Annotated in this window: 60 protein-coding genes and 2 tRNA genes (2 of these 62 running past the window's edge); 38 read left to right on the top strand and 24 right to left on the bottom strand. The window is 33.9% G+C overall.

Annotation, left to right across the window (positions count from 1 at the left end; all coding sequences use genetic code 11):
* Window positions 1-470: the beginning of an aminopeptidase P family protein gene (locus J7574_RS00810; protein WP_290962949.1), read on the bottom strand. Its footprint begins 823 nt before the window's first position; the window shows 470 of its 1293 coding nt (coding positions 1-470); it begins with the start codon at window positions 468-470; its stop codon lies beyond the left edge, outside the window.
* A 438-nt stretch (window positions 471-908) separates the two neighbouring features.
* Between J7574_RS00810 and J7574_RS00805 the strand changes: the two genes are divergently transcribed.
* From J7574_RS00805 to J7574_RS00785, 5 genes are all read left to right on the top strand, one after another.
* Complete coding sequence (locus J7574_RS00805; protein WP_290962947.1) at window positions 909-1463, top strand: hypothetical protein; 555 nt, start codon at window positions 909-911, stop codon at window positions 1461-1463.
* A gap of 349 nt (window positions 1464-1812) precedes the next feature.
* On the top strand, window positions 1813-2988 hold the full coding sequence (locus J7574_RS00800; protein WP_290962945.1) for a DUF5018 domain-containing protein: 1176 nt from the start codon (window positions 1813-1815) through the stop codon (window positions 2986-2988).
* Window positions 2989-3276: 288 nt separating this feature from the next.
* A complete protein-coding gene (locus tag J7574_RS00795; RefSeq protein ID WP_290962943.1) occupies window positions 3277-4617 on the top strand; it encodes a polymer-forming cytoskeletal protein in 1341 nt (446 codons plus the stop codon).
* Window positions 4614-5219 carry a hypothetical protein gene (locus J7574_RS00790; RefSeq protein ID WP_290962941.1) on the top strand — a complete coding sequence of 202 codons (606 nt, stop codon included), beginning with the start codon at window positions 4614-4616 and terminating at the stop codon, window positions 5217-5219. Before J7574_RS00795 ends, J7574_RS00790 begins: the two co-directional genes overlap by 4 nt.
* 73 nt (window positions 5220-5292) lie before the next feature.
* Window positions 5293-5742, top strand: coding sequence for a GNAT family N-acetyltransferase (locus J7574_RS00785; protein ID WP_290962939.1), 450 nt, complete (start codon window positions 5293-5295; stop codon window positions 5740-5742).
* Between the two features lie 255 nt (window positions 5743-5997).
* Here J7574_RS00785 and J7574_RS00780 read toward each other — a convergent pair whose 3' ends face one another.
* Window positions 5998-7359, bottom strand: a complete 1362-nt coding sequence (locus J7574_RS00780; protein WP_290962937.1) for a hydroxymethylglutaryl-CoA synthase — start codon at window positions 7357-7359, stop codon at window positions 5998-6000.
* A 356-nt stretch (window positions 7360-7715) separates the two neighbouring features.
* On the opposite strand from J7574_RS00780, the gene J7574_RS00775 reads away from it, so the two are divergent.
* The 5 genes from J7574_RS00775 to J7574_RS00755 all read left to right on the top strand — a co-directional run bounded on the left by J7574_RS00775 (window position 7716) and on the right by J7574_RS00755 (window position 13029).
* Window positions 7716-8381, top strand: coding sequence for a succinate dehydrogenase cytochrome b subunit (locus J7574_RS00775; RefSeq protein ID WP_290962935.1), 666 nt, complete (start codon window positions 7716-7718; stop codon window positions 8379-8381).
* Window positions 8382-8392: 11 nt separating this feature from the next.
* Window positions 8393-10393 carry a fumarate reductase/succinate dehydrogenase flavoprotein subunit gene (locus J7574_RS00770; protein ID WP_290962933.1) on the top strand — a complete coding sequence of 667 codons (2001 nt, stop codon included), beginning with the start codon at window positions 8393-8395 and terminating at the stop codon, window positions 10391-10393.
* 96 nt (window positions 10394-10489) lie between these two features.
* Window positions 10490-11236, top strand: a complete 747-nt coding sequence (locus tag J7574_RS00765) for a succinate dehydrogenase/fumarate reductase iron-sulfur subunit (protein ID WP_290962931.1) — start codon at window positions 10490-10492, stop codon at window positions 11234-11236.
* A gap of 212 nt (window positions 11237-11448) precedes the next feature.
* Window positions 11449-12225 carry a DeoR/GlpR family DNA-binding transcription regulator gene (locus J7574_RS00760; protein ID WP_290962929.1) on the top strand — a complete coding sequence of 259 codons (777 nt, stop codon included), beginning with the start codon at window positions 11449-11451 and terminating at the stop codon, window positions 12223-12225.
* Window positions 12226-12261: 36 nt separating this feature from the next.
* Entirely contained in the window at window positions 12262-13029 is a 768-nt protein-coding gene (locus tag J7574_RS00755; protein WP_290962927.1) for a nitrilase family protein, read from the top strand.
* Here the strand turns inward: J7574_RS00755 and J7574_RS00750 are convergent.
* Window positions 13026-14714, bottom strand: a complete 1689-nt coding sequence (locus tag J7574_RS00750) for an Ig-like domain-containing protein (RefSeq protein WP_290962925.1) — start codon at window positions 14712-14714, stop codon at window positions 13026-13028. The genes J7574_RS00755 and J7574_RS00750 overlap by 4 nt on opposite strands.
* Window positions 14715-15014: 300 nt before the next feature.
* Here J7574_RS00750 and J7574_RS00745 point away from each other — a divergent pair, with 300 nt between their 5' ends.
* The 5 genes from J7574_RS00745 (at window position 15015) to J7574_RS00725 (ending at window position 19424) form a co-directional block, all read left to right on the top strand.
* The gene (locus J7574_RS00745) at window positions 15015-15890 is read left to right on the top strand and encodes a hypothetical protein (RefSeq protein ID WP_290962923.1); all 876 of its coding nucleotides are present in this window, start codon (window positions 15015-15017) and stop codon (window positions 15888-15890) included.
* The gene (locus J7574_RS00740; RefSeq protein WP_290962921.1) at window positions 15850-18210 is read left to right on the top strand and encodes a hypothetical protein; all 2361 of its coding nucleotides are present in this window, start codon (window positions 15850-15852) and stop codon (window positions 18208-18210) included. The genes J7574_RS00745 and J7574_RS00740 overlap by 41 nt, the downstream gene beginning before the upstream one ends.
* Before the next feature lie 10 nt (window positions 18211-18220).
* Window positions 18221-18625 (top strand): methylmalonyl-CoA epimerase, encoded by a 405-nt coding sequence (gene mce, locus J7574_RS00735; RefSeq protein WP_290962919.1) that lies wholly within the window; start codon window positions 18221-18223, stop codon window positions 18623-18625.
* Between the two features lie 146 nt (window positions 18626-18771).
* Window positions 18772-18845 (top strand) — tRNA-Ile (locus J7574_RS00730).
* A 159-nt stretch (window positions 18846-19004) separates the two neighbouring features.
* Entirely contained in the window at window positions 19005-19424 is a 420-nt protein-coding gene (locus J7574_RS00725) for a very short patch repair endonuclease (protein ID WP_290962917.1), read from the top strand.
* Here the strand turns inward: J7574_RS00725 and J7574_RS00720 are convergent.
* Window positions 19421-20407, bottom strand: a complete 987-nt coding sequence (locus tag J7574_RS00720; protein ID WP_290962915.1) for a DNA cytosine methyltransferase — start codon at window positions 20405-20407, stop codon at window positions 19421-19423. The genes J7574_RS00725 and J7574_RS00720 overlap by 4 nt on opposite strands.
* A 448-nt stretch (window positions 20408-20855) precedes the next feature.
* Between J7574_RS00720 and J7574_RS00715 the strand changes: the two genes are divergently transcribed.
* A complete protein-coding gene (locus J7574_RS00715; RefSeq protein WP_290962913.1) occupies window positions 20856-21128 on the top strand; it encodes a hypothetical protein in 273 nt (90 codons plus the stop codon).
* Between the two features lie 33 nt (window positions 21129-21161).
* Here the strand turns inward: J7574_RS00715 and J7574_RS00710 are convergent, their stop codons facing one another.
* On the bottom strand, window positions 21162-21752 hold the full coding sequence (locus J7574_RS00710) for a riboflavin synthase (RefSeq protein WP_290962911.1): 591 nt from the start codon (window positions 21750-21752) through the stop codon (window positions 21162-21164).
* Between the two features lie 57 nt (window positions 21753-21809).
* On the opposite strand from J7574_RS00710, the gene pdxA reads away from it, so the two are divergent.
* The 12 genes from pdxA to J7574_RS00650 all read left to right on the top strand — a co-directional run bounded on the left by pdxA (window position 21810) and on the right by J7574_RS00650 (window position 30290).
* Window positions 21810-22859: a 4-hydroxythreonine-4-phosphate dehydrogenase PdxA gene (gene pdxA, locus J7574_RS00705; RefSeq protein WP_290962910.1), complete on the top strand. Its 1050-nt coding sequence runs from the start codon at window positions 21810-21812 to the stop codon at window positions 22857-22859.
* 105 nt (window positions 22860-22964) lie between these two features.
* Entirely contained in the window at window positions 22965-23507 is a 543-nt protein-coding gene (locus J7574_RS00700; protein ID WP_290962908.1) for a DUF177 domain-containing protein, read from the top strand.
* Window positions 23508-23516: 9 nt separating this feature from the next.
* Complete coding sequence (gene rpmF / locus J7574_RS00695; protein WP_008465217.1) at window positions 23517-23711, top strand: 50S ribosomal protein L32; 195 nt, start codon at window positions 23517-23519, stop codon at window positions 23709-23711.
* 175 nt (window positions 23712-23886) lie between these two features.
* On the top strand, window positions 23887-24885 hold the full coding sequence (locus J7574_RS00690) for a beta-ketoacyl-ACP synthase III (protein ID WP_290962893.1): 999 nt from the start codon (window positions 23887-23889) through the stop codon (window positions 24883-24885).
* 23 nt (window positions 24886-24908) lie between these two features.
* Entirely contained in the window at window positions 24909-25394 is a 486-nt protein-coding gene (gene accB / locus J7574_RS00685) for an acetyl-CoA carboxylase biotin carboxyl carrier protein (protein ID WP_263524645.1), read from the top strand.
* 106 nt (window positions 25395-25500) lie between these two features.
* Window positions 25501-26847, top strand: coding sequence for an acetyl-CoA carboxylase biotin carboxylase subunit (gene accC, locus J7574_RS00680; RefSeq protein ID WP_290962890.1), 1347 nt, complete (start codon window positions 25501-25503; stop codon window positions 26845-26847).
* Between the two features lie 343 nt (window positions 26848-27190).
* Complete coding sequence (locus tag J7574_RS00675; RefSeq protein WP_290962888.1) at window positions 27191-27487, top strand: hypothetical protein; 297 nt, start codon at window positions 27191-27193, stop codon at window positions 27485-27487.
* Window positions 27488-27562: 75 nt separating this feature from the next.
* A complete protein-coding gene (locus J7574_RS00670; protein ID WP_057115161.1) occupies window positions 27563-27859 on the top strand; it encodes a hypothetical protein in 297 nt (98 codons plus the stop codon).
* Between the two features lie 28 nt (window positions 27860-27887).
* The gene (locus J7574_RS00665; RefSeq protein WP_286965267.1) at window positions 27888-28178 is read left to right on the top strand and encodes a hypothetical protein; all 291 of its coding nucleotides are present in this window, start codon (window positions 27888-27890) and stop codon (window positions 28176-28178) included.
* Window positions 28179-28196: 18 nt separating this feature from the next.
* Entirely contained in the window at window positions 28197-28490 is a 294-nt protein-coding gene (locus tag J7574_RS00660; protein WP_290962883.1) for a PepSY-like domain-containing protein, read from the top strand.
* Window positions 28491-28505: 15 nt separating this feature from the next.
* Window positions 28506-28802: a hypothetical protein gene (locus tag J7574_RS00655; RefSeq protein ID WP_290962881.1), complete on the top strand. Its 297-nt coding sequence runs from the start codon at window positions 28506-28508 to the stop codon at window positions 28800-28802.
* Between the two features lie 138 nt (window positions 28803-28940).
* Complete coding sequence (locus J7574_RS00650) at window positions 28941-30290, top strand: sigma-54 dependent transcriptional regulator (RefSeq protein ID WP_290962878.1); 1350 nt, start codon at window positions 28941-28943, stop codon at window positions 30288-30290.
* Between the two features lie 186 nt (window positions 30291-30476).
* On the opposite strand, the gene J7574_RS00645 is transcribed toward J7574_RS00650, so the two are convergent.
* A complete protein-coding gene (locus J7574_RS00645) occupies window positions 30477-32915 on the bottom strand; it encodes a hybrid sensor histidine kinase/response regulator (RefSeq protein WP_290962876.1) in 2439 nt (812 codons plus the stop codon).
* 186 nt (window positions 32916-33101) lie between these two features.
* Complete coding sequence (locus J7574_RS00640; RefSeq protein ID WP_290962874.1) at window positions 33102-35003, bottom strand: S9 family peptidase; 1902 nt, start codon at window positions 35001-35003, stop codon at window positions 33102-33104.
* 285 nt (window positions 35004-35288) lie between these two features.
* On the opposite strand from J7574_RS00640, the gene J7574_RS00635 reads away from it, so the two are divergent.
* Genes J7574_RS00635 through J7574_RS00625 form a run of 3 tightly spaced genes read left to right on the top strand, consistent with a single transcriptional unit; the run spans window position 35289 to window position 38135 of the window.
* Entirely contained in the window at window positions 35289-36401 is a 1113-nt protein-coding gene (locus J7574_RS00635) for an FAD-binding oxidoreductase (RefSeq protein ID WP_290965395.1), read from the top strand.
* Window positions 36401-37189, top strand: coding sequence for a monofunctional biosynthetic peptidoglycan transglycosylase (gene mtgA, locus J7574_RS00630; protein ID WP_290962871.1), 789 nt, complete (start codon window positions 36401-36403; stop codon window positions 37187-37189). The genes J7574_RS00635 and mtgA overlap by 1 nt, the downstream gene beginning before the upstream one ends.
* Window positions 37167-38135 carry a lipid A deacylase LpxR family protein gene (locus J7574_RS00625; RefSeq protein ID WP_290962869.1) on the top strand — a complete coding sequence of 323 codons (969 nt, stop codon included), beginning with the start codon at window positions 37167-37169 and terminating at the stop codon, window positions 38133-38135. The genes mtgA and J7574_RS00625 overlap by 23 nt, the downstream gene beginning before the upstream one ends.
* Before the next feature lie 332 nt (window positions 38136-38467).
* Here J7574_RS00625 and J7574_RS00620 read toward each other — a convergent pair whose 3' ends face one another.
* The 6 genes from J7574_RS00620 to J7574_RS00595 form a co-directional block, all read right to left on the bottom strand.
* Window positions 38468-38863: a helix-turn-helix transcriptional regulator gene (locus tag J7574_RS00620; RefSeq protein ID WP_290962867.1), complete on the bottom strand. Its 396-nt coding sequence runs from the start codon at window positions 38861-38863 to the stop codon at window positions 38468-38470.
* Between the two features lie 90 nt (window positions 38864-38953).
* The gene (locus J7574_RS00615; RefSeq protein WP_290962865.1) at window positions 38954-39514 is read right to left on the bottom strand and encodes a hypothetical protein; all 561 of its coding nucleotides are present in this window, start codon (window positions 39512-39514) and stop codon (window positions 38954-38956) included.
* Between the two features lie 69 nt (window positions 39515-39583).
* Window positions 39584-40168 carry a hypothetical protein gene (locus tag J7574_RS00610; protein WP_290962863.1) on the bottom strand — a complete coding sequence of 195 codons (585 nt, stop codon included), beginning with the start codon at window positions 40166-40168 and terminating at the stop codon, window positions 39584-39586.
* Window positions 40169-40224: 56 nt separating this feature from the next.
* On the bottom strand, window positions 40225-40656 hold the full coding sequence (locus J7574_RS00605; RefSeq protein ID WP_290962861.1) for a nuclear transport factor 2 family protein: 432 nt from the start codon (window positions 40654-40656) through the stop codon (window positions 40225-40227).
* A 25-nt stretch (window positions 40657-40681) separates the two neighbouring features.
* Window positions 40682-41251: a hypothetical protein gene (locus tag J7574_RS00600; RefSeq protein WP_290962859.1), complete on the bottom strand. Its 570-nt coding sequence runs from the start codon at window positions 41249-41251 to the stop codon at window positions 40682-40684.
* Between the two features lie 17 nt (window positions 41252-41268).
* Entirely contained in the window at window positions 41269-41610 is a 342-nt protein-coding gene (locus J7574_RS00595) for a hypothetical protein (protein ID WP_290962857.1), read from the bottom strand.
* 302 nt (window positions 41611-41912) lie between these two features.
* Between J7574_RS00595 and J7574_RS00590 the strand changes: the two genes are divergently transcribed.
* The gene (locus tag J7574_RS00590) at window positions 41913-42089 is read left to right on the top strand and encodes a FeoB-associated Cys-rich membrane protein (protein ID WP_290962855.1); all 177 of its coding nucleotides are present in this window, start codon (window positions 41913-41915) and stop codon (window positions 42087-42089) included.
* A gap of 176 nt (window positions 42090-42265) precedes the next feature.
* Here the strand turns inward: J7574_RS00590 and J7574_RS00585 are convergent.
* Window positions 42266-42339 (bottom strand) — tRNA-Ala (locus tag J7574_RS00585).
* A 104-nt stretch (window positions 42340-42443) separates the two neighbouring features.
* Here J7574_RS00585 and J7574_RS00580 point away from each other — a divergent pair.
* From J7574_RS00580 to J7574_RS00565, 4 genes are all read left to right on the top strand, one after another.
* Window positions 42444-43208 (top strand): enoyl-CoA hydratase/isomerase family protein, encoded by a 765-nt coding sequence (locus J7574_RS00580; protein WP_290962853.1) that lies wholly within the window; start codon window positions 42444-42446, stop codon window positions 43206-43208.
* Window positions 43209-43365: 157 nt separating this feature from the next.
* Window positions 43366-43542, top strand: coding sequence for a hypothetical protein (locus J7574_RS00575; RefSeq protein ID WP_290962851.1), 177 nt, complete (start codon window positions 43366-43368; stop codon window positions 43540-43542).
* A gap of 33 nt (window positions 43543-43575) precedes the next feature.
* Complete coding sequence (locus J7574_RS00570) at window positions 43576-44028, top strand: 6-carboxytetrahydropterin synthase (RefSeq protein WP_290962849.1); 453 nt, start codon at window positions 43576-43578, stop codon at window positions 44026-44028.
* An 86-nt stretch (window positions 44029-44114) separates the two neighbouring features.
* Complete coding sequence (locus J7574_RS00565; RefSeq protein WP_290962847.1) at window positions 44115-44858, top strand: UDP-2,3-diacylglucosamine diphosphatase; 744 nt, start codon at window positions 44115-44117, stop codon at window positions 44856-44858.
* A 66-nt stretch (window positions 44859-44924) separates the two neighbouring features.
* Here the strand turns inward: J7574_RS00565 and J7574_RS00560 are convergent, their stop codons facing one another.
* From J7574_RS00560 to J7574_RS00520, 9 genes are all read right to left on the bottom strand, one after another.
* Window positions 44925-46133 (bottom strand): cytochrome c3 family protein, encoded by a 1209-nt coding sequence (locus J7574_RS00560; protein WP_290962845.1) that lies wholly within the window; start codon window positions 46131-46133, stop codon window positions 44925-44927.
* Window positions 46134-46217: 84 nt separating this feature from the next.
* Window positions 46218-46574, bottom strand: a complete 357-nt coding sequence (locus J7574_RS00555) for a hypothetical protein (RefSeq protein ID WP_129746570.1) — start codon at window positions 46572-46574, stop codon at window positions 46218-46220.
* Between the two features lie 152 nt (window positions 46575-46726).
* A complete protein-coding gene (locus J7574_RS00550; RefSeq protein WP_290962842.1) occupies window positions 46727-47083 on the bottom strand; it encodes a hypothetical protein in 357 nt (118 codons plus the stop codon).
* Window positions 47084-47257: 174 nt separating this feature from the next.
* A complete protein-coding gene (locus tag J7574_RS00545) occupies window positions 47258-48172 on the bottom strand; it encodes an alpha/beta hydrolase (RefSeq protein ID WP_290962841.1) in 915 nt (304 codons plus the stop codon).
* 250 nt (window positions 48173-48422) lie between these two features.
* Window positions 48423-49706 carry an MFS transporter gene (locus tag J7574_RS00540; protein ID WP_290962839.1) on the bottom strand — a complete coding sequence of 428 codons (1284 nt, stop codon included), beginning with the start codon at window positions 49704-49706 and terminating at the stop codon, window positions 48423-48425.
* Complete coding sequence (gene recJ, locus J7574_RS00535; protein WP_290962838.1) at window positions 49693-51396, bottom strand: single-stranded-DNA-specific exonuclease RecJ; 1704 nt, start codon at window positions 51394-51396, stop codon at window positions 49693-49695. Before recJ ends, J7574_RS00540 begins: the two co-directional genes overlap by 14 nt.
* A gap of 216 nt (window positions 51397-51612) precedes the next feature.
* Window positions 51613-51957 carry a HopJ type III effector protein gene (locus J7574_RS00530; protein WP_008465164.1) on the bottom strand — a complete coding sequence of 115 codons (345 nt, stop codon included), beginning with the start codon at window positions 51955-51957 and terminating at the stop codon, window positions 51613-51615.
* Between the two features lie 127 nt (window positions 51958-52084).
* Window positions 52085-52804, bottom strand: a complete 720-nt coding sequence (gene rsmI / locus J7574_RS00525; RefSeq protein ID WP_290962831.1) for a 16S rRNA (cytidine(1402)-2'-O)-methyltransferase — start codon at window positions 52802-52804, stop codon at window positions 52085-52087.
* 49 nt (window positions 52805-52853) lie between these two features.
* Window positions 52854-53903: a hypothetical protein gene (locus tag J7574_RS00520; protein WP_290962829.1), complete on the bottom strand. Its 1050-nt coding sequence runs from the start codon at window positions 53901-53903 to the stop codon at window positions 52854-52856.
* A 237-nt stretch (window positions 53904-54140) separates the two neighbouring features.
* Between J7574_RS00520 and J7574_RS00515 the strand changes: the two genes are divergently transcribed.
* Both J7574_RS00515 and J7574_RS00510 read left to right on the top strand, forming a co-directional pair.
* A complete protein-coding gene (locus J7574_RS00515) occupies window positions 54141-54731 on the top strand; it encodes a thymidine kinase (protein ID WP_095928508.1) in 591 nt (196 codons plus the stop codon).
* A gap of 27 nt (window positions 54732-54758) precedes the next feature.
* The gene (locus J7574_RS00510; protein WP_290962828.1) at window positions 54759-55193 is read left to right on the top strand and encodes a hypothetical protein; all 435 of its coding nucleotides are present in this window, start codon (window positions 54759-54761) and stop codon (window positions 55191-55193) included.
* A gap of 333 nt (window positions 55194-55526) precedes the next feature.
* On the opposite strand, the gene rpoN is transcribed toward J7574_RS00510, so the two are convergent.
* Window positions 55527-56972 carry the 3' portion of an RNA polymerase factor sigma-54 gene (gene rpoN, locus J7574_RS00505; RefSeq protein ID WP_290962826.1) on the bottom strand. Its footprint extends 15 nt past the window's final position, so only the last 1446 of its 1461 coding nucleotides appear in the window; the start codon falls outside the window, past its right edge — the gene reads right to left on this strand; it ends in the stop codon at window positions 55527-55529.

Genomic DNA, 56972 nt, shown 5'->3' with positions numbered 1-56972 from the left:
TTCCACCATTTTACAAAACGAGCCTCACGAGTTTCTGTTTCTACAGAAGCGCGGTAATGTTCGTTGGTATTGATATACATCGTATCCGCATAGGTCATCATTTCGTTCAAAACTTTATGAAAATCTTGCAACCAATAAACCGTTCTAATTCCAGAAACCTGAAAAGCACGTTCTTTAGTCAATTTTTCACCTTCCCAAACTGCGATATGATCGTTTGTTTCTCTCAAGAAAAGAATTTCTCTTTGATGCTCATAAGGCGCATCAGGAAACAAAAGCAAAACACTTTCTTCTTGGTCAACACCACTTAGATAAAAAATATCTCTGTGTTGTGCAAAAGGTAAAGTACTGTCGGCACTAACTGGGTAAATGTCATTTGAGTTGAACACGGCAACAGAATTAGGTTTCATTTCTGCCATGAATTTTCTGCGGTTTTTTACAAAAAGACCACTGTTTATTTGATGATATTTCATAATTATTTCGTTTTTGAACTTCGAATTTCAAAATTACGTATTTTAAATATATCGCGTGAAATTGATTTATTAAAGTTTTCTTATTTGTTGGTTTTTTGCTACGAAGTCACGAGGGCACAAAGTTTTTTTTAACGCAAAGGGCGCTAAGGTTTTTCGCAAAGAAAGCAAAGTATAATTTTTGTTGGAGGAGAAAAAGAACGCAAAGTTTTTGACATAATCTGTCATTTCGATGCAAGGAGCCCCGAGCGATAGCGAATTGGCGAAGCAAATCTTCGCAAGTAGCTCCGCATAGTTTTGTCATTCTGAGGAACGAAGAATCACACAAGAAACTCTACAAAGACTGGTGATTTAGTTTCACGGAGATTCTACAGATTTAGATTTCAATATCTTTAAAACGATTTTGTATATTGGCTAATAATAATCTAAATCTAAATGGGGATGAAAAATCTTCTTATCCTATTATTTATCTCAAATATTTCATTTGCTCAGACTGATGTCTTAAACTTGAAATTCCCAAAAGAGTCAAAGCTTACTCAAAAATTCCAAAATGCAATTAATGAACAAAAAAATCAATCCAATTGGATCGATGAAAGCAATAAAGAAAAGATAAGAAGTTATACAATGGAATTTATTTTAGATAAAATTGATAATAATCGGGAGTTTTCCTATTTGATTGATGCTGAATATTGGATAGCTTTAAATTACCAAAAGATAATTCCGCAATTAATTGAGCGAATAACAAATGAAAAAGAAGTTGGTCTTGTTAATAGTACCGATTTAATGATATTTGAAAGAATAGAAAGTGGAGATTTGAAAGACTACGGTCATGGATTTATAGTAAATGATGATCTGTTTACAGTTGCCGGAAGGGCAAACAGATTACTAACACGTGTAACAGGAGAAAATTTTGGCTCCGTTTCTATGAAATCAACCCCAAAAGATTTGAAAGTCCTTCAAAAGAAATGGACCGATTGGTTAAAAAATCTTCAATAAAAAAATCGAAGCAAGTACAAGACTTCGGTTTTGCTTTTATACAAATAATTCTTTTTCTCCTTCAGCATCTTCTCCAAAAGAGCCACTTTCTCTTTTTCAGCTTGAATTAACGGTTATAGAGTTTTTTATTCTCTTCAAAAGTCTCCTGATCCCCATGCTGAGAGGGGAGAGGATTAGGAAAGAGTTCTGATTTTTACTATTGTGATAATGAGGAATACATTTGCGGTAATTTGAATCAAAATAATAAACATTGACCCCTAGAAAATCTATTTGATAAGAATACGGTTTCCCGTAAAGAAATGATGTCATAAATTATAATATTTGCAAGCAATAACTAACCTTTAAATTCATGAAAACTAAAGTAAAACTATTTTCAATCTTTTTTCTAATTTCTCTTTTAATGGCTTCCTGCGTTGCGGAGGTAAGTTCAAGTAATCAAAATACAATTCAATCTTTTACTATAACAAATGGAAGTGTTACCAAAGAATTTGCAATAGAAGAAAACTCAATAAGAGGTATTGTTGAAAGCACATTTGAACTAGAAGATGTAAGTTTGGATGTTTCAATTCCTAAAGGAGCAACAATAAGCCCAGATCCAGCAACGATTAAATCTATCAACGGACCTTTGACTTTTGTAGTTACGGCAGAAAATGGAGACATCAAAAATTATAATGTAGATATAAGAAGAGAACCAAGTGCTGATAATTTCATTTTAGAAGTAAATGTAAATACTCCAAATTTAGTATTAAATGGAGACATTGATGCTGAAAAAGGATTAGTAACAAAAAGAATTCCTGAGAGTAATGACCTTAAAGGTTTAAATGTCGAAATTAAATTTTCAAAATATGCAACAATATCTCCAGATCCTAAAACGATTAGAGATTATTCTGAGCCTGTGAATTTTACTGTTACATCTGAATCTGGTGTAGAAAAGATTTATCAAGTAAAATTAGAGCACATGGATTTTGCAGTGTCGAGATCATGTACGGACTCAAATACATCGAAATGGTTTGGAGGTGATAATAGAACTGATGCTCCAGATATTTTAGCTTTTGACAGAAATGTAGGGACAGGACAAGCTGTAATAGTTGATAAAAGTTTAGTGCCTTCAACTTTTAGTATTCGTTTTCTGGAAGGATTTACTTATTATGTTGGCAAGCAAAAATATAACAAGCCAGTAACATTAAAATTAATTATCAAAGATGCAAGTCTTAATGTTTTAGCAACCACAACTACAGAGGTTTCAGAGAATTTTAATGGAGGTTTAGTTCCGTTTGATTTGCAAAGTCTAAATCTTTATTTAGAAGCAAAGAAGGCTTATACTTTTTATTGGTATTTAGTTGATGGGGATAAATTGGGTGTTTCTTCAGGTAGTGCAGGTAATACTAATGCAGGAAGTGGCTTTTGTTATAATAGTGGTTATTCAGGAGAATCTAGGATTAGTAGAAATAACAGTCTCGAAGATGCAAATGTTTGGTATGAACACGGATGGCATTTTAACATAGGATTAGAAGGTAAAGAATAATTGAAAGTATACATATAAAAGAAAAAAAAAACCGAAGCCCATAAGACTTCGGTTTTTTTATTATTATATAAAATAATTATTTCTCTTTCAACAACTTTTCCAAAAGAGCCACTTTTTCTTTTCAGCTTGAATTAACTGTTGATATAGTTTTTTATTTTTTCCATATTAGAAATAGATTGATGTTTCTAAAATATTTCAAAAAGTAAAAATACAATTTTTCTGACTATCGAATTGGTTTTGGTTTTAGAATTGTGTAATCTTGGTATCAGAAAATGTAAGCCTAATAAAATGAATACTTCCAAATTTAAGTTAATTACCATAGCCGAAATCAAAGCAAAATATCCTTTTTTAACTCAAGATGAAAAGTTTGATTATTTTGATGATTGGAGCAATGAAGATTTTTTTCTTTCTGCTGAAGAAGATGTAAATTTTGATGGACATTTTTATTTAGATCTTTATGAGAATAAAGAGAAAAAATGGCTCGCCAATTTGTTAGATATTCCAATAAAGAAAATTGAAGAAATAAGAATTGAAGGGATTTTAATTAATGGAAATTTGACTGTAAGTGGGGCAATTATAAATGCCGAAGGCGATTACGGGCCATATATTTTTATTAATGGAAATGTAAATTGCCAAAGTCTTTTACTCGGAGGAACAAATGTCGAAATAAAAGGAAATGTTATTGCAAAAGAAGTGGTAATGGCCTATTATAATCATGGTAGTTTTAATTGTACAGGTTTAATCGAAGCTCCAGTTTTTATAGCGACAGATCATAACACAACATTTGGAGCAAGAAAAATTGATTTCTTTTATTATAATGATAGAGATGAAATTGATCCTAAAAATGAATCCGAATATGATGATGAAACAGACGATGAAGTTATTTCAAATGAACTCAGAAAATTATTAGATAATCCGTTAATCGAAACTTTTGAAGAAATAGAACGAGAGCTTGGAAGAGGCGAGTTGGTTTTGAAACAAAATAATCCGCCTGCTAAAACTTATGAATATTGGCGTGAACGTGTTAAATCAAATTACAGAGATTTAAAATTAGTTCCAAAAGAATTTAAAACCGAAGAACTTTGCCATCTCGCACTAGATTTTACATTTCATGCTTTACCGTTTGTAAATAAACAATTTATTACGCCAGAACTTTGTGAAAAATTGGTTCTAAAGGATGGTTTTGCAATTCAGGTAATTCCAGATTATTTTATAACAAAAGATCTTTGCGTTACAGCAGCTGAAAGCGGTACAATGTTACGGTTGATTCCAGAAGAATATTATTCTGAAGAACTAATAACACTAGTTTTTAAAAATGGAAAACATGAACCCGATATAAACGATGTTCCGTCTAAATTTATTACTGAAAGCCTTCTTGTGGAATACGTGAAACTTGGAAAAGGATTATGGCTTGATAAAGCCTGTAAACTAAAAGGAATTGATAAGTTGCATATTCTAAAACAAGTGATTGACTCAGGAATTGAATATCTGGAGAATATTTTTGGAAATCATTTTAGCCAGGAAACGGCAGATTATGCGGCTTCGATTTATAATATTGAAACTCATAAAGCGGAATGGGATAAGTATGTTCAGAAATATAAACATAAATTTGAGAGACTTGGAAAATGAAAGAACTACTAATTGAAAGCAAAGGAATAAAAACGGATCATTACTATATACCGCCTTTTGAAGTAAGAGAAGGGGATTTCGTTTTTATTCATCTTGAAAATCATATCGCCTCTTGTGATGTCGAAGAAAAAGTAATTGCAATTTTTACTGGAAAGGAGAAAAATGGAAACGTTACAATAAACAAACCGCATACTTTTGTAAAACAAGTAAGGGAATCTGAGTTTAGAAGAAGATTTTTTCCGACAACTGTGGGAGAATATCTTTTTAGAAACATGAAACGAGAAAGTAAGTTTGCCAAAAGAATTTATGAAATAGATTGGATAAATAAAAACACGCAATTAATTAGATTGCCAGGAAACCCCAGAAAATTAATTTCGTTGTATTCTGTATTGTCAAAAACAAACCATATAATTTTTGATTTGGTAGCACAAGATTTTGAAGGAATTGAACACGCCGCCAAAATTGTAAAAGACGAAATAGGAGGTAAAGGATCGGCTATACTGGTGGATAGATGTGATGTTTTGAAGAAGTTTTGTACTCAACATATAAGAATAGAATGGTTTATAGATTTGAAAGAGGATGCTAGAAAGTTTAATTTCTAAAATGAATAACTTTTAAAAAGATGTCAATAAAAGTAAAGAAATTGCGATCGCGATAATTATTTTGTAAATGCAGATGAACTCAAACATAAACATAAGAAAAATCCAAAATCACGACTTGGATTTCGTCTACAAATCAATATGCGAACTCGAAAATGAAGTTTTTGATTTTGAAGTTTTCAGCGAAATATTCAATACAAACATTTCAAATTCAAACAACCTTTATTTGATTGCAGAAGATGAAAATGAAAGTTTAGGTTTTATTAGTTTTCATATTCAAAATTTATTGCATCATTGTGGTTTGGTCGGTGAGATTCAAGAATTTTTTATTGATAAAAACCACCGCGGAAAAGGAGTTGGCAGAAAATTGGTTGATGAAATTCTAAAATATGCAGAAGAAAATAATCTAAAAAGCATAGAAGTAACAACAAACAAAAAGCGAATAGAAAACGTTGCAATTTATGAAAATCTAGGTTTTGCTTTGAGTCATAATAAGTTTACGATTTCTAGAGAACAGTATAAATAGATTAGATTTTTTTCTAATTAGAAAATTACTAATACTTGAAACTATGCGGTTTTACCTTTGTCAAAGTTTTAAACTTTGACAAAGTTTTTTTGTGATTTCGTCATTGCGAGGAACGAAGCAATCTTATCACGCGTGACTTTTGGTAGTGTGGTTGCTTCGTTCCTCGCAATGACACGCTATGTGTAAATAAAAAAACCGAAGCTATTGCTTCGGTTTTTTGTGAGTTTTGGAATTTGGGATTTCAAAAATTGGAATTTAATCCACCCATTTATAATATCTTGCTCCAATCAAAACAGGAATCTCTTTTTCAATTCTGTCTAAAACCCATTCGTTTTTCGGAGTTCTGATGCTTGTTTTTTGTTCTTTTTTATGAAGGCTTTCGTAAGTATTGAAATCAATTTCTACGCTTTCAGCTAAATTTTCAAAAAGCTTCACATTTGCCAAAGCCGATTGCCATTCTGGTTGAATTGTTCCTTCAAAAACTTTCGATTTAGAACCGCTTCCATAAGCTAGGAAACCGAATTTAGTTCCTGCAACTTCTTTCTTTGTATCGTAAAAATGAGCCAAAGTCGACAATAATCCCATGAATATAGAACCTGTGTAAAGATTTCCAATTAAAGAAGATGCTAATTCAGCAGGTTGTAGTTTCTCGGTTACAAATGTTTTGTAATCATCAGATTTTGCTACTTCTTTGATTTTTGTCTGATAATCTGCAGGTGCGATATCATCAGCAATAATTTTCTCGGCACTGTCTAAAGCGTAAATTTCAGACAACATTCGGCGTCCTTGGAAAGAATAAGGCAAGTGCATAATAATGCTTGTCCAAGTATTGTATAAAGTCTCTGTAGTGTTTTTTAATTTTTTGAATGAAAAGTAGGCATTGCGCGTACGATCCATATAACATTGGTTGGAATACTGACCGTCAAAAACGGGTTGGTCTTTATGAATTTCGATTTCAGCTTCCAAATTGTCAAACCAAGAATCGTTGTTGGTGTTTTTAGTAATGTCGCCTTTAGAAATAGTTCTGTAAGGTTTGAAGAAATCGAAAACACCTTTTGTGCTTGTTGCCCAATTGTCATCAAAAGCAATGATTTTTGGATTTGCTGTAATCAGCATTGCAACAGCTCCAGCTCCTTGTGTGTATTCTCCGCCAGAATTTAAATCGTATTTTGCAAAATCACTTGTAACCACAATTGCTTTTTTCGTCGGATTCAATTTTACAAAATCAAGACAGTTTTGCATCGCATCTACACCGCCAATACAAGCGAAAGTGAAATCTACAACATCGCATTCAGCCAAAACATCTTCGCCAAATTTTTGCTCCATTAAACTAATAAGGTAAGAAGCAATAGGTTTCGAACTGTCGATGCCGCTTTCGGTACCAACATAGATTCTGCTTATTTCGTTTAGGTTTATTTTATTATCAATGATAAGTTTTGTTAAGGCATTTGCTCCAAAAACTACAGCGTCTTGGTGAACGTCTGGAAAGGTCATTTTTAATAATCCAAGACCTTTTTCTAATTTTTCTGGTTCAATATTTCTGGCAACAGCCAAAGTTTTTATGGGTAAATGTATGTTTGCTACATCAAATGAAATAGCATCAATTCCTGTTTTCATTATTAATTTTTTGAGGCGCTAAAGGTAAAACTATGTTGCGGAATGGCAATTTTTTACTTAGACAAAATTTCTGCCGACTAGCACTTTTGAAGAAAATAAATCAAAACTTTGAATAAAATAACAATATGATAAATTTTTGGTAATCTACTTAGAGGCTAATTTCTTCTTTAAAGCTTAAAAAGCAGTGTTTTGAAGTTTCTTATAGTGAATTATTTTTTAGCAGCTTTCTTTCTGTACGTAAAAATACGTAGAGAGAGTCTATTTTAAAATCATTATAAATAACAACGAAATGGTTGTAGTTCTTTTGTAATTGAGTTATTTTTGTCTAATTTTTTAAAACAAACTACTTAACACTTATGGCACAATCTGCACTATTGAATGCTTCCATTTTAAAGAAAGTAGCTATGGCTCTTTCGGGAATATTCTTAATCACGTTTTTAGCGCTGCATGTTTCCTTAAATTTTATTTCTATTTTTAGTGAAGACGTTTTCAACGAAGCTTCTCACTTTATGGGATACAATCCGCTGATTCAGTATGTAATGCAGCCAATTTTGGCATTTGGAGTAATTTTCCACTTTGTAATGGGATTTATTCTTACGGCTCAAAACAGCGCGGCACGACCAATCGCATACGCTAAATACAACGGAGCTGCAAACGCTTCTTGGAGTTCTAGAAATATGATTATTTCTGGATTGGTTATTTTAGCTTTCTTAGGATTGCACTTCTATGATTTCTGGTTTCCTGAAGTTACCTACAAATATATTGCGGGTACAGCACCAGATGCTACAAGGTATTATGGTGAGTTAGTTCACAAATTTCACGACCCAATTCGTACAGCATTGTACTGTGTGTCATTCATCCTTTTAGGATTTCACTTATGGCACGGGTTTGCATCTTCTCTTCAATCTGTAGGGATGTACAACAAATACTCTAGATTTTTAGCGAAAGTAGGTTACTGGTTTGCAGTTGTAGTTCCAGCGCTTTTCGTAATTATCGCTTTATTTCATCATTTCAATAATTAATATCAATTATAATGGCATTAGATTCAAAAATTCCAAATGGTCCTATTGCGGACAAATGGACAAATTATAAAGATCATATTAATTTAGTAAACCCAGCTAACAAACGTAACTTAGATATTATTGTTGTTGGTACAGGTTTGGCTGGAGGTTCGGCTGCGGCTACTCTTGCTGAGTTAGGATATAACGTAAAAGCATTTTGCTTCCAAGATTCTCCACGTCGTGCGCACTCTATTGCGGCACAAGGAGGTATCAATGCAGCAAAAAACTATAAAGGTGACGGTGACTCTATTTACAGATTGTTTTACGATACTGTAAAAGGTGGTGACTACCGTGCACGTGAGGCAAACGTTTACCGTTTGGCTGAAGTTTCAGGTAATATTATTGACCAATGTGTGGCTCAAGGAGTGCCATTGGCTCGTGAATACGGCGGATTATTAGATAACCGTTCTTTTGGAGGAACTTTGGTTTCTCGTACATTTTATGCACAAGGACAAACTGGGCAGCAATTATTGTTAGGAGCTTATTCTGCAATGAACCGTCAGATTGGTCGTGGAAAAATTAAAATGTACAACCGTCACGAAATGCTTGATTTAGTAATCGTGAACGGAAAAGCGAGAGGTATTATCGCCCGTAACTTAATTACAGGAGAAATTGAAAGACATTCTGCTCACGCGGTAGTAATTGGATCTGGAGGATACGGAAACGTATTTTTCCTTTCTACAAATGCTATGGGAAGTAACGCAACAGCAGCTTGGAAAATTCATAAAAAAGGAGCGTTTTTTGCAAATCCTTGCTACACACAAATTCACCCAACATGTATTCCAGTTTCTGGAGATCACCAGTCTAAGTTGACTTTGATGTCTGAATCTTTACGTAATGACGGTCGTATTTGGGTGCCAAAAAAATTAGAAGATGCTCAGGCAATTCGTGAAGGAAAGAAAAAAGCAACTGATTTATCTGAAGACGAAAGAGATTATTTCTTAGAAAGAAGATATCCTGCTTTTGGTAACTTAGTACCTCGTGACGTTGCGTCTCGTGCAGCTAAAGAAAGATGTGATGCTGGTTTTGGAGTTAACAAAACGGGAGAAGCAGTTTACTTGGATTTCGCAGCAGCAATCAAACGTTATGGAACTGAAGATGCTTATGTAAAAGGTTTAGACGATAAAGATGCTGCTTTGGTAACTAAATTAGGAGCTGCAATCGTGAAAAGTAAATACGGAAACTTATTCCAAATGTATTACAAAATCGTCGATGAGGATCCTTATACAACACCAATGATGATTTATCCAGCGGTTCACTACACAATGGGTGGAACTTGGGTTGATTATAACTTAATGACAACAATTCCAGGATGTTTCTCAATCGGAGAATCTAACTTCTCTGACCACGGAGCAAACAGACTTGGAGCTTCTGCTTTAATGCAAGGTTTAGCTGATGGATATTTCGTATTGCCATACACTATAGGAGATTATTTAGCTCCAGATATTAAAATGGGACCAATTTCTACAGATTTACCTGAATTCGTTGAAGCTGAGAAAGCGGTAAAAGATCAAATCGAGAAATTTATCAATAACAACGGTAAACATTCTGTAGATTACTTCCACAAAAAATTAGGAAAGATTATGTGGAATAAAGTAGGAATGGCTCGTAATGCTAAAGGTTTAACTGAAGCGATTGAAGAAATTGCTGCTTTACGCGAAGAGTTTTATAGAGACGTAAAAGTTCCTGGAAGCGCTAACGAATTTAATCAGGAATTAGAAAAAGCAACTCGTGTTGCCGATTTCTTAGAATTAGGAGAATTGTTTGCGAAAGATGCTTTACACCGTAATGAATCTTGTGGAGGTCACTTCCGTGAGGAATACCAAACAGAAGAAGGAGAAGCGCTTCGTGACGATGAAAACTTTGCATACGTTGCAGCTTGGGAATACAAAGGAAAACCAAGTGATGCAGTATTACACAAAGAACCTCTGAATTACGAAAACATTAAATTAGTTCAAAGAAGTTATAAATAAGAATTTGGTCGAAAGCCCAAAGTCTTAAAGTCAAAAGGCAAAATGTGCCAAGCGACTTTCGACTTTCGACTTTATGACTTTCAAACGAAAAAGGTTATGAAACTTACATTAAAAATATGGCGTCAAAAAAACGCACAAGATAAAGGAGGGATTGTAGAATATCCTATCGATGGAATCGAACCAGACATGTCTTTCCTTGAAATGCTTGATGTTCTTAACGAAGAACTAATCAACAAAGGAGAAGAGCCTGTAGCATTTGATCACGATTGCCGTGAAGGAATCTGCGGAATGTGTTCATTATTCATCAACGGTGAAGCGCACGGACCAGACAGAGGTGTTACAACTTGTCAGTTGCACATGCGTATGTTTAAAGATGGTGATACGATTTTTATCGAGCCATTTAGAGCAAAAGCTTTCCCAGTAATTAAAGATTTAGTTGTTGACAGAAGTTCTTTTGACAGAATTCAACACGCAGGAGGATTTATCTCGGTAAATACTTCAGGAAATACAATCGACGCGAATACTATTCCAGTTCCAAAAGACGATGCAGACAAATCATTTGATGCTGCTGCTTGTATTGGTTGTGGAGCTTGTGTGGCAACTTGTAAAAACTCTTCAGCAATGTTGTTTGTTTCTGCAAAAGTTTCTCAATATGCATTATTGCCACAAGGTAAAGTTGAAGCAACAGACCGTGTATTGCACATGGTTCACCAAATGGATTTAGAAGGTTTCGGAAACTGTACTAATACAGGAGCTTGCGAAATTGAATGTCCAAAAGGAATTTCGCTTGAAAATATCGCACGTATGAACCGTGAGTATTTAGCAGCAAGCTTAAAAGGATAAGAATACAATTTAGTATATTTGAAAAAACGCATTCATTAATTTGAATGCGTTTTTTTTGTTGTTTTTGCGCTGTGTGAGCATTTTGCTGTTTTGGCTTAATTCTTTTCTTAAACGAGTATATTTTGAGTTTATAATGTGTTTTTTTTAAGATCAGAGGGCTTCGCAGGCTATATTTAAATTCATACTTTTGTAAGTAGAAAAAAATAATTGGCATGAGCACTGAAAATGAAGTTTTAAATTACAGTAAAGAAGAACGAAAAAATCATATTCTAAAAGAGATCAACCTGCACACGCGTGTAAGTTTTGAAACTCTTTCGGCTAAACTTGGTGTTTCCGAAGATACTGTTCGCCGTGATATTAATGAACTTGATGCCGATTCGCTTTTAATTAAAGTGAAAGGAGGAGCCATGACCAAAGGATATCACTATTCTTCATCGAACCAAACTTATGCAGTAGAAGCCAAGCAGATTATTGCGCAAAAAGCCGTTGGACTTCTTCATGACGGAATGGTCTTGATTGTAGACGGGGGAACAACTATTCGTGAGTTCATACGATTAATTCCAAACGATCTTAATCTGACTGTTTTTACAATTACAGCTTTAACTGCGGTACAGCTTTTAGATAAACCCAATATTAAAACCATTATGATTGGCGGAAGCATTTCGTCTTACAGTCAAATGTGTGTGAGTGGGGAAGCTTTTCATCAATTGGCCAATATAAAAGCAGATCTTTTGGTTTTAGGAACAAATGCTTTAGATGTAGACGGAGGTTATTCAGATTCTGATTGGGAAACGGTTCAGGTGAAAAAAGCAATGATTCAGGCTTCTAGAAAAACAGCGGTTTTGACTATTACAGAAAAACTAAATACTGTTCTTAAAATGAAAATTGCGAGTTTGTCTGATGTTAATTATGTAATTACAGAAGAAGATCCAAATCATGAAAAATTGCAGCCGTATAAAAGTGCTGTTCCAAGTCTTGTAATAATATAGTTTTAAACTTTCGTTGACTTTCATATTATTGTAAAAATGAAAATTGCTTTAATTCAAACCGATTTGTTTTGGCAAGATGCCAATAAAAACCGAGAAAACTTCGATTCTAAAATCGATGAAATTCAGTCGGAAGTAAATCTAATTGTGCTTCCAGAAATGTTTTCGACGGGATTTACAATGAATGCTTCTGAAGTTGCCGAAACAATGCAAGGAGAAACAATCGAGTGGATGAAGTTGAAAGCAAAGCAGAAAAAAGCAGCCATAACAGGAAGTGTTGTCATTACAGAAAACGGAAAATACTTTAACCGAATGTTTTTTGTTTTTCCATCAGGCGAAATGCAATATTACAATAAGCGACATTCGTTTTCTCTGGCTGGAGAAAACAAGGTTTACACAAGCGGAAACCAAAAAGTGATTATAGATTACCTAGATTGGAAAATATGTCTTCAAATTTGTTATGATTTGAGATTTCCAGTTTTTGCGCGAAATGTAGAAAATTACGATCTCATTTTGTATGTGGCCAATTGGCCAAAAGTTCGTACTAATGCTTGGGATGCTTTGCTAAAAGCTCGCGCTATAGAAAATCTTTCTTATGTAGTTGGAGTGAATAGAATTGGTTACGATGCTCACGATTATGAACATGTTGGGCATTCGCAGGCATTAGACTTTTTGGGCAATTATATTTTGGAGCCACAAGAAAAAAATGGTGTCTTTGTCGTAGAACTAGACAAAAACACCATGTATGAAACGCGTAAAAAATTAGACTTTTTAAGCGATAGAGATCAGTTTGAAATTAAACTTTAAAAAGCTTTCCGTTTCTTTTCTGCCTCTTTTTTCTTTTTATCGTCTTGTTTTTTCTCGACTTCTGGATTAAACGGAATACTTAAATCGATTGTTTCGATCCGATCCCAATTGGCACGGACATCAAATTCTTCCTGATTGTAAAACACTTCTTCAGAATATCTTTTTTCTAAGAAACTACCGGTATCGTATTGTTTGTTTTTATTGTCATCATAAATAATGCGCACCGTAAAGACATCAGGTTGCAGTAAATTAAATTCTAATGTGGTTGCGCCCTCAGAATATCCTTCGGCCAAAACAACATCTCCTTTTTTGTTGGTCAATTCAACAATGATAGGAAAACGCTTTACATTTTTCAAATTCAATATAATATTTCCGTAATCTGCGTATTCTTTAGTGCTGAGTTTGTATGATAAGGTGTCGTTTGACTTTTCGTAAAAATCGGTCAAAGCGCCTGGGAAGAAAGTAAAACTATACTTGTCTAAAGGCTCTTTTTTGAAATCAATATACAATTTCTGATCAAACTCGTCGTATTCTGTTGTATACGGAACAGCCACAGAATCTTTGTTAACCAATCTGATTTTAGATTTATCAAATTTTACCAATGGTGTCTCGCTTTCTAAGGTAAAACGTTCTCTAAAATTAATCTGGCTGTTTTGTACCGCTTTAATATTTAGAGTGTCTTTTTTCAAGGCTTTAATCTTGAAAGAATACTTTTTTTTGTAATCTCCTTTTTCAACTTCCATAGCTAATGAATCGGCTTTTATTGGTTTGTACCAAACCTGAAGCGAGTCTTTTTTAGGAAATTGTGTTACAATAGTTTCTAGAACCTCATTGCCGTTTTTAAGAACAATTTTTGGTTTTGAATTCTTGAAGTTTTGTTTTCCTTCGTAAGGAAGATACAAACGGTTTCCAGAAGCTTGAATTGGTTTGAAAGTTTTTAAAGGCAATATTTCTTTAAATAACTCTAACTCATAAACAGTATCTGTCGGAATGGTGATGTAATTTTTTAAAAAGCCAATTTTATCATCCTTCGGATTAAATTTATTGTTTGATCCTTTGTCTTTAAGGGCAATCAAAAGATATTTTCCTTCTTTTAGATTTTCAAACTGAAAAGTTCGCATGCTATCCAAAGTATTTGTAATGTAGCGAGGAAACTCTTTGTAAATGGTAGAATCTTTAAATTTATCATTTACTTCATATAACATTACAGAAACAAAATTATCAACATATTTTCCATAAGCGTCTCTGATTCTTCCGTTCAATTTAAGTGAATCAATTTGAGGTCCTGTTGAGAAAACATATTTAAACTGGTTTAAAGGATTTCCTTCGTTATTATCCTGAATTGCTTGGCCGAAATTTAAACTATAAGTTGTGTTTGGCAGCAAAGTGTCTCGAATTTCAATCTTTATAAATTTGCTCACATTCGTAGGCGAGATTAAAGGCTCATTTTTTAAAGGCGGAGAAATAATCAGCTGTTTGTTGGTGTTTTTAAGTTTGACATATTCGTCAAAATTTAAAGTAATCGTGTTTCCTTTAAAATCGGTTGTGAAATTTTTAGGAAAGCTAGATATTAGAACGGGAGGTAATGTATCTTTTAAACCGCCGGTAATGCTGCCTCTTTTGGCACAGCTTATCATTGATATTAAAATTATAAATGCAATATATTTTAAAGTGTTTTTCAACATAACGGTTTTTCAATTTGATTGCACAAAATAACGATTATATTTGCTTTAATTGAAATTTTTTATCCATTTATTAGGATTTGAAGTTTTTAAGAATTCTCAAATTTTCTTGTCTAAAATGTTTTAAAACGGCATAATTTCTTACTTTTGAGCTAAAATGTAATTTCCTAAGTTTTGTTCAAGCGATTTTTTCCAGTTTTATTTCTCTTTTTAATGTTGTCATGCGCTAAAAGCGAAAAACCTATAATCTCTTTTTATTACTGGAAAACAATTTTTAAATTTTCAGAAATAGAAAAAGAAGCATTGATTCAAAACAATGTTCAAAAATTGTATGTACGATATTTTGACATTGGACTTCATCCTGAATCCAATTTTCCAATTCCTATAAGTCCTGTTCGATTTGAAGAAAATCCAAAAGAATATACAATTGTTCCAGTGGTTTTTATTCAAAATAAAGTCATGCTGCAACCTAATCTTGATGTACATGATCTGGCTCAAAAAACTTTTGATTTTATAGAACAAATCAATTCTAAAAACAAAATTGCCTGTCAGGAAATCCAAATTGATTGTGATTGGACATTAAAGAGTAAAGAGAATTATCTGAAATTTATAGAGGTTTTTAAAAAACTTTCGAAGAAAAAACTTTCAGCAACGATTCGATTACATCAGGTGAAATATTTCAAAAAAACAAAAATTCCAAATGTCGATTCTGGAGTTTTAATGTATTATAATATGGGATCTATTGCTCCCGATTCGCTCAATTCTATTTACGATCAGAAAGTCGCGGCAAAATATCTTAAAAGTTTAAAAAGATATCCGCTTCATCTTGATTTTGCTTTTCCAATTTATTCTTGGGGAGTTCATATTAGAAACAATAAAGTAATCGGACTTCGATCAAAAATAAATAGTAAAGCACTGGAAAAGGATTCCAATTTTGAAAAAACGAATCCGATTTTTTTCAAGGTAAAAAAGTCCAATTATAAAAATGGTGTTTTTTATGAAGAAAATGATCTTTTGAAAATAGAGGAAATAAAACCAGAAGATTTGAAAGAAATGGCAGAAGATTTGCAAGATAATCTTGTCGAAAAGCCAAACGAAATTATATTTTACGATTTAGACGAATTCAATTTAAACAATTATGAGAAAAATACTTTTAAGCAGATTATTTCTTGCTTCTAGTGCCGTTTTGCTTTCTGCATTCGGAATTATATACGCCTGCGCAGACGGAGATTGGGATGATTTTGGAGGTTATAATTCTAATTTTACTCCAGAAACTTTTGCCGACAAATCGTATTCGCCTTTGTTTTTGTCGGGTGGAATTTTCTACGGAATTGGTTTTGATACTCAACATAATTCTCGTTTTAATAAAAATATAAAATCAGATTGGGCAGATTATCTGAAAGGAAAAGCCGATACCACAACGGTTAATTATTTTTTGATTGGCGATGAAAAGCCTAGATATTATTCGGATAAAAAAAATGCAATCAAAAACAAAGAGGAAATTGAAGATTTGCATGTTTATTATAAAACAAAAAAAGAAAATAAAAGCACTCAAAAATGGGGCAAAAAGCTTAATCTGAAAGATGATAAGATTAAAAACTTTGTCGAATTTTTGTATTTAGCTCAGAAAATAGAAACCGTTTCTATTGGTGAAGATTATTGGAGCTACGATCCAGTCGTGGCAAAAACGTTTAATGACGCCAAAATGATTCAGTCAATAGAAAATGTCTACAATACTTTGTCAGATCCGTTTTTGAAAAATAGATATTGGTTCCTCACGATGAAAGCTCGTTTTTATAGTAACGACAAACAAAAAGCAATTGACTTTTTTAATAAAACAGAAAGTTCGGTTGCCAAAAACACTTTGTATTACCGTGCTTTGGCTTATGTTGCCGGAATTAATTATAAGCAGAAAAAATATGCTACTTCAAACTATTTGTACGCTCAGGTTTTTGATAAATGTCCAGAACTGCGCGTAGTAACGGCTTATAGTTTCCATCCAAAAAATGAATCAGATTGGAATAAGGCTTTGGCTATGGCAAAAAGTAATAAAGAAAAAGTGGCGCTTTGGGCAGTTCACGGCTATTACAAAGATGAAAAGCAGGCGATTGAAAAAATCTACGAATTAGATCCAAAAAGCGAACACTTAAATTATTTAGGCACAAGATTGGTAAACAAACTTGAGCAGTCTATTAATAATTCATTTAAACAAGAAAGTACAGATTATAGCCAGCCAGCGAAACCGCAAACTATTGCCGAGAACAAGACAGGAAACAAAGCAAAAGTTGACAATAGCGCCGTTGATTTAATTGCTAAAATTTCTGCGGCAGGAAATACCGAAAAACCGTATTTATGGGATATTGCACTTGGATATCTTCAAACGCTAAAAGGAGATTATGCCAATGCAGATAAGAATTACAATAAGGCAGAAAAAACACTTCCGAAAACAGAATTGGCGGGAATGCAGCTTCGTTTATTGCGTTTTGTAAACAACCTAAGCAAGATTGATAAACTGACAGATAAAAATGAAAAAACAATTCTAGCCGATTTGAATTGGTTGTATTATGAACTGCCTAAAAATTACAAGGGACAGGAATTCCGCTATCAGAATGCTTCTTCATGGAGCAGAAGTTATTTGTCGAATTTATATAAAGAAAGTGGCAATTTGGTTATGGCAGAGATCTACGGCGAATCTCGTTATAGCTATTGGAATGATGGAAATGCATTTTATGATAACGAAAAGAATTTATTAGGGATTAAAAGCTTTTTGGAGAAACCTAATAAAAATGAAATCGAGAAAATTGGTGCTGGAATTTATAGTTTAAAACTGAAGGATATTAATAATTTTCAAGCTATTCAGGCAACTTTCAAAAACAAAATTCCAGAAGCTATTGAATTTATGAAGAAATCAGATTCGGTTCAATATGTTAAGTTTTTAGGAAATCCATTTAATGGAAGCATTAAAGATTGTCATGATTGCGATCATGTGGCTTATCAAAAGAGAAAATATACGCAGCTGGATTTTCTAAATACAATTAAGGAAATGCAGGATAAACTGGCACAAAAAGAAGATGTTTATACAAACAGTCTTTTATTAGGAAATGCGTTTTACAATATTTCTCATTTTGGAAATGGAAGGACTTTTTACGAAATGAGTATTGTTGGTTACGGATCAGGTCCGTATTCATTTAGAGACTCGATGAAAGAAATGATAACGAATAATTCGGTTTCTAAAATGTATTATCAAAAAGCTTTTGAAGCGGCTTCAAACAAAGAGCAGAAAGCGAAATGTTTGTACCTGATTTCGAAATGTGAAAGAAATGAGTACTATAATAAGAAATATAGCGCGATAAATAGTTATTGGGAAATTCAAGATGATAAAGTTAATTTTATTGCTTGGAACTCATTCAAGGCTTTAAGAAAAGACTATTCGGATACGAAATATTATCAGGATGTAATTGCAGAATGCGGATACTTTAGAACATACCTAAACCAATAAATTAAAAAAGATGGTAAACAAAATAGAACATATCGGGATTGCAGTAAAAAATATGGACGATGCCAATGTTTTGTTCGAAAAAATGCTTGGTGTCCCTTCATATAAAATGGAAGCGGTAGAAAGCGAAGGCGTTCTGACTTCTTTCTTTCAGACCGGAAATAATAAAATTGAACTTTTGGTGGCAACAAATCCTGAAAGTCCGATTGCTAAATTCTTGGAGAAAAAAGGAGAAGGAATTCACCACATCGCTTTTGACGTTGATGATATTGAAGCTGAAATTATTCGTCTAAAAAATGAAGGTTTTGTCTTGATTAACGAAGTTCCGAAGAAAGGAGCCGATAATAAATTGGTTGTTTTTCTGCATCCAAAGAACACAAATGGTGTTTTGGTCGAGCTTTGTCAAGAAATTAAATAAAAAAATGTCATTTTAATTTTTAAATAAGATGTTGAAAATCAATTTCGTTTTTGAGATTCGAAGAAAGTTTTACAATTAAATTGAAATGATGTCTTAAAATATTTGGAGTGAATGAAAAATAGTAGTAATATTGCATCCTCTAAACCGGTCCTATAGCTCAGCTGGTTAGAGCACCTGACTCATAATCAGGTGGTCCCTGGTTCGAGCCCAGGTGGGACCACTCTTTTAGAAACACAAAGCCTTTGCAGAAATGTAAAGGCTTTTTTGTTTTTTGATACTTTTAAAAATGTGAAAATTGAAATTTTTGCATCGCTATAATTAAACTTCTATTTTATAAAATGCCTTAACTTTATCCATCCGAAACAAATTTAATCTTCAGATGGATAGATTGACTCCAGAACAAAGGAGGAAAACTATGCAGGCGATAAAAAGTACTGCTACGAAAGGGGAAGTAAGGCTTGCAAAAGCCTTATGGAAGTTAGGTCACAGATATCGAAAAAATAATAAAAAGATATTTGGAAGACCTGATCTTACTTTTGCCAAATATAAAATTGCCATTTTTGTGGATAGCGAGTTTTTTCATGGAAAAGATTGGGAAACTGAGCAACTCAGAATTAAAACGAATCGAGAATATTGGATTCCCAAAATTGAAAGAAATATACAGCGTGACGAAGAAGTAAACGCTTTCCTTGTTTCTGAAAATTGGACTGTTATGCGATTCTGGAGTAAAGAAATTGAAAAGAATCTAGAGGTTTGCCTCGCTAAAATTGAAGGAACAATAATGCTTTTGAGCATTTAAACTTTTTCGGCTTTTAGCAGTCTAGTTTCTGCTTTCTCCATACATTTTAATATTTCTGAAGCAAGTCTTTCTATAACGGGCATGCTTACGGAGTTTCCTACTTGCTTGTAAAGACTGGAATTTGAAATTTTAGGCAATTTGTAATGGTCGGGAAAACCTTGAAAACGAAAACATTCTCTTGGGGTTAATTTTCTAAAACCAAATTCGGTTGTAATAATTGGAACATTATGGCCGCCAGTTCCCATATTGGCGGTTAAAGTAGGGCAAACTTCCTTTTTGTTTTCACGCACATATTGTCTTCGGAACTGATAAATTCTGTCTTCTCTTACAACCGCTTCTTTGAGAATGTTATACATGTATTTGTCTTCAGTGTAGTAGAATTTTTTATCGACTTTTTCTTTTGTAATCAAATCAGTAACCTTTCTGGTTAGTTCTTCTTTTTTGGGAAAAATGAACTTGAAGCCTTTTTTTACAAAGTCTTTGTCAAAAGCAATCATAAAAATCCGTTCTCGATTGTGCGGAATGTTTCCGAAGTCTTTAGTGTTTAATATGGCGCTGTCAAAAGTATAATTGCGCTTCTTGATTTCACGCTGAATTACTTTCATGGTATTTCCTTTTTCATGTCCTTTTAGGTTTTTGACATTTTCAAGAAATACTACTTTCGGTCTCATTTCGTCAATAAAATCTAATATTTTAAAAAAATGATTTCCTCTACTGTCTTTAAAGCCTTTTCTATGTCCCGCAAGAGAAAAAGGCTGGCAAGGAAATCCAGCGGTAAGGATGTCGATTTTGTTTAATGTTTTTACATCAATTTGCATTACGTCTCCTTCAATTAGAGTATGCTCAAAATTGTTTCTGTAGGTAACGCAGGCTTTTTTGTCAAATTCATTTGCCCATTCTAATTTAAAACCTGCATTTTCAAACCCCAAGCAAATACCGCCGACACCTGCGTATAAACTTCCGACTGTATATTGGTTTTTCATTTGCTTGATTGCGATTGAGATAGACTTGAGTTTGAGTTGCAAATATATTAATTTGATAATATTCTTGTTTATGCAATTAGATTGGAATTTAAACTTCTTTTTTTGTAAATTGTGATATGAAAATTTGATCACCAAGAATGATAAATTGGTTTTGGTAAATTAAATTGGTTTTGGTAAATCAGGAAATTCCTATAAGCTTGCGAGTTTTATGGATAATAGTAAAAAGAATGATTTTGTACTCCAGAGCGTTTTGTGAAAAGGATTAGAAGAATCTTGAAAAAAAATGTTAAAATTTGTTTAGTCTTTTTGGGTTTAAAAGTTGGTTTTCTGCAAAAAACTTATACTTTTGTCCAAGATTTTGGAGGTAGAAATTTCTTTATGCGAAATTTCTATCAATAAATAGTTGTCAATAATTATCTAGAATTGCAGTTTGCAATAGCTTGAATTTATGAAAAATCTAAAAGCCCCATTTTTAGTAATTGCCTTATTTTTGTTAAATGTTTTAGTAGTATCTGCGGAAACTTCTTCGCATCCGCCAAGTCCAACAGCGCAAAATGCCAATACAACGACTGCTGCTGATTGTGAGGATCCAAGCCTTCCTAGCTGTAACCCTGAGGCAGGTTTTCCAATAAATCAAAACATTGTTTTTTTGGTAATCAGTGGCTTAGCTTTAGGGATTGCCGTAATATATAAAAATCAAATAAAAAAAGCTTCAATTTAAATTGAAGCTTTTTTTATGGAAAAAGGAAAATAGCTATTTGTTTATAGAATAAAGTCTAGAGATATATTTTCCAACTACATCAAATTCAAGGTTGGTTTTTGTGCCAACTTTGAAATCTTTAAAGTTAGTGTGCTCATAAGTGTATGGGATAATTGATACGCTAAATTCGTTTTCTTTAGAATTTACAACCGTGAGGCTCACTCCGTTTACGGTAATTGAGCCTTTTTCAATTGTGATGTTGTTTTGGTTTTTATCGTACTCAAAAGTATAATTCCAGCTTCCGTTTGCTTCTTCAATCTTGATGCAGGTTCCGGTTTGATCTACATGGCCTTGTACGATATGGCCGTCTAAGCGGTCTCCAAGTTTCATTCCTCTTTCCAGATTTACGATATCGTCAACCTTCCATTCACCAATATTGGTTTTTAGAATGGTTTCATCGATTGCAGTTACGGTGTAAAGAGAATCTTTAATTGCAACAACCGTAAGGCATATTCCATTATGGGAAACGCTCTGGTCTATTTTTAATTCGTGTGTTATGGATGAGTCAACTGTTATGTGAAGATTGTTTTGGTCTTTTTGAATTTCGTGAATCCTGCCAAGTGTTTCTATAATTCCTGTGAACATTGTGGTTTTATTTTACTAAATTTGCACATCAAAATTAGTAATAAATAAACTGAGCTCATGAATAAAAAAGCAGAAAATATAATTGTTGGAATTTCGGTAGGAGATTTAAACGGTATTGGAAGCGAAGTTATACTAAAGACATTCGAGGATTCTCGTATGTTGGAATTGTGTACGCCGGTTATTTTTGCAAATGCTAAAATTCTTTCATTCGTTAGAAAAAGCTTTACATCGACAATTCAATTTCATGGAGTTGATAAATTGGAGCAGGTTATACCTGGAAAAGTGAATGTTTTAAATCTTTGGAAAGAAGGAGTTGATATAAATTTTGGAGTAAATGATCCAAAAATAGGAGAGTATGCCATAAAATCTTTTACAGCAGCAACAAAAGCATTAAAAGATGGCGAGATTGATGTTCTAGTAACAGCGCCTATTAATAAATACAATATACAGTCAGAGGATTTTAAATTTCCGGGGCATACAGATTATTTAGATCGGGAGTTAGAAGGCAATGCGCTTATGATGATGGTTCAGGATAATTTAAGAGTGGGATTAATTACTGATCACGTTCCCTTGAATGAAGTTGCGTCTCATTTAACAGAAGAATTAATTACAAAAAAAATTGAAACTATCAGGAAATCTTTAGTTCAGGATTTTAGTATAGTAAAACCAAAAATTGCAGTTTTAGGTATAAATCCTCATTGTGGAGACGGCGGTGTTATCGGGAAAGAAGATGATTTGATTTTAAAACCTGTTTTGAAAAAAATATTTGATTCTGGAACAATGGTTTTTGGCCCGTTTCCCGGAGATGGCTTTTTTGGAAGTGGCCAATATGAAAAATATGATGCGATTGTAGCAATGTATCACGATCAAGGGCTAATTCCGTTTAAGACGCTATCTTTCGGAAAAGGAGTTAATTATACAGCAGGTTTAAATAAAGTTAGAACTTCTCCAGATCATGGTACAGCCTATGATATTGCTGGAAAAGACATGGCAGATTACAATTCATTTAAAGAAGCAGTTTATCTTGCGATCGATATTTTTCGCTCGCGTAATCAGTATGAGGAGATTAGCCAAAAACCTCTTAAAATAAAAGAAAAACAGTTATAAACAAAAAAAGGTGAATAAGATTATTAGATTTGTAATAATTTTATATCTTTGCACCCCAATTCAGATATCTAGTTTGAGAACTGAATTGTTCAAATTGATGTTGAAATGAGCAAAACAAAAGAATTTTTAATTCCTTTCGTAGGATTAAAACTAGGAAAACACCATTTTGAGTATCAGATAAATAACGAGTTCTTTAAGAATTTTGAGTACGATGAGTTTCAAAGTTCGGATATTAAAGTCAATTTGCTTTTCGAAAAGAAGAGTAATATGTTAGAATTAGAATTCAAACACAAGGGGACGGTAAATGTGCCTTGTGATCTAACAGGCGAAGATTTTGATTTACCTATAAAAGGGAAAATGAAGTTGATAGTTCGCTTTGGAGAAGAATTTAACGATGATAATGAAGAATTGTTGATTTTGCCGCATGGTGAACATGAGATAGATATAGCGCAATATGTTTATGAAATGATCGCGCTTTCTGTACCTCAAAAAAGAATTCATCCAGGGGTTAAAGATGGAAGTCTTCAGACAGAAGCTTTAACAAAGTTGAATGAGCTGAGTGTAAAAGAACAAAAGGAAGAGAGTAACAAAGAAGAAGATATTGACCCGCGTTGGGAAAAATTAAAGAAACTATTAACGGATAAATAATATAGTAAAATGGCACATCCTAAGAGAAAAACCTCGAAAACAAGAAGAGATAAGAGAAGAACACATTACAAAGCTACTGTAGCTCAAATCGCTACATGTCCTATTACAGGTGAGGCACATTTATACCACAGAGCTTACTGGCATGAAGGTAAAATGTACTACAGAGGGCAAGTTGTTATCGATAAATCTGAAGCGGTTGCTTAATACGTTTTTGTAAATTATACTAGAACTCTCACATAGTGAGAGTTTTTTTTGTTGGTTATAATTTTCGTTTTTTAGGAAAATATAGACAAATTCGTTACGTTTTTTTTTGTAATTTTCGGGTCTTTTAAAAATTTTTCAAATTATTGTTAATTTGAAAGGAAAATAATAGAATATAATGAATACAATCACAGCCGCAATTACCGCTGTTGGAGCTTATGTTCCTGACTTCGTTCTTTCGAACCAAGTACTAGAAACAATGGTTGATACCAATGATGAGTGGATTACCGCTCGAACAGGAATTAAAGAAAGAAGAATTCTTAAAGATGCTGATAAAGGTACATCGTATCTAGCTATACAAGCAGCAAAGGATTTAATTGCAAAAGCAAATATTGATCCGCTTGAGATTGATATGATTATCATGGCAACTGCAACACCAGATATGATGGTAGCTTCTACAGGTGTTTATGTTGCAACAGAAATTGGTGCGACAAATGCATTTTCATACGATTTGCAGGCTGCATGTTCAAGTTTCTTATACGGAATGTCAACTGCTGCTGCATATGTTCAGTCAGGACGTTATAAAAAAGTACTTTTAATTGGTGCCGATAAAATGTCATCAATTGTAGATTATACAGACAGAGCAACTTGTATTATTTTTGGCGATGGAGCTGGTGCAGTTCTTTTTGAACCAAATTATGAAGGCTTAGGTTTACAGGACGAATATTTAAGAAGTGACGGTGTAGGACGCGACTTCCTTAAAATCCCTGCTGGTGGTTCTTTGATTCCGCCTTCAGAAGACACTGTAAAAAATAGACAGCACAATATTATGCAAGACGGTAAAACTGTTTTCAAATATGCTGTAACTAATATGGCAGATGCCAGCGAATTGATTTTACAAAGAAATAATTTGACAAATCAAGACGTTGACTGGTTGGTACCACACCAAGCTAACAAACGTATTATTGATGCTACCGCAGGAAGATTAGAATTAGACGATTCTAAAGTTCTAGTAAACATCGAAAGATACGGAAATACTACTTCTGGAACTTTACCATTAGTATTATCTGATTTTGAAAATAAGCTTAAAAAGGGAGATAACATTATCTTTGCCGCTTTTGGTGGAGGGTTCACTTGGGGATCTATCTATTTAAAATGGGCTTACGATAAGAAATAAATTAAAACTAAAAACGAATCATTATGGATTTAAAAGAAATTCAAAACCTAATCAAATTTGTTGCAAATTCGGGCGTTGCAGAAGTGAAGTTAGAAATGGATGATGTAAAAATCACGATCAGAACAACTTTAGAAACAAATGTAACTGAAGCAACTTATGTACAGCAATTGCCAACTCAGGCAGCTTTACCTCAAGCAGCAGTTCCACAAGTTACAGCTCCAACAGTTGTAAGTGTAACTCCAGAAGCACCAGCTGCTAACGATTCTAAATATATTACTATAAAATCTCCAATCATTGGAACATTCTATAGAAAACCATCTCCAGACAAACCAGTTTTCACTGAAGTAGGAAGCACTGTATCTAAAGGTGATGTTCTTTGCGTAATTGAAGCAATGAAATTATTCAACGAAATCGAATCTGAAGTTTCTGGTAAAATTGTAAAAATTCTAGTTGACGATATGTCTCCAGTAGAATTTGACCAACCTTTATTCTTAGTAGATCCATCATAAATAAATTTAGATTTTAGATTTTAGATTTTAGATGATCTGCAGAATTAATATCAGACATCTAAAATTATCTAATTATCAAATTGTCTAATTATCTAATTAAAATAAGATGTTTAAAAAAATATTAATTGCGAATAGAGGAGAAATTGCACTACGTGTAATTCGTACATGTAAGGAAATGGGAATCAAAACTGTTGCAGTTTACTCTACAGCCGATGCAGAAAGTTTACATGTTAAATTTGCTGACGAAGCGGTTTGTATTGGCCCTCCTCCGAGTAACTTATCGTATTTGAAAATGTCAAATATTATTGCAGCTGCAGAAATTACAAATGCAGATGCAATACATCCAGGTTATGGATTTCTTTCTGAGAATGCTAAATTCTCAAAAATCTGTCAAGAGCACGGAATTAAATTTATTGGTGCTGCTCCAGAAATGATCGACCGTATGGGAGATAAAGCTTCTGCAAAAGCTACAATGAAAGCGGCAGGAGTACCTTGTGTACCAGGTTCAGATGGATTATTAGAATCTTACGAACATGCACAAAAAGTAGCTGCTGAAATTGGTTACCCAGTTATGATGAAAGCTACTGCTGGTGGTGGTGGAAAAGGGATGCGTGCAATCTGGAAAGAAGAAGAGCTTTTAAAAGCTTGGGAAAGTGCGCGTCAAGAAGCTGCTGCAGCGTTTGGAAATGACGGAATGTACATGGAGAAACTTATTGAAGAGCCACGTCATATCGAAATCCAAGTTGTTGGAGATTCTTACGGAAAAGCATGTCACCTTTCTGAAAGAGATTGTTCTGTTCAACGTCGTCACCAAAAACTTACTGAAGAAACCCCTTCACCTTTCATGACAGACGAACTTCGTACAAGAATGGGAGAAGCTGCTGTAAAAGCTGCTGAATTCATTAAATATGAAGGAGCTGGAACTGTAGAATTCTTGGTTGATAAACACAGAAATTTCTACTTCATGGAAATGAATACTCGTATTCAAGTAGAGCACCCAATCACAGAACAAGTTATAGATTATGATTTGATTCGTGAGCAAATTATGGTTGCTGCCGGAATTCCAATTTCGGGTAAAAACTACCTTCCACAATTACATGCTATCGAGGTTCGTATTAATGCTGAAGATCCTTACAACGATTTTCGTCCTTCACCAGGAAAAATTACTACGCTTCATATGCCAGGAGGACACGGAGTTCGTTTAGATACTCACGTATATTCAGGATATAGCATTCCGCCAAACTACGATTCTATGATTGCTAAGTTAATTACAACAGCGCAATCTCGTGAAGAAGCTATCAGCAAAATGCGCAGAGCTTTGGATGAATTCGTAATCGAAGGTGTGAAAACTACAATACCTTTCCACAGACAATTAATGGATGATCCAAAATATATTGCAGGAGATTATACAACTGCATTTATGGATACATTTAAAATGAATAGTCCAGAATAATTCAAAGGCCGTCAAATATTGACGGCCTTTTTTTTATAACCTTCAGATCCCAAACTCCAAATTCCAAACTCCAAATTCCAAACTTGGAACATGAAACTTTAAACTTGGAATTTGGAATTTCAAAAAATTTGGAATTTATCTTCAAGGTAACACTAAAAGTGTTTACTTATTACACACCTTTTTTCTCTTTTACACACCTTCTAAGTTGTCTCTTTTTTTATTATATTTGATGTAAAACCTTTAAATACAGGTTTTTATGATCTTTGGCACAGCTCTTTTCTTTTACGGCATAATAATTTCATTACTTAAAGCGTAAACAACTATTAATTTAAATATATACGTTATGAAAAAATTATTTTTATCAGCCGCAATTGTTTTAGGAAGTTTAACTTCATTCGCTTCAACTTCACCAATTACTAATACAAATGTAAAAGTGATTTCTATCGAAGACGAGTATACAGAAATCAAATTAGAAGAAGTACCAGCTGCTGTTACAGAAGCTTTGAAAAAAGCATATCCAGAAGCAGTAATTACTAAAGCATACAAAAATGAAAAAGCACAGTATAAACTTGACGTAACTGTAGGCGACAAAGTTGGAAACTTATTTGCTAATGCAGACGGAACTTGGATCAAACAATAATCTAAACATGAGATTTTGTGAAAATCCAGATCAAGAATACTAAGATCAAATTAACTATATTAAAAAACAACTATCATGAAAAATTTATTTTTATCAGCCGCAATCGTTTTGGGAGGTTTAACATCATTTGCTTCAACTTCGCCAATTTCAAATACAATCGTAAAAACAATTTCTATCCAAGATGATTATACAGAAATTAAATTGGAAGAACTTCCAACAGCAGTAACAGATGCTCTTAAAAAAGCTTATCCAGATGCTGTGCTTACTAAAGCATTTAAAAACACAAAATCTGAATACAAGCTTGAAGTAACTGTTGGAGATAAAACAGGAAATCTTTTTGCTAACGCAGATGGAACTTGGATTAAAAAATAATTAAGTCTAACCCTAAAAAGCTATTACTATGAAAAAGTTAATCTTATCGGCAGCAATTGTTTTAGGCAGTTTGTCGATGAACGCAGAAACCCCTGTTGCAACCAATCAAATGGTGCAGACAGTAAATGACCAGGATGGATATAAAGAAGTAGATGGAGTTCCGGCAGCCGTAAAAAAAGGCTTAGATGAAGCTTATCCTGGTGTAGTGCTTGAAAAAGCATGGGTTAATGATAAAAAGGAGTACAAAATTGAGATAACCGTTCGAGGCGAAAAGTCGATCGTTTATACAGATGCTTCTGGTAACATTCTTAAAAAATAATTTAAACCACTAAATATTATGAAAAAATTAATCTTATCAGCAGCAATTGTTTTAGGAAGTCTTTCAGTAAATGCTGCAGTTCTTCCAGCAGTTTCGATTTCTCAATCAGTACTTGTTCAAAGTGAATTTACTGAAGTATCTGCAGACGCCGTTCCGGCAGCTGTAAAGTCTACAATTGAAAAATCTTTCCCGAACACTAAGCTTGAGAAAGCTTATAAAAACGAGAAAAATGAGTACAAACTTGAAATTTCAAGCGGAGACAAGAAGTATACTATTTTTACAGATGCTTCTGGAAACATCATTAAAAAATAATTTAAAATCAGCATCATGAAAAAGCTAATCTTATCAGCAATAGTAGTTTTCGGAACCATGTCAATGCATGCCAATGTTTTGCCTGTTTCGCAAAATGCTAAAGCAACTGTAGCTATTCAATCAGAATATACAGAAGTTACAGCAGATGCTGTTCCTGCAGCTGTAAAAACAGCCTTGCAGACTGCTTATCCAGGAGCAAAACTGGAAAAAGCATTTGTAAACGATAAAAAAGAGTACAAACTCGAAATATCAGTTGGAGACCAGAAGGCTACTGTTTATTCAGATGTCAATGGTAACTGGTTGAAGATATAAATTAGGTGAATTTAGATTTATGTTTTTGGTGAAAAAGAGATTGCGTCGTGCAATCTCTTTTTTTTTACATATTTTACATAAATTTATGAAATAACAAGTTTAATAATATTATTTTAGCAAAAAAGTCCCTAAAAGCAAATGCCGAAGATATTACTGATAGAAGATGATATTGCGTTCTGTAAATTATTAGAAAAATTTCTAATCAAAAAAGCGTTTGAAGTAACAACTACTTTTTCTGCGACAGAAGCGCGCGAAGCAGTTAAAAACGAATCGTTTGATTTGATTTTGACAGACCTTCGTTTGCCTGATTCTGACGGTATTGGACTAATGTCTGAATTTAAAAATTCTCACCCGCACATTCCTGTTATTTTGATGACAGGCTATTCTGATGTAAACACTGCTGTTAAAGCCATAAAAAATGGAGCAGCAGATTATATTTCAAAACCTTTTAATCCTGACGAAGTGCTGCTTGTAATTACTAATGCATTACAAGCCCCAAAAGAGGAAGAAGAAATTCCTGTAAAAGAAAAGAAAACAGCTAAAAAGCAGATATCTTCAGGAGAAAGTGAATTTGTTCGAGGAATTTCTGTTGCATCCAAAAAACTTTTAGATCACATTCAGCTGGTAAGTCCAACTGATATGTCGGTTTTGATTATTGGTGAAAGTGGAACAGGAAAAGAAATCATCGCAAAAAGCATTCATCAGCAAAGCAGAAGAAAAGACAATAATTTTATTGCAGTAGATTGTGGGGCAATTCCAAAAGAACTGGCAGCGAGTGAATTTTTCGGACATTTAAAAGGATCTTTTACTGGAGCAATCAGCGATAAAAAAGGATATTTTGAAGCGGCAAATGGCGGAACCTTATTTTTGGATGAAATTGGAAATCTTTCATACGAAAATCAAATTCAGTTACTGAGAGCACTTCAAGAAAGAAAAATTAAGCCTGTAGGAAGCAATAAAGAAATAAACGTCGATATACGCATTATTACAGCTACGAACGAAGATTTACGCGAGGCAGTAAAAAACGGCGATTTTAGAGAAGATTTATACCATAGAATCAACGAGTTTTCGATTCAGTCACCATCTTTAAAAGATCGAGGAGAAGATTTAATGGTTTTTGCCGATTATTTCTTAGAAAAAGCCAATCAGCAATTGCATAAAGATGTTATAGGATTTTCTCCAGAAGTGGTTACTATTTTTCAGAATTACAATTGGCCAGGAAATTTAAGAGAATTGCAAAACTGTGTAAAACGTGCGACTCTTTTAACTCGCGGTGATTTTATAGAAAGTGAAGTCTTGCCGGCAGAATTTTTCCAGATTCAAAATCAAACGACAGCAAATGAAGTTTTCTCATTGTCTGAAAATGAAAAAGAAACTATTATTAGTGCCTTATCAAAAACGCAGAACAATAAATCTGAAGCCGCAAAATTGCTGAAGATTACCAGAAAAACACTTTACAATAAATTGAAACAATATAATATCGAATAAAAAAGCAGCTCAAAAGAGCTGCTTTTTTTATTAGTCCCAGCGGATGAAATATTTATAGGAATATAGATGTTCAATCTTCTTCAAACATAACCCAAGGTTTCAACCTTGGGAAACGTATAGAAGATCATTGCGTCCAATGGTTAAAACCATTGGTAATGTTTTTAAATGGTTTATGAAAAGTGTTCTTTAAATCTCTTGTTTCAATTCGTCAAAAAGAACTTGAATTTTTTCGTTTAAATCTGCATAAATAGCTTTTATATCTATGGTATTTAAGTCTTCTTTTTCTAAATCCTTTAAAAGTTCTCCGATTTTATTTGCTTGAATTTGTTTGAACATCGGAGCAATACGATGCGCAATAGATTTTATTTCATCATGATTTTTCTCTTGAACTGCTACTTTCAAAAAACCTAAATTTTCTATTGTCGTTTCTATAAAAGACTTCAAAACTTCTTTCAAAGCCGATTCGTCCTGACCAAGAAAATCTTTCAAGGTTTCTAACGAATAGATTTGAGAATCATTTTTGTTTGAATTCTCGACAGATTCGGTTGCAGGAACTTCTTCATGATCCAAAATATGCTGAATAGTTTCTAAAAGAATCTTTGGAGAATAAGGTTTCTTGATAACAGTGGTAAAACCAGCATTTTTATAAACCGAAAGATCTAAATCGGTGCGACCCGTTAAAGCAATTACAGGCTGGTTTTTGAAAACGCGATCTGGAAGCTCGCGAAGTTTTTCTAAAAACAGAAACCCATCAATTTCTGGCATTTGAATATCAGTAATGACAAAATCAAAAGGTGTGATCTGAATCGTTTCTAAAGCTTTAGCCGGATTAGTAAACGAAAAAACCTGATGTTGTTCTTGTTTTAAAACACCACTTGTAAGATTCAGAAGATTAATGTCATCATCCACCACAATAAAAGTTTGTTTTTTGGTGTTTTTTGCGGTTTTTGGTTTAAGTTCTATAACAGGAGCATTTTGGCTATTATCAAATAATAAAGGCAATTGAATAGTGAATGTGCTTCCTTTTCCAAAAATACTTTCTAAACTTAAACTTCCGCCCAAAATAGAAATAATCTTCTGGCAGATAGACAAGCCCAAACCTGTACCGCCATATTTCTTTTCGATGTTTTCATTGGCCTGCGCAAATTCTTCAAAAACCAATTTCTGATTCGCTTTTTCAATTCCGATTCCGGTATCTTGAATAGAAATCGTGAAAGACTGATCGTCATTCGCGTAAGCAGCAATTCGAATATGTCCTTTTTCGGTAAACTTATAAGCATTACCGATAATGTTAGTCAGGATTTGTTTTAAACGAAATGGATCGCCAACAATACGTTTCTGAAATTGCTCATCGAAATTAATAATTAGATCAATATCTTTCTGCTTGTAAACCGTTTGAATGTTTCGGGCAACATCTTCAATAATTTCTGGTAATGAAAACGGAACTTTTTCTATCGAAATTTTTCCTGCTTCGATTTGCGAAAAATCCAATAAATCCTGAACGAGTTGTGTAATGTATTCAGATGAATTTTTAATATTTTTAATAAAATACGACTGTTTGGTATTGACATCTGAATTTCCTAAAAGTTCAGAATAACCAACAATTGTACTCAAAGGTGTTTTCAAATCATGGCTAACAGTCGAAATTAATTGCTCACGGCTTTTCAGCAGATTCTTGGTTTTGAAATTAGCAATTTCTAACTGTTTTTTATACAACTGAGATTTAGAATAATCGCTAACAATTAGAATAGAGAAAAAAACTGTCAGCAATAAACCGATCACCGCAGAAGCGGTTACAATCTCGTTGACTCTTTTTAATGATTTTTCTTTTAATGAATTGTTTTTTATCGAATTGATGATGATTTCACGCTCGATAATTCGAAGTATTTTTCTAAGCTGATCTGAAATTGCAATTTCATTTTGAAGCAGTTTGTTTTCTTCAAAATTCAAAGATTCTTTCTTTTTTTCCGCTTTTATTTTTACAGAACTTAAAAGTTTTTTAGAATTGGCCAAAATAGAATCTGAAGCTTTTTTGCTCAAAGTATTAGTGCTGTCATCAGGAATATTCGAATTCAGGTAATCTACATATCGCTGTAAAACACTTCTTTGGTAACTTCCTAACTGATTTGGATTTTTGGTGAAATCCTGAAGCTCGAGTTTTCTTAAATTAAACTCCATTTTCGTGATTTCGTCAATCGCATTATTTACAGAAGTCTCGTCGTCTGCTTTATTTTTGATTTCTCTTAACTGCTTGATGTTTTTTGTCTTTTCAGACAAAAAATAAGTCACACTATCTAAAAGTGTTTTTTGATAGTCGGTAGTAACAATCTGCTTTAAAGTATCAATACGTTTGCGAAGCGAATCGGTTTCGATCAGATAATTTTTAAAATCTTTTTCAGAGTTGTTCTGAATCGTTTGTCTTGCTAAACTTTCGGTTTTGTAAACATTAGAATACAATCTGCTAACTCTGATTATTTTAGTTTTTTCCAAAGCAATTTTGTCTTCAAGCTTGTTGTAAACTACATTTTCAGAGTAAAGAAACCATCCAACTGTAACAACCAAAGCCAGTAATGCAACGTAACTGAATAAAACTTTGATTGCGGTGTAACTTCTTTTGGTCTCCATATTTTGCTAATAGATTGAGGGAATTTGGTTCCGAAGCCTCGGGATTAAAACATTGCAATTTATCTAAAAAAATCTGTTTTCGGAATAGCAAAACCTTCAATGTCTTACATAATTCAAATGTCACTAAATAAAAACAGCCGTAGATTATGTAAATCTACGGCTGCTAAAAAGTTGGTCTTTTATAAATTATAAAGTTTCATCTAACCATTTGAAGAATTCGCCTTGCCAAACCTGAGCATTTTGTGGTTTTAAAACCCAGTGATTTTCGTCTGGGAAATACACAAATCTACTTTTGATTCCTCTTAATTGAGCCGCTTGAAAAGCTTCTTGCCCTTGTCCGATTGGCACACGGAAATCTTTTCCTCCCTGGAAAATTAAAATTGGTTTGTTCCAGTTCTGAACCAAAGTTGCAGGATTAAAAGTAGTGTATGCTTTTTGTGCTACAGCATTATCTTTTTCCCAATATGGTCCGCCAAAATCCCAGTTATTAAAGAAAACTTCTTCTGTTGTTCCTAACATTGAAACCGTATTGAAAACACCATCATGAGCGATAAAAGTTTTGAAACGGTTTTTATGGATTCCAGCTAAATAAAATACCGAATATCCTCCATAACTAGCGCCAACACATCCTAAACGGCTTTTGTCAACATAGCTTTCTTTTGCCACATCGTCAATAGCAGAAAGGTAATCGTCCATAACTTGTCCGCCCCAATCTTTACTGATTTGTTCGTTCCATTCAACACCATGTCCTGGCATACCTCGACGGTTTGGAGCAACTACTACATAACCTTTAGCCGCCATTAAAGAGAAATTCCAACGGAAAGAATACGATTGTGTCAATGCACTTTGAGGTCCGCCTTGGCAGAATAACAAAGTTGGATATTTTTTTGAAGCATCAAAATTTGGAGGCAGAATTACCCAAACCAGCATTTTTTTGCCATCAGTTGTAGTAACGTAATGTTTTTCTGTTTTGCTTAACGCTAAAGTTTTATATGTATCTGTATTTACATTTGAGATTTGTTTCCAAGTGTTTTTCTTCAAGTTGAAAGAATAAATCTCAGCAGCATGATTCATGTCTGTTCTTGTAACAATAATATCATCGCCAGCAAAACCAACTAAATCATTTACGTCAAAATCTCCATTTGTCAATTGGCGAACGTTGATTGCGATTTTGGTTAGACCTGGAAAATTAACAGAGAAAAGCTGTTTTGTTCCGTCAATTGGTGCCACAAAAAATACTGTTTTTCCGTCTTTGCTCCAGATAAAATTATCTACAGTTCCGTCCCAGTTTGCCGTTAAGTTCGTTTTGATTCCTTTAAACTCAACAATAATGTCGTTTTTGTCAGACTCATAACCGTCACGTTTCATTTGCAGCCAAGATAAATTTCCTGTTGGAGAAAATTGCGGAGCTGTATCGTAACCTAGATTACCGTCCGTTTTATTAGTTGTTTTTTGAGTTTCTAAATTGTACTCATAAATATCGGTGTTAGTAGAAATAGCATAAGCAGTTCCCGCTTTTTTCTTGCAAACGTAAAAAATGCTTTTGCTGTCTGGCGACCAGATATAATCTTCGTCACCACCAAAAGGTTTTTGCGGAGAATCGAAAGTTTCACCTTTCATGATGTCAGTTCCTTTTGCGCCGTCTTTGTTTTCTTTATAAAAAACGTGATTAAATTTTCCTTCGTTCCAAGTATCCCAATGACGGTAATCTAAACCATTATAAATTTGAGCATCAGATTTGCTAAGACTTGGGTAGAAATCTTTCCCTAAAACACTTTCAAGTTTTACTTCTTCATTATAAACGACAAATTTTCCGTCAGGCGAAATGTTTTTGTCTTTTAAAACATCTTTCGTGTCTTTAATTTCAGTGGCATTACCTCCGTTTACTGGAATCGTATAAAGTTTAGAAGTCGATTTGTTATCGGCTACAGAAGGCGTTGAAACCTTGTAAACAATATTTTTTTCATCTTTCGAAAGTCCGAGTGCAGTTACTCGTCCTAATTTCCATAACAATTCTGGAGACATTACATTTTGTCCGATAGCATTTAAACTCATCATTATTAAGGTTGCTACTACTACTTTTTTCATAATCTAATTTATTCTTTTTTTGTGCGCTAAAAATACAACTTTTAAATCCCAAATTGTTAAATTCCAAATTCCAAAATTGTTAAAATTCAGGTAAGTTTTTCCGCCACGAATTCACGAATTATTTTTTTGACAATTTTTTTCGCCTGTTCGCTATCGCTCGAGTCGTGGCTATCAAAATTTTGAAGTTAAAGCTTGGAATTTGGAATTTTCAAATTTGGAATTTTATTTAGTAATTTAACCCAAGATTGGGATTTGGAATTTTAAATATTGGAATTTATCAAAATGATGGAACTAAGCTACTGGGAACTAAAAAACTGGTTCGCAAATATCGATTATACTATTGTAGGAAGCGGAATTGTAGGTTTGCATTCTGCATTACGCTTGCGCGAAAGATTTCCTGCTGCTAAAATTCTGGTTTTAGAACGCGGAATGTTGCCACAAGGCGCAAGTACAAAAAATGCTGGTTTTGCCTGTTTCGGAAGTTTGTCTGAAATTATGGATGATCTCAAAACACATTCAGAAGATGATGTTGTGGCATTGATTGAAAAACGTTGGAAAGGACTTCAACTGCTTCGAAGGAGGTTAGGAGATCAGGCAATAGATTTTAAACCTCACGGCGGATATGAATTATTTTTGAAAGAAGATGAATTTGGGTTTAACGAATGCATTTCTAAAATTCCGTTTATCAATGATATTTTAAAACCGCTTTTTAAAGCTGATGTTTTTTCCAAAAAAGTAGATCGATTTGGATTTGAAAATATCAACGAGTATTTAATTTTTAATCCGTTTGAAGGACAAATTGATACTGGAAACATGATGCAGGAATTATTAAAGCAAGCAGTTTCGGCAGATATTTTAATCTTAAACCAACAAACGGTAAAATCGTATGCCGATGCAGGAAATCATGTAGAAGTTGCAGTGAACGATTTTAGCTTTAAAACACAAAAACTGCTTTTTGCAACCAATGGTTTTGCAGGCGAATTAACAAAAGGAGCTGTAAAACCCGCAAGGGCGCAAGTTCTTATTACAGAGCCAATTCACAATTTAGATATTAAAGGAACGTTTCATTTAGATCGCGGTTATTATTATTTCAGAAATATCAACGATCGCATTTTGTTAGGCGGAGGCCGAAACCTTGATTTTGAAGGCGAAACCACAACCGAATTTGGACAGACGAAAATTATTCAAAATAAATTGGAAGATTTACTGAAAAATGTAATTTTACCAAATCAGGATTTTCAGATTGCGCACCGATGGAGCGGTATCATGGGAATCGGAAATAGTAAGAATCCTGTCGTAACCCAACTTTCTGAAAACGTGTTCTGCGGAGTGCGTTTAGGCGGAATGGGAGTGGCGATAGGAAGTTTAATAGGAACAGAATTAGCAGATTTAATATAATGGCAGCAACCAAAAAACCAGCACCAAAAACTACGACAAACAAACCAAAACCTAAAACTTCATCTTCAAAAAAATCAAATCGTTCTTTTGGAGAAAAAGTAAAATGGTTTTTTATCAAAGCTGCTTTATGGTTTTTTGGACTTTCAATTGGTTCGGTTGTATTTTTTAAATATATACCTGTGCCTTTTACACCATTAATGCTCATTCGTGCCATCGAAAATAAAATGGCTGGCAAGGAAGTTTATTTTGATCACGATTGGGAACCGCTAGATAAAATCTCAATGAATTTGCAAAAAGCGGTTATTGCCAGTGAAGACGGAACTTTTTTAACGCACAACGGTTTCGATTTTAAAGCCCTGCAAAAAGCCTATAAAAGCAACGAACGCGGACGCCGAATTCGAGGCGGAAGTACCATCTCACAGCAGACGGCCAAAAACGTATTTTTATGGCAAGGCAAAAGTTATTTGCGTAAAGGTCTAGAAGCGTATTTTACTATTCTGATAGAAATTATCTGGGGCAAAGAACGTATCATGGAAGTTTATTTGAACAGCATTGAAATGGGAGACGGAGTTTATGGTGCTTATGCTGCAACAGAACATTGGTATAGAAGAGATGCTTCGAGTTTAACGCCAATGCAGGCGGCAGGAATTGCGGCAATTCTTCCGAACCCGAGAAAATTTAAAGCTACAGGATCTTCAAGTTATATCAATAGAAGAAAAGAACGAATTGTGCGCGAAATGCGTTATGTTGGAAAAATCAATTACAATGGAAAAGAAGAAAAGAAGTAAAAAAATACTTCTTGCTTTTCTGATTTTGACTGCAACGCTCACTTTTGGACAAGGAAGAACTAAAGAAATCGGTTTTATATCAGATAACGATTTATACACATCGTCTAAATACGATATGTATTATACCAATGGTCTAGAATTTTTTTTTCGGTATTTATCTAAAAACGACAATCCGAAGATCAATAAAGAAATTACCGAATTTAGAATTGGACAATACCTTTATAATCCGCGATTTTTAAACAAAGAAGCGGTAACCATAAACGATCGCCCTTTTGCGGGTTATCTTTTTGCAGAAGTAGGGAAGAACTTCTTTTACCAAAGTGAATCGGTTTTAAAAACCGATTTTCAAATTGGCTTTCTTGGTCCAAATGCATTGGGTGAAGAGCTCCAGAAAGGTTTTCATAACATGATTGGGTACAAAAAAGTGTATGGCTGGGAAAATCAGATCCATAACGCTTTAGGAATTCAGGCTCATGCTATTTATTCTAAAAAACTATTTCCTTCAAAACATAATGATTTTGTAGATCTACATTGGCAGTCAGAAGGCAATTTGGGAACGATTTTTACGGGAGTTTCAACAGGATTTATGGCTCGATTTGGATTTAAAAAACTGCTTCCGATTTACGATTCCAATATGCACGATGCTTCGATAAGTGCACAAGCGCAACCAGAAATTAGAGAGTTTTATTTCTATATCGCTCCAAGTGTCAATTATCAGTTTTATGACGCCACTATAGAAGGAAGCATGTTTAACGATACAAGTCCTGTTACTTTTGATTTGGAGCCGCTTCGCTTCAATGGTGAAGCAGGGTTAAAATACCGACACAATAACTTCAATATTTCTTATTCTTTCCTTTATCGCGGAAGAGAACTCAAAGATCCAGGAATTGATACCAATTCGGGATATTTTTATGGATCGATAAGGATGGGGTTTTTGTTGAAGTAAAGTTATTAGCCACCGAAATGCTAAGGATTAAAAAAAAGAACACATTCTGGATTACTCAGATTAAGATATTTTTTCAATTGCCTCCAGCTTTAGCTGGAGGTTTTTTGTTTACAGCAAATAGGCTTTAGCCAAATAAGGATATTTTGGCTAAAGCCTGTGTGATGGCAATATTTTTACCTCCAGCTAAAGCTGGAGGCAAATCATTTCTTAAAAAAAAACACCTTTGTCAAAGTTTTAAACTTTGACAAAGGTTGTGAAGTAGTTTTGAAACAAAAAAGCCGTTCCTAAAAATTTCAGGAATGGCTTTTTATATTATAATTAAATCGAAAGATCTATTTCTCCTTTAATAATTTTTCTAAATACTCCACTTTATCTTTTTCCGCTTGAACCAAACGTTCGTAAAGTTCTACTACTTTATCAAGTGGGTTGAAATTACAAGTTGCTCCATTTGCAAAACTTCCAAAATTTCCAGGACTGTCATTAAAAGTGTTGAAATATGTAATCATGTTTTCTTCAGAAAAACTTTTTATTGCTTCTGCGGTTACGCCAAGAGCTTTTGCTATTTCTGCAAGTCTATCATCATCTATACTTTCGCTATTTTCTATAGTTGATATAGTTTGCTGACTTGTCCCCAAAGCTTGCGCCAAAGCTTCTTGCTTCATATCGCGAAGTTCACGGATACGGCTTATTTTTCGCCCTATATGGTTTGGTCTTGTTACTGTGCTCATAATTCAAAGGTATTTAAAATTTGGTTACAAAATAACTTCTCGTAAAAAACAGGTTTTTTGGAGTAAATTACTGTTTTAATTTACGAAAGATTAATCCATTTCCATGTCTTTGGCCATTTCATTCCATTTTTTGTTTAAAAATGCTTTGGTTTGTTCAACAAAATTCGAATCGACATCTTTTAAAGTCTGCACTTTCGGACTTAAGACTGCTTTGCCATTTTCAAAATATACGTAAGCATTTACATCATCATCTCCCCAAAAGAAAGGGAAAACAATTGCTTTGTTTTCTGCACTTTCGCTCACATATTTTTCTAAACTAATGATAAAAGCAAACATCGGAATCATCTCTACATAATTTTCACTAAAAAACATCATTCCCCAATGCCACTCTTCTGCGGTTTCATCATAATCGGAAAAAGCCATTGCTTGAGGGTATTCGATCCATCCATCAATTACTCCTTGATTGTTATGGTCTTTATAAGTATAAAGATTTTCTTGAGTTAAAACAGATTTTGAATACATCTTTCGGCTTTCCCAAAAATTCAACCAATTTTCATTGAGCTTTGGTTCTTCGACCGGGCTGTTTAGAAATTTTTCGAGCTGCGGTTTTGTAATCTTGATTTTGCAGTATAATGAGCTTAATTCAGACATGAATTTTGGATTTTGTTAAAAGTTGTTTTTAGTACAAATGGTTTTTGTTAAATGTTTTTTTATATCATTTTACTCCCATCGGCTTAAATTTCCTTCAGCTCTTTCAAAAAGTTCTTCCAAGACATTTTCTAAAGATCTTTCAGGAATACCAGTTTCTAAAAGCTTAAGTAATTGATTTTTAGTCTTTACAAGATTATCCTGATGGCTATACAAATTCATGAAATTTCCGTTTTGGTCGAAAATTACATATTCGCCGCTTTCATAATTATCTTCTTCAGCCACAATCCAGCCAATACAGGAGAAAGCCTTGTTTATTTTTTCAGTTTCCTCTTTAGTAAACAGTTTATATTCCTGAAATTCGGGTCTATCATTTCCCCAAAAGGCAATAATCATATCGATAATTCCAGTTGAATTATGTTCTAATTCTTCTCGTTCTTGAATTTGATTAAGAAAATTTTCAGGCGAAAAAATACGGAAGATTTCATCTGATACTATTCCTCCAACGGTTTTGTAAAAGGTGATTAATTCTTCTGGAAGTGGCTGTGAAAAATAAGTTGCTAATAATTTTATCGTTTCATCTTCTGCCGGAATTGATTCCTGAATTTCATCATATTCAAGTTCACATGCTGCGATGAGTGTTTTTATATTTTCCATATTTTACAGATTGATAAATTTTATGTTTTAACTAAGTTTTGTCTCTTCCAATTTAATTACCCAGAATGATCAACATACAAATACCAAACACCATTTATTTTTCGCATTATTCCTGAAAAGTGGCCGGAACTGTTTTTGCCATTTGGAGCCTCGACACTAAATTTTGCACTTACAAATGCATCTTTTTTTGAAAGTGGTTCAACAACAAAATCAGTCATAGTCAATTTTCCCATTCTTTCTTTTGGCCAGTATTTTTTGAAGAAATCAGCGATATTGTTTTTTCCATATACAACACCGCCACTGTAAATCATGCGTACAGAATCTACAGGAGCATAAAAATTGAGGTAACCTTCAAGATCACCATTATTCCAGCAGGTTTGCTGGGCTTTTAAACGATCCAGCACTTGCTGTGAAATTTTATCTTGACAGATACCTTTAAAAGAAAGCATTAGTAAAAATGCAAGAAAGAGAAATTTTAAGTAACGCATATAGATAGTTTTTTAAGTACTAAAATTAGTTGTTTTTTATTTGCAGTATGTTTCCAGTGTCTTTATTGAAAGTTAAAGTTTTATTTGGCCCTCCGTAGAAAAGTGTAAGCGTAAGTGTGCTGTCGGTTTCATTCTTAAAAATGATGTCTTTTGCCGTTCTGATTTTCATATCAAGATTGTTATTCATAATTTGATAATCGGTGCAATGAAAGATTCTTTTTTCTATCAAGCCTTTTTTTTCAATTACTTCAAACCAAGGCGGAGTCATAGCACTGTATCCTACAATCTGAGCCCGATATTTTTCATTTAAATCTTTGTTTTTGTACAAACCCAAAGATGTAGTAGAAAGCACTATTGCAAAAAAAGGAATCATCATAGCTACAATGCTTAAAACTAATGTAACAACTATTGATGCTAATAGTAATTTGGCTAAAAGTTTCTTCCAAAAAATAATAATTACCACAAAAGACAGGATAAGCCAAAGCCAAAACACAACAACATCACTATAATAGCCACGAAAACTAATTTCTTTAAAAAAATAGAGAAGGCAATCTAATGCAAATAACAAACAGATAATTAGATAAAATCTCAGCATTGTTTTTTTATTTAAAATCATATTTTCTTTAATATGTAATTTAAACCAAATACAGTTGCGATGGATAAAATTAGAATTGGAAAGAAAGATAAGGTGAGTGTATACAATATTTCTTCTCTAAAAAGATAAGTGCTCCACGCCGATTCGCGATCTACAAAAATGCTGTAATTCCAGAAAAACCAAAATACAATTAAGCTGATTAATTCTAATGCCGTTTTAAGATATCTGCTTTTTATTAAAGTAAACAGCAAAAATGCAATCGTTAATAAAATGGTTGTGAGAACAGATAGTAAATAAGCATCATCAAAAAAATGACTATCAGGATTTCCGCTAGATAGTTTTTCTGAAAAACTTCCCATTGACCAATAGATTTCTATAAAAGTCGATACGAAAATGAGTATAGAAAATGTGATAAGTTTTTTTAAGAGTTGGGAAAGATTAGTTTTTAAAATTGGATTCATCTTAAGGCGTATAATTATTTATGCCATTCATTTTTCTTTTGAAAGGCATTTGAGAATTACAAAAATATAAAAGTTTTGTAAATAATAACTTTCAAAGGATATCTCCGTAAATTGATTGTTTTTTTGATAATTAAAATTCTTAACCTTTTGATAATGTGATAAATATTTAAAAAATTTATTTTTAATTAAAAATTAAAACTATGGATGTTAATTGGAATGTTATAGCTGTTGTTGCAATTTTGGTTCTTATTTTGGTTGTGCTAACCATTAGAAAAAATCTGCGTGAAAAAAAGAAATTGGAAAACTTGCTGAACAACGACTTTAAAAAAGCGCAGAAAGACGATGTTGATGCTGATGATGCGGCAAATGAGAAGTAAAACGTGATAATTTATAATAAACCCGACAGGTTTTAAAAACCTGTCGGGTTTAATTTTTAGTAGAGAATATCGGATCCGAACCGGTCGCCTTCCCGACGTATATATAAAACATAAAATGTGTATTAAAAAAAATACCCAAGCAGAATCAATCTGTTTGGGTATTTTTGAATTATTTGTGGAGAATACCGGATTCGAACCGGTCGCCTCTACGCTGCCAGCGTAGCGCTCTAGCCAAATGAGCTAATCCCCCAAAGCGTTAACAAATAAAGTCAATTAATTCGCAAAAAACAAATTTCCAGAAGTTTCGAATGAATTATTTTTCAAAAGCGTAACTTTACCTTAAATCTAATTTTTATGTGTTTAGAAAATGCAAACGGAAGCTTAGAAACTTCCCTTCAAAATACAGTTGCAACAGTACAATTTGGGCATCCTGCTAGCAATTCTTTTCCACGCGAATTGTTAAATCGGCTAACAGCTGAAATTAATTCTTTAAGCCGAAATGAAAATGTTTCGGTTATTATTTTGAAAAGCGAAGGTGCCAAAACATTTTGTTCAGGAGCTTCTTTTGATGAACTTTTGAAAGTGGAGAATGAAGAACAGGGAGTTGAATTCTTCTCGGGTTTTGCTCATTTGTTGAATGCCATGCGAAATTGCAGCAAAATCATAATTGGACGCGTACAAGGAAAAGCTGTTGGAGGCGGTGTCGGAATAATTTCGGCTTGCGATTATGTTTTTGCAACGTCAAAAAGCGACATTAAATTATCAGAATTAGCAATCGGAATTGGACCATTTGTAATTGAACCATCTGTTTCTAGAAAAATTGGAAAAACGGCAATGACTGAAATGACTTTGGCGGCGCACGAATGGAAATCGGCAGATTGGGCTTTTCAAAAAGGACTTTTCTCCGTTTTATGCGAAACTGAAAATCTTGATGCTGAGGTCGAAAATTTTGCTTCAAAATTAAGTTCATACAATCCAGAAGCTTTACAAGAAATGAAAAAGATTATCTGGGAAGGAACAGAAACTTGGGAATCGCTTTTGTTTGAACGTGCCGCAATTACAGGAAAATTGGTTTTGTCTGATTTTACAAAATCGGCATTATTACAGTTTAAAAAATAAATTATATGACATGAATAACTTTGACAAAGTTGAAATGATAAAGATACTTGCAAGGTTTTCGAAACCTTGTAGGTTTAATCATTAAGAGTAGAAAATAGAATATTTTACAATACCTACAAGGTTTTGAAAACCTTGCAGGATTAAAACCAATTTTAAAATGAAATTGATTTCCTTATTCCAAAAAGTAGATGTTGCCGAAAAAATGAAGGACGCTCCAGACAGTGCTTATCAAATTGGTGTGGTGATCGGATCTTTTATTCCGTTTCTGGTTTTAGGCGGAATTGCTTTGTGGATGTATAACCGTGCTAAAAAAAGAGACAAAAACGGTTATTAATTTGTAAATTTGCAAGCTTAAAATTAAAAGTCGATGAGTAATATCAGAATTACAAAACAATTTAGCTTCGAAACTGGCCACGCTTTGTACGGTTACGATGGAAAATGCAAGAACGTTCACGGACACAGTTATAAATTATCGGTAACGGTTATTGGTTCGCCAATTACAGACCGATCGAATGTAAAGTTCGGAATGGTGATTGACTTTTCTGATCTAAAGAAAATTGTAAAAGAAGAAATCGTCGATCAGTTTGACCATGCCACTGTTTTCAATCAGACAACGCCGCATGTTGAATTGGCAAATGAATTGAAAAACCGCGGGCATCACGTTATTTTGGTAGATTATCAGCCCACAAGCGAAAACATGGTGGTAGATTTTGCTGAAAGAATTGTGGCAAGACTTCCAGAAGGAATTTCTCTTTTCTCATTAAAACTTCAGGAAACAGAATCTTCTTTTGCAGAATGGTATGCTTCTGATAATCTGTAAATAAGTTAAATGTGAAAAGTTAAATGTAAAGTGCTTTTTCATTTCACAACTCACATCTTACATCTCACAATTCACATCTCACAATAATGAAAAAAATATATTTTGCTTCAGATCAGCATTTTGGTGCGCCTAGTCCAGAATTGAGTTTTCCGCGCGAAAAGAAATTTGTGGCTTGGTTAGATGAGGTTAAAGAAGATGCTGAAGCGATTTTTTTGCTTGGAGATTTATTTGATTTCTGGTTCGAATATAAAACCGTTGTTCCAAAAGGCTTTGTCCGTATTTTAGGCAAACTGGCTGAAATTCGTGACAGCGGAATTCCGATTTATTTCTTTGTTGGAAATCATGATCTTTGGATGAATGATTATTTTGAAACCGAATTGAATATTCCGGTTTATCACGATAATAAAGAATTTACTTTTAACGGAAAAACCTTTTTAATCGGCCACGGAGACGGAAAGGGTCCTGGCGATAAAGGGTATAAAAGAATGAAAAAGGTATTTACAAATCCGTTTTCAAAATGGCTTTTCCGTTGGCTGCATCCCGATGTTGGTGTTAGCCTAGCACAATATTTATCCGTTAAAAACAAATTGATTTCAGGTGCTGAAGATGTGAAGTTTTTGGGAGAAGAAAACGAATGGCTGGTTTTATATGCCAAACGAAAACTTGAAACCAAACATTACAATTATTTCATCTTCGGACACCGTCATTTGCCAATGATTATTCCTATTGGCGAAAATTCTGAATATGTAAACCTAGGCGATTGGATTGGCTATTTTACTTATGGCGTTTTTGATGGTGAAAAATTTGAGCTAAAGAAATTCGAAAAATAGTAAAGAAGTTTAAAGTCAAAAGTCAAGAGTTGAGGTTAATGTCTAAAACCAAAAGCTAGCAATATCTTATTTTTTATTTGTTGGATAGATTCCGATTTTATGCGTTCGCAGAATATATTCTGAAAGCTGTTTGCTGTTTGAAAGCTGAAATTTAATGGCTCCAGATGCTTGTTTTGGCATATGGCATTCTACACAATTGCTAGCCAATAATTTCTCAGGCATTATTTTAAGCGTAGTTTCATTGTGTTTTAATCCTTGGTGGCAGCTCATACAGATTTTTGAATACGAAGCCATGTTTTTAGATGCATTTTCATGCGGATTATGGCACGTAATGCAATCCATTTTTTGGCTATTGAAACATTTGCTTTGTGCCATCAATCGATATTGATTGCCGTGAACATCAAATTTTGCCGTATCGGTAATGCTTTTAGTTTCACGAAAAAACTCCGATAGATTATCCCCAGGTTTAAATTCAAATCGAGATTTTAATTTCATACCATCGTTCCCCGCATGGCATAACGCGCAGGCATCCAACCTTTGTTGTCTGCTTAATGTTTTGAAACTGGTAATGCTATTGGCAACTTTTACGTTTGGATTTTTTAAATGAAATTCAACATGTTTTTTGGCTGGCCCATGACAGCGTTCACAGTCAATTCCGTAAACAATAGTCTTTTTGTTGATTATGTCTTCAACATCCATAGACATAAAATTTCTATCTGCAGAACTCTGGTCAACAGTTCGCGAACTAATATTGGAGCTATGGCATGAATAACAATCTTTTACCACCATACGGTCAAAATAAGGTTTGTCGGCAGGAAAACCTGGACTTGTAGCCCAATTGTTTATAGAATGATAAAAAGATATCGGAAGTTCGTAGGTATTGTTGTTTTTCCAGTAAACAGAAGTTTGCGCGTGTTTGGTTCCAAAAACGATTTCAAATTTATATCTCGCTGTTTCTTTTCCGTTTTTGTATAAAACCTGATACAAACTGTCACCATCTTTTTCCATGACTAGTTTGGTGCCTTTATCGTAAATGAAAGTATGATTTTTCGAATCGAAATCGCCAGAAACATTTCCTAAAATAGCTGGTGCCGTCGCTTTAAAATGCGAACTTTTGAAAGCCATTTCAGATTGCACTTTATGGCATTGAATACAGCTTTCAGATCCTGCATAATCGGTTCCACGCGGATCAATGTATTCTTCAGATTTGTTATTGCAGCTGACAACGAGAATTGCCAGAAGTGCTAAGGTTAGTAGAAATACAGCTTTTTTCATTGCTGTAAATATACTTTTTTTTGAATGGAATCAAAATATATTTCAATAATGAAAAAAATGCTGTTAAAATATTTAGAATGCTTCTTAGTTCATGCCAACTCCGTAAACATATTCATCTAGCTCGATTTTGAATAAAGAACCTTCAACCAAATCTTTAATCGATTTTAATTCGGTCATATTTACAGCCAAATCTATCGAATTGCACGGCGTTTTCAATAAAAATTTATGGCAAGAATATTTCATTTCGCAAGCTTCGCAACAAGAATTTTCAATCATACTATCTTCAATCAAATCGCAAAAATGATTCAATTCTTGAACGGTGAAGTAAAAACCGGTTTCTTTAAAAACCAACTGCACTTTGTCTGAAATGGTAGTGTTGTGATCTTTCCAGTAAAAAGCTATTCCAAAGTTATTATGATATATTTGCTCAATTTCTCTCATCGTAAATCCTTTAATTTCAACAAATATAAATATTATTTATATTAATTCTAAATAAAAAAATCATAAAAGTTTGAAAAAACTTTTCATTCGCCGACCACATTGTGAGGGGTAAAAAAGTTTGGATTTGTTGTGTAAGATGAGGTAGAAATGATTTAGTTCATTCCAGAGCCGAAAATATATTCGTTGAGATGAAGTCGAAATAAAGAACCATCAACCAAATCTCTTATAGAGTTTAACTCATTCGGTGATATTTCTAAATCTATAGCAACATAGGGTGTCTTCAATAAAAATTTATCGAATGCACGTTTTACACCACTTGTATCGTAATCATTGTGGTCTGTTACGCAGTCTTCGATTAAATCGTGAAATTCGTTTAATTCTTGAACTGAAAAATAAAATCCCATTTGTTTAAAAAGCAACTGAATTTTATCTGATATAATTTCGTTGCCTTCTTTCCAGTAAAATGAAATTCCAAAATCGTTTCGGTATATCTGTTCAATATCCTTCATGGCATTTTTTTTAGGCTACAAAGGTACAGCCTGTTTGTATTAATACTTGATTAATAAAAGCATAAAAAAAAGCTAAAAAATGTCATTAGTAATTGGTTTCTAGTGGATTAGAAAATATCTTGAAAGCTCACTTTGTTAAATGAACTTATATTTCTTATATGGTTTAAAAAAAGATTATTTCAGCCAATTTTTTAGGTTGGAAAGAAACGCTGTCTGTTGGTCAACAAATAAATAATGGGAGCAATTATCAAGGAAAGCAAAGTGTTTTTCGCCTGTTATTGCTTTCATAGAATTAATTTGTGCCAATGAAAAAATGCCATCATCCTTTCCGTAAATTCCATAAATAGGAACGCCAGCAGATTTGATTTTCTTTAAAAAAGGTCTGCTGTCGATATTGTTTTGCTTTTCGTTTTGATAAAAAACTAACGGCGCGTTTTTATTTCGAATATTGGTTTTGTAAAATTCTCCAGCTTCGTAATCTGCATATAGTTTTTTAGATGCTACAGTTGGATTTGGCATTTTAAAAAAGCCATTTTCTCCTGCAAGTTCGTAACATCCTTTTCTATATTCGGCAGAATTTTTATTTAGATTCTCTACAATACTGATTTTCTTTAATTGTTCAGAATCAGTATTATATTTTTTCTTCAATGTATTTAAAATATGATCGTAAGTTTCTTGTTGCGAAAACAAAGCGCCAGCCAAAACCAAAGCGCTCACATTTTGCGGATATTTGTGCGTATAAAGTGTCGCAACCAAACCGCCAAAACTATGACCCAATATAATTGCTTTCTTTAAATGATATGTTGCATAAATCGAATTTAAATCCTGAAAAGCTTCTTCGAAAGTAAATTTCGCATCTGGATCTGTAGATCTTCCTTCGCCTCTTCTATCGTAAGCAATTACATAAAAACCTAAATCGGCTAGTTTTTGAGCTGTGGTTCCTTCAAACAAAGTAGCATTGCCGCTTGGTCCGCCATGAATGAAAATTATAGCTTTATTCTTTTCGTTTCCGTAAGTTTTGATGTAAAGGTTTTGCGCCTTTGCGAAAAGCGAAATAGTAAGAAATAAAACGGTTGCTAATAGTTTCATTTATATAGACTGAAATTCTTTGATAAATTTATTTGAGTTAACTCGTTGGGTGAAATTTTTTAACACATAGAAACATAGCTTTTAGGGGATCAGTAAAGGCATTTCACTTAGAATATTACACATAGCGCTATGTGTTAAAGCTTGCTTTTTCTATAATTTTAATCAGAAGCAATAAAAAATCTATGTTTCTATGTGTTTAAATTAAAATTTTGTTCCATTTCACCTAACGGATATGGTTTAATAAAATTAATTACTCCAATTTATGGTGTTCATCCATATCTCTTTTTAAATCTAAATTTCTAAAAGTTGGCGATTTTAAGGCAGTAACAATTACTGTTAAAAGCGTAATACTTCCTCCAAAAACAACTGATGTTACAGCGCCCATTAATTTGGCAGTTGCACCACTTTCAAAAGCACCTAATTCGTTTGAAGATCCAACAAAAATGGAGTTTACGGCACCAACGCGTCCGCGCATATGATCTGGAGTTTTAAGCTGTAAAATAGTCTGACGGATAACGACAGAAATTCCATCAGCCAATCCGCTTAAAAATAAGGCGAAAACAGAAAGCCAGAAATAAGTCGATAATCCAAATAAGATGATTGATAAACCAAAAACAAAAATGGCAATTAAAAGTTTCTTTCCAGCATTTTCATACAAAGGCACATAGGCCGAAATTAACATCGTAATAAAAGCACCTACAGCAGGAGCGGCTCTTAAAATTCCGAAACCTTCAGAACCCACTTTCAAGATGTCTTGTGCAAAAACGGGCAATAATGCAACGGCACCTCCAAAAAGTACCGCAATCATATCTAGTGATAATGCACCCAAAACAATTTTGTTTTTGAATACAAATGTCAAACCTTCCATAAGACTATCTTTTATAGATTCTCCCATTTTCGGATTTATAATTGGTTTTTGACTGATTTGTGATAAGGCAATTAACGAAAGAATTGAAAATCCAAAAACCAAACACATCGACCAATGAACACCAATCCAGTTGATAGAAAATCCGGCCAAAGCTGGGCCCATAACTGCTCCGATTTGCCAAACCGAACTGCTCCAAGTTGCAGCATTTGGATATACTTTTTTTGGAATAATTAAGGATAAAAGAGAGAAGATCGTTGGTCCCATGAAAGAACGTACGATTCCGCCAAAGAAAACTAAAGCATAAATGGAATACAAAATAAGATGCGTAGACCAGTCTCCAACTACTTTCGGCCAAGTCAATAAGAAAAGCCCAAAACTAATTACTGAGAATCCTAAAATACATTTTACCAATAAGCTTTTCTTTTCTCTTTGGTCTACAATATGTCCTGCAAACAAAGACATTGAAACCGCAGGAATAATTTCCATTAAACCAATAATTCCTAAAGAAAGTGGGTTTTTGGTTAAACTGTAAACTTCCCACTCGATTACAATAAACTGCATTGACCAAGCAAAGACCATTGCAAAACGCAATAATAAAAAGATGTTGAATTCTCTATAGCGAAGTGCCTGATACGGATCGGGCTTATTTGATTTAATTTCTTCCATTTGTTCTAATATCTTTCAGCATAAGCTGTGTTGAAACAGTTCCGTTCCATTCGTTTTCAGCAATGCAATATGCCAGCTGAAACGGGTTTTGATTTTTTACAATATTTAATTTTTTTCCTAATCCGAAACCAATTGCTGCGATTCCGTCTGAGTTGTTTTGTTTGGCAAAAAGCCTTAGATGTTCTTCTTCTGCGCCTAAGGTTTTGGCGTAACCTGTATCTATTGCATTAGAAGTCATAAAAACAGGCGTCATATTCTGAGGACCAAAAGGTTCGAATTGTTTTAAAATCCGAATTAATTTAGGCGTTATATCAGAGAAATTGATTTCGGCATCGATCTCAATTTCAGGAGTAAGCATTTCTGGCAAGATGGTTTCTGAAACTTGTTTCTCGAAAGCATCTTTAAAGTTTTGATAATTTTCGGCTTTTAAAGTCATTCCTGCAGCGTACATGTGGCCTCCAAATTGTTCCAAATGTTCGGCACAGGCGTCTAAGGCATTATAAACATCAAAGCCTTTTACAGATCGGGCAGAGGCGGCATATTTGTCGCCACTTTTGGTAAAAACCAAAGTCGGACGATAATAGGTTTCAATTAATCGTGAAGCTACAATTCCAATTACGCCTTTGTGCCAATCTTCTTGAAAAACAACCGTCGAAAAACGTTCTTCTTCTTTATTTTCTATAATCTGCTGAAAAGCTTCTTTGGTGATTTTTTTATCTAAATCTTTTCGGTCGGCATTGTATTGTTCAATTTCTGAAGCAAATTGCTGTGCTTGTTCAAAGTTGAATTCCGTTAATAATTCAACGGCATGATTTCCATGTTTGATTCTTCCGGCAGCGTTTATTCTTGGCGAAATAATAAAAACGACATCCGTAATATCAAGCACTTTCTTTTTAACCTGATGAGTCAAAGCTTTAATTCCAGGTCTTGGATCGCTGTTGATTACTTTCAATCCGAAATGCGCTAAAACACGATTTTCTCCCGTAATCGGGACAATATCGGCTGCAATTGCTGTAGCGACCAAATCCAGATATGGAACTAAATCTTCTACCGTTTCATTTCGATTTTGGCCTAAAGCCTGAATCAGTTTAAAGCCAACTCCGCAACCGCACAATTCATCGTAAGGGTAGGAGCAGTCTTCTCTTTTCGGGTCTAAAACCGCAACAGCATCAGGAAGAATATCTCCTGGGCGGTGGTGATCGCAAACTATAAAGTCGATATTTTTTGCTTTCGCGTAAGCGATATGATCAATGGATTTGATTCCGCAGTCAAGAGCGATGATTAAAGAAATTCCGTTGTCGTCTGCATAATCAATTCCTTTATATGAAACGCCATAACCTTCGTCGTAACGATCGGGAATGTAAGTGGCAACGTGAGGATAATGTGATTTTAAATACGAAGAAACCAAAGAAACGGCTGTTGTTCCGTCGACGTCGTAATCGCCAAAAACGAGAATATTTTCTTGATTTTCGATGGCTTGCTCGATTCGGGCAACGGCTTTGTCCATATCTTTCATTAAATACGGATCGTGCAGATGTTCTAATGACGGACGAAAGAAAGTTTTCGCTTCATCAAAAGTTTCAATTCCTCGCTGAATTAAAAGCGTTGCTACAAAATCTTCTACATTTAGAGCTTGTGCCAAATGTTTGACTTTTTCTTCAGAAGGTTTTGGTTTTAAAGTCCAGCGCATTTTTAATTGTAGATTTTAGATGTTAGATTTCAGATTTTGGAAATCGTTTAATCTAAACTGGTAATTTTTTTGTTTTGCCACAGATTAAAAGGATTCGAAAGGATTTTTTAATTTGTGGACGAATATCTGGTTTCAACTTTGTCAAAGTTTAAAACTTTGACAAAGTTTGCTGAGTTCAAGATGTAGAATTTAAAATCTACAATCTGAAATCTAAAATTATTTCGCTTCTAAAGCATTTCCTTCAAACTGAATCCCATCCCAACCTAAGTTGATAAAGTTTCTAATGTTTTGGTGGTTTGTTCCATTTGGATCGCCTAAAACTTCTTCAAAGTAAAAAGCGCCAAAACAAGCTAATGTTTCTTCTTTGCTTAAGTTTTGCAGTTTTGCGAAAGAAAATAATTTGCAAGAACCTGAATTTTCGCCCGCTGCGTTATGTTGAGTTCCGTTTTGAAAAGCAGTTGGAGTAAAGTTGTAGTTTTCTTCAATTACTGCAATAGTTTCTGGAAATGTGATTTGTGTTGGAGTTTGTTTTACTTTTTCTAAAAAGGCTTGAATGCTCATATTGTGGGTTTGTTTTTTTTGCCACGAATTTCACAAATTTCCGCTAATTCAATTTGTGAAAATTTGTGAAATTTGTGGTTTATTTTTTAAATCTGCATGATTTTTAATTCGTGGCTGAAATAATTATTTATTCTTCTTCGTCTTTTGAATATTTACTCTTTTTGGCTTCTTTTTCTATTGTTTTCCCTGCAACAACTACGACGATTTCTCCTCTTGGAGCTGTTTTTTCGAAATGCGCTAAAACTTCTTTGGCAGTTCCACGAACATTTTCTTCGTGTAGTTTTGATAATTCGCGCGAAACGCAAACTTGTCTTTCTTCTCCAAAATACTGAATGAATTCACTCAAAGTTTTAACGAGTTTATGCGGAGAAACGTATAAAATCATCGTTCTGGTTTCTTCGGCTAAAGCCAAAAAACGAGTCTGACGTCCTTTTTTGTCAGGCAGGAAACCTTCAAAAACGAATTTGTCGTTTGGGAGTCCGCTGTTTACTAGAGCGGGAACAAAAGCTGTCGCTCCAGGAAGACATTCTACCTCAATATTATTTTCAACGCAAGCGCGTGTCAAAAGAAAACCAGGATCTGAAATGGCAGGAGTTCCAGCATCTGAAATTAAAGCAATAGTTTCGCCGGCTTTCAAACGAGCAATTAAATTCTCAGTTGTTTTATGTTCGTTGTGCATATGATGGCTGTACATGTGCGTGCCAATTTCAAAATGCTTCAACAATTTTCCGCTAGTGCGGGTGTCTTCCGCCAAAATCAAATCGACTTCTTTCAAAACCCGAATGGCTCTAAAAGTCATGTCTTCAAGATTGCCAATTGGCGTTGGAACGATGTATAATTTTGACATATTTTTTTATTCGTGAAAATGTAAAATGTAATTTGTGAAAAGTGAAATGTTAAGAGAATTTTTTCTCGATAATTCCCATAAAACGCTCTGCATAATCGTCTTTTCCTTCCCAGTCGTTATAATCTGGTTTTACCATGTTTTCTATAAAATCTTTTGCTTCGCTATACGAGTCAAAAGTCATTAATTGGTTCAAGACACGGCTGTAATCTTCTGTACTGTTTCCAAAAAGATTTTTGGTAAAAGCAATTCTGTCATTCAAATCAATATGAAAACCTCTTGCGAGTTTTTCATTTAAGCTTACCGATTTTGGTTGTGCAGGAGTTTCAAGAATCGCAGTTTCTACTTTTTTCTCTTCCTTTTTTTCTTCTTTAAAATCGTTAATTGAAGGAGTTTTTACAGGAGGAACAGCTTCAAAACTATCCACTTTTACAAATTGAGCATCGGCATAATTAATTCCGAAATCTTCAAATTGTATAGTTGGAATCGAAGAAACTGGAGTTTTTGGCTCTTCTTTAACTTCATCTTTAATTTCTTCTACTTCCAACTCGAAAGCAGGTTTAAAATCAGGAATTGGTTTTGACTCATTTACAGTCGTAAACGAAAGTTCATCGATAGTTTTTTCAGTCTCTTCTACCTTTTCAGCAATTGGCTCAACAGTTTCTTCAACTACTGGTTCTTCGATGACAGCTTCTTCATTTTCAGCTGCAACTGGCTCAGGAGTCTCTTCAACTATCGGCTCTTCAATTTCAGCAATTGGTTCTGCAACTTCAACAACTTCTACTGGTTTTTCTTCTGAGATTTCAGGTTCGTAAGATTCTTCAAGCGCAATTACGTTCTCTGCAATTGGAGCTTCATTTTCTATTGCAATTGGAATTATTTCTTGTTCTTTTTCAAAAATAGTTTCCAATTCAGAAGTAATATCGCTTTGTCCGATTGTTGGTTTTGCAGAATCAAAATTCTCTTCTACAAATTTTAATACCGCTAATTTCTCGTATAATTTCTGAGTTTCAAGGTACAATTGATTGATATCGGATTTGTTTTTAAGTTTTAAAATTCGATGTGCAATGCTAATTAAATCAGCTTCCAATTTTTTTTTCATAACTGTTGAAAATTATAGTGAATAAGGTATTTTAGTGTATTTTGATGTCTGAATGTCTCTATTCTCAAGTAAATTCAAAAGATAATTTTTTATTTCTGTTAATACGCTGTTGCGAATTTAAGGTTTGATAAAAATTTTCTACTTTTGAAAAAATGTAAAACAGCACATTTTTACATCAATTTATTGCCAGTACAAAGTAATAAAAACTATTCATTTTTAAAGGTAGAAAAATACAAAATGTTTCTCGAAAATACAGTAAATCACAAAGAACAATTTGGTTGGATTGAAGTTATTTGTGGATCAATGTTTTCGGGTAAAACCGAAGAGCTTATCCGCAGATTAAAGCGCGCCCAATTTGCTAAACAAAGAGTCGAAATCTTTAAACCTGCTATTGATACCCGTTATCATGACGAAATGGTCGTGTCTCATGATGCCAACGAAATTCGTTCTACACCCGTTCCTGCTGCGGCTAATATTTTGATTTTAGCGCAAGGCTGTGATGTCATCGGTATTGACGAAGCCCAGTTTTTTGATGATGAAATTATTACGGTTTGCAACGATTTGGCAAATCAAGGAATTCGCGTAATTGTGGCAGGATTGGATATGGATTTTAAAGGAAATCCGTTTGGACCAATGCCAGGCCTTATGGCAACTGCAGAATACGTAACAAAAGTTCATGCTGTTTGCACACGCACGGGAAACCTAGCCAATTACAGCTTTAGAAAAACTGCCAATGATAAATTGGTTATGCTTGGCGAAACCGAAGAATACGAACCGCTTAGCCGTGCAGCGTATTTTAATGCCATGAAAAAGAATCAGGAAAAATAAATCTAAAACCATTTATAAAGCCTCCTAATGAAAATACAAAGCATGAGAAAACAGAATATTTTATTGTTGATATTGATTGGAATTGCAGTGGCTTTTGTAGCTTATTTTCAGTTTTATCTCGCCAAAAATGCAGATAAAGTAAATACTGAAGTTGTAGAGTTGGTGGCAAAATATAATAAAAGTTGTCCGTTAAATATTCAGGAAGGAATAAGGTTAGACAGCGTGAGTTTGCCTGAAGATCGCGTAGTTCAATACAATTTGACATTGTTGAATGTGACCAAGGAAACTGCTGAGGTAAATGTGATTCAGGAAGAAATAGCGAAAAGTTTAATCAGTACTGCAAAAGCAAATCCTGGATTAAAGGTTTTTAGAGATAATGATTATGATTTGATCTATCATTACAGCGATAATAAGAAAGCATTTTTATTTGATGTGAGAATACAGCCAGATCAATATAAATAAATCAAATTTTAGTGATATTAAAAATAAACCCGACAGATTTCTAGAATCTGTCGGGTTTATTTTTTTTTCGCTAGGAATGTTTCGTTGGTAGAAAAAATTTTTCGTTTTTCATTGTGTCCTGTAGGGACAACTAATTTTACACAATCTAAATATTTATCCGTTAATCAAACGTTCCTACGGAACGTATGGACTGCGATTCTTTATTAATTTCTACCAACGAAACATTTCTGTCGGAATGAAAAATGATAAATAACAAGAAAGCCCACAAATTTTAATTTGTCGGCTTTCTTGTTTAAATGACCTTATATTTTTTATATGGTTTAAAAAAGAAAATTAAATCTTCTTTCTCATTCTCGCTACCGGAATATCCAATTGTTCACGATATTTAGCAATTGTTCTTCTAGCAATTGGATACCCTTTTTCTTTTAAGATTTCTGCCAATTGATCGTCTGGAAGCGGTTTTCTCTTATCTTCTTCCTCAATCGTATTTTGAAGAATTTTTTTGATTTCAAGAGTTGAGACATCTTCACCCTGATCGTTTTTCATTGCTTCAGAGAAGAATTCTTTTATCAGTTTGGTTCCGTATGGCGTTTCAACATATTTGCTGTTGGCGACACGCGAAATCGTCGAAATATCCAAACCTACCATATCTGCAATGTCTTTTAAGATCATTGGCTTTAGTTTGGTTTCGTCGCCGTCTAAGAAATATTCTTCCTGATAATGCATAATCGCATTCATGGTTACAAAAAGAGTTTCCTGACGTTGTCTGATGGCGTCGATAAACCATTTTGCCGAATCTAGTTTTTGTTTGATAAACTGAACCGCATCTTTCTGAGCAGTCGATTTATCACGAGATTCTTTATAGGTCTGCATCATTTCCTGATAATCTTTAGAAACGTGCAGAGAAGGAGCATTACGGCCATTTAAAGTCAGCTCTAATTCTCCATCTACAATTCTAATCGCGAAGTCTGGAACGATATTTTCTGTTACTTTGTTATTTCCTGTAAAAGAACCGCCCGGTTTCGGATTCAAACGTTCAATTTCATGAATTGCTTTTTTAAGCTGTTCGTTCGAAATGCTGTATTTCTGTAATAACTTATCGTAATGTTTTTTCGTAAAAGCATCAAACTGATTTTCGATAATGTCAATTGCTAAATCAACATATTCAGTTGGCGTTTTATGTTTTAATTGAAGCAGTAAACATTCCTGCAAATCACGCGCTCCAACTCCCGAAGGTTCCAGCTCATGAATTACCGTCATCATTTTTTCGACCATTGCTTCGTCAGTATAGATGCCCTGAGTAAAAGCCATATCGTCTACAATATCTGGAATGCTTCTGCGGATGTAACCCATGTCATCAATACTTCCAACAAGGAATTCAGCGATTTCGCGCTCCTCATCATTCAAAATAAAAGTATTCAGCTGATTGATTAAATCCTGATGAAAACTAATCGGAGCCGCAAAAGGTGTCTCGCGTTCCTCGTCATCACTGTAATTGTTTACCTGAGTTTTGTAGTCAGGCGTATCGTCGTCGCTTAAGTATTCGTCAATATTAATATCGTCTGCTTCGATTCTGTCAGATTCGCCATCATCATAATCGTCGTAGTCGTCATTAGCATATTCATCAGCTTCGTAGTCGTCTTCTTTTCCAGCTTCAAGAGCCGGATTTTCGTTCATTTCTTCTAATAAACGTTGTTCAAAAGCTTGCGTAGGCAATTGAATTAACTTCATCAGCTGAATTTGCTGTGGAGATAATTTTTGGGATAATTTTAAATTTAA

It is taken from the genome of Flavobacterium sp. (assembly GCF_017744675.1).
Lineage (GTDB): Bacteria > Bacteroidota > Bacteroidia > Flavobacteriales > Flavobacteriaceae > Flavobacterium.
The sequence above is the reverse complement of the archived record's forward strand: the minus strand, read 5'-3'. Positions and strand labels throughout refer to the sequence as shown.

What these genes read in the sequence shown, in the direction of transcription:
- J7574_RS00635 (WP_290965395.1), top strand. Translation starts at nt 35,289, where the DNA reads ATGGAACTAAGCTACTGGGAACTAAAAAACTGGTTCGCAAATATCGAT.
- J7574_RS00520 (WP_290962829.1), bottom strand. Translation starts at nt 53,903, where the DNA reads ATGAAAAAAAAATTGGAAGCTGATTTAATTAGCATTGCACATCGAATT.
- J7574_RS00515 (WP_095928508.1), top strand. Translation starts at nt 54,141, where the DNA reads ATGTTTCTCGAAAATACAGTAAATCACAAAGAACAATTTGGTTGGATT.
- mce (WP_290962919.1), top strand. Translation starts at nt 18,221, where the DNA reads ATGGTAAACAAAATAGAACATATCGGGATTGCAGTAAAAAATATGGAC.
- accC (WP_290962890.1), top strand. Translation starts at nt 25,501, where the DNA reads ATGTTTAAAAAAATATTAATTGCGAATAGAGGAGAAATTGCACTACGT.
- J7574_RS00560 (WP_290962845.1), bottom strand. Translation starts at nt 46,133, where the DNA reads ATGAAAAAAGCTGTATTTCTACTAACCTTAGCACTTCTGGCAATTCTC.
- mtgA (WP_290962871.1), top strand. Translation starts at nt 36,401, where the DNA reads ATGGCAGCAACCAAAAAACCAGCACCAAAAACTACGACAAACAAACCA.
- J7574_RS00765 (WP_290962931.1), top strand. Translation starts at nt 10,490, where the DNA reads ATGAAACTTACATTAAAAATATGGCGTCAAAAAAACGCACAAGATAAA.
- J7574_RS00595 (WP_290962857.1), bottom strand. Translation starts at nt 41,610, where the DNA reads ATGGGAAGTTTTTCAGAAAAACTATCTAGCGGAAATCCTGATAGTCAT.
- J7574_RS00760 (WP_290962929.1), top strand. Translation starts at nt 11,449, where the DNA reads ATGAGCACTGAAAATGAAGTTTTAAATTACAGTAAAGAAGAACGAAAA.
- accB (WP_263524645.1), top strand. Translation starts at nt 24,909, where the DNA reads ATGGATTTAAAAGAAATTCAAAACCTAATCAAATTTGTTGCAAATTCG.
- J7574_RS00550 (WP_290962842.1), bottom strand. Translation starts at nt 47,083, where the DNA reads ATGAAGGATATTGAACAGATATACCGAAACGATTTTGGAATTTCATTT.
- pdxA (WP_290962910.1), top strand. Translation starts at nt 21,810, where the DNA reads ATGAATAAAAAAGCAGAAAATATAATTGTTGGAATTTCGGTAGGAGAT.
- J7574_RS00655 (WP_290962881.1), top strand. Translation starts at nt 28,506, where the DNA reads ATGAAAAAGCTAATCTTATCAGCAATAGTAGTTTTCGGAACCATGTCA.
- J7574_RS00620 (WP_290962867.1), bottom strand. Translation starts at nt 38,863, where the DNA reads ATGAGCACAGTAACAAGACCAAACCATATAGGGCGAAAAATAAGCCGT.
- J7574_RS00605 (WP_290962861.1), bottom strand. Translation starts at nt 40,656, where the DNA reads ATGCGTTACTTAAAATTTCTCTTTCTTGCATTTTTACTAATGCTTTCT.
- J7574_RS00720 (WP_290962915.1), bottom strand. Translation starts at nt 20,407, where the DNA reads ATGAAAAACCAATATACAGTCGGAAGTTTATACGCAGGTGTCGGCGGT.
- J7574_RS00785 (WP_290962939.1), top strand. Translation starts at nt 5,293, where the DNA reads ATGAACTCAAACATAAACATAAGAAAAATCCAAAATCACGACTTGGAT.
- J7574_RS00690 (WP_290962893.1), top strand. Translation starts at nt 23,887, where the DNA reads ATGAATACAATCACAGCCGCAATTACCGCTGTTGGAGCTTATGTTCCT.
- J7574_RS00510 (WP_290962828.1), top strand. Translation starts at nt 54,759, where the DNA reads ATGAAAATACAAAGCATGAGAAAACAGAATATTTTATTGTTGATATTG.
- J7574_RS00670 (WP_057115161.1), top strand. Translation starts at nt 27,563, where the DNA reads ATGAAAAATTTATTTTTATCAGCCGCAATCGTTTTGGGAGGTTTAACA.
- J7574_RS00755 (WP_290962927.1), top strand. Translation starts at nt 12,262, where the DNA reads ATGAAAATTGCTTTAATTCAAACCGATTTGTTTTGGCAAGATGCCAAT.
- J7574_RS00570 (WP_290962849.1), top strand. Translation starts at nt 43,576, where the DNA reads ATGAGTAATATCAGAATTACAAAACAATTTAGCTTCGAAACTGGCCAC.
- recJ (WP_290962838.1), bottom strand. Translation starts at nt 51,396, where the DNA reads ATGCGCTGGACTTTAAAACCAAAACCTTCTGAAGAAAAAGTCAAACAT.
- J7574_RS00775 (WP_290962935.1), top strand. Translation starts at nt 7,716, where the DNA reads ATGGCACAATCTGCACTATTGAATGCTTCCATTTTAAAGAAAGTAGCT.
- J7574_RS00780 (WP_290962937.1), bottom strand. Translation starts at nt 7,359, where the DNA reads ATGAAAACAGGAATTGATGCTATTTCATTTGATGTAGCAAACATACAT.
- J7574_RS00645 (WP_290962876.1), bottom strand. Translation starts at nt 32,915, where the DNA reads ATGGAGACCAAAAGAAGTTACACCGCAATCAAAGTTTTATTCAGTTAC.
- J7574_RS00545 (WP_290962841.1), bottom strand. Translation starts at nt 48,172, where the DNA reads ATGAAACTATTAGCAACCGTTTTATTTCTTACTATTTCGCTTTTCGCA.
- J7574_RS00700 (WP_290962908.1), top strand. Translation starts at nt 22,965, where the DNA reads ATGAGCAAAACAAAAGAATTTTTAATTCCTTTCGTAGGATTAAAACTA.
- J7574_RS00710 (WP_290962911.1), bottom strand. Translation starts at nt 21,752, where the DNA reads ATGTTCACAGGAATTATAGAAACACTTGGCAGGATTCACGAAATTCAA.
- J7574_RS00590 (WP_290962855.1), top strand. Translation starts at nt 41,913, where the DNA reads ATGGATGTTAATTGGAATGTTATAGCTGTTGTTGCAATTTTGGTTCTT.
- J7574_RS00795 (WP_290962943.1), top strand. Translation starts at nt 3,277, where the DNA reads ATGAATACTTCCAAATTTAAGTTAATTACCATAGCCGAAATCAAAGCA.
- J7574_RS00800 (WP_290962945.1), top strand. Translation starts at nt 1,813, where the DNA reads ATGAAAACTAAAGTAAAACTATTTTCAATCTTTTTTCTAATTTCTCTT.
- J7574_RS00600 (WP_290962859.1), bottom strand. Translation starts at nt 41,251, where the DNA reads ATGCTGAGATTTTATCTAATTATCTGTTTGTTATTTGCATTAGATTGC.
- J7574_RS00555 (WP_129746570.1), bottom strand. Translation starts at nt 46,574, where the DNA reads ATGAGAGAAATTGAGCAAATATATCATAATAACTTTGGAATAGCTTTT.
- J7574_RS00625 (WP_290962869.1), top strand. Translation starts at nt 37,167, where the DNA reads ATGGAAAAGAAGAAAAGAAGTAAAAAAATACTTCTTGCTTTTCTGATT.
- J7574_RS00650 (WP_290962878.1), top strand. Translation starts at nt 28,941, where the DNA reads ATGCCGAAGATATTACTGATAGAAGATGATATTGCGTTCTGTAAATTA.
- J7574_RS00790 (WP_290962941.1), top strand. Translation starts at nt 4,614, where the DNA reads ATGAAAGAACTACTAATTGAAAGCAAAGGAATAAAAACGGATCATTAC.
- J7574_RS00805 (WP_290962947.1), top strand. Translation starts at nt 909, where the DNA reads ATGAAAAATCTTCTTATCCTATTATTTATCTCAAATATTTCATTTGCT.
- J7574_RS00540 (WP_290962839.1), bottom strand. Translation starts at nt 49,706, where the DNA reads ATGGAAGAAATTAAATCAAATAAGCCCGATCCGTATCAGGCACTTCGC.
- J7574_RS00615 (WP_290962865.1), bottom strand. Translation starts at nt 39,514, where the DNA reads ATGTCTGAATTAAGCTCATTATACTGCAAAATCAAGATTACAAAACCG.
- J7574_RS00665 (WP_286965267.1), top strand. Translation starts at nt 27,888, where the DNA reads ATGAAAAAGTTAATCTTATCGGCAGCAATTGTTTTAGGCAGTTTGTCG.
- J7574_RS00640 (WP_290962874.1), bottom strand. Translation starts at nt 35,003, where the DNA reads ATGAAAAAAGTAGTAGTAGCAACCTTAATAATGATGAGTTTAAATGCT.
- J7574_RS00530 (WP_008465164.1), bottom strand. Translation starts at nt 51,957, where the DNA reads ATGAGCATTCAAGCCTTTTTAGAAAAAGTAAAACAAACTCCAACACAA.
- J7574_RS00675 (WP_290962888.1), top strand. Translation starts at nt 27,191, where the DNA reads ATGAAAAAATTATTTTTATCAGCCGCAATTGTTTTAGGAAGTTTAACT.
- J7574_RS00565 (WP_290962847.1), top strand. Translation starts at nt 44,115, where the DNA reads ATGAAAAAAATATATTTTGCTTCAGATCAGCATTTTGGTGCGCCTAGT.
- J7574_RS00750 (WP_290962925.1), bottom strand. Translation starts at nt 14,714, where the DNA reads ATGTTGAAAAACACTTTAAAATATATTGCATTTATAATTTTAATATCA.
- J7574_RS00715 (WP_290962913.1), top strand. Translation starts at nt 20,856, where the DNA reads ATGAAAAATCTAAAAGCCCCATTTTTAGTAATTGCCTTATTTTTGTTA.
- J7574_RS00660 (WP_290962883.1), top strand. Translation starts at nt 28,197, where the DNA reads ATGAAAAAATTAATCTTATCAGCAGCAATTGTTTTAGGAAGTCTTTCA.
- J7574_RS00725 (WP_290962917.1), top strand. Translation starts at nt 19,005, where the DNA reads ATGGATAGATTGACTCCAGAACAAAGGAGGAAAACTATGCAGGCGATA.
- J7574_RS00610 (WP_290962863.1), bottom strand. Translation starts at nt 40,168, where the DNA reads ATGGAAAATATAAAAACACTCATCGCAGCATGTGAACTTGAATATGAT.
- rsmI (WP_290962831.1), bottom strand. Translation starts at nt 52,804, where the DNA reads ATGTCAAAATTATACATCGTTCCAACGCCAATTGGCAATCTTGAAGAC.
- J7574_RS00740 (WP_290962921.1), top strand. Translation starts at nt 15,850, where the DNA reads ATGAGAAAAATACTTTTAAGCAGATTATTTCTTGCTTCTAGTGCCGTT.
- J7574_RS00575 (WP_290962851.1), top strand. Translation starts at nt 43,366, where the DNA reads ATGAAATTGATTTCCTTATTCCAAAAAGTAGATGTTGCCGAAAAAATG.
- rpmF (WP_008465217.1), top strand. Translation starts at nt 23,517, where the DNA reads ATGGCACATCCTAAGAGAAAAACCTCGAAAACAAGAAGAGATAAGAGA.
- J7574_RS00770 (WP_290962933.1), top strand. Translation starts at nt 8,393, where the DNA reads ATGGCATTAGATTCAAAAATTCCAAATGGTCCTATTGCGGACAAATGG.
- J7574_RS00580 (WP_290962853.1), top strand. Translation starts at nt 42,444, where the DNA reads ATGTGTTTAGAAAATGCAAACGGAAGCTTAGAAACTTCCCTTCAAAAT.